49 protein-coding genes and 1 tRNA gene (1 of these 50 running past the window's edge) are annotated in these 45,602 nt (G+C 67.0%); 24 read left to right on the top strand and 26 right to left on the bottom strand.

The genetic code is table 11. The features are described 5' to 3' along the window. Positions 1–2,564: VWA domain-containing protein (locus tag AC13C7_RS07140; RefSeq protein WP_482867044.1), on the bottom strand; the 2,564-nt coding region annotated here is incomplete at its 3' end. A 120-nt stretch (positions 2,565–2,684) separates the two neighbouring features. Here AC13C7_RS07140 and AC13C7_RS07135 point away from each other — a divergent pair. Both AC13C7_RS07135 and uvrA read left to right on the top strand, forming a co-directional pair. Then, positions 2,685–3,839, top strand: a complete 1,155-nt coding sequence (locus AC13C7_RS07135; protein ID WP_482867043.1) for an MFS transporter — start codon at positions 2,685–2,687, stop codon at positions 3,837–3,839. A 96-nt stretch (positions 3,840–3,935) separates the two neighbouring features. After that, complete coding sequence (uvrA, locus tag AC13C7_RS07130; RefSeq protein WP_482867042.1) at positions 3,936–6,803, top strand: excinuclease ABC subunit UvrA; 2,868 nt, start codon at positions 3,936–3,938, stop codon at positions 6,801–6,803. A 41-nt stretch (positions 6,804–6,844) separates the two neighbouring features. Here uvrA and mazG read toward each other — a convergent pair whose 3' ends face one another. The 3 genes from mazG to AC13C7_RS07115 all read right to left on the bottom strand — a co-directional run bounded on the left by mazG (position 6,845) and on the right by AC13C7_RS07115 (position 9,059). Then, entirely contained in the window at positions 6,845–7,654 is an 810-nt protein-coding gene (gene mazG / locus AC13C7_RS07125) for a nucleoside triphosphate pyrophosphohydrolase (RefSeq protein WP_482867041.1), read from the bottom strand. Positions 7,655–7,737: 83 nt separating this feature from the next. Next, positions 7,738–8,367: an outer membrane protein gene (locus AC13C7_RS07120; RefSeq protein ID WP_172319229.1), complete on the bottom strand. Its 630-nt coding sequence runs from the start codon at positions 8,365–8,367 to the stop codon at positions 7,738–7,740. Positions 8,368–8,558: 191 nt separating this feature from the next. Continuing rightward, complete coding sequence (locus tag AC13C7_RS07115; protein WP_446117695.1) at positions 8,559–9,059, bottom strand: flavin reductase; 501 nt, start codon at positions 9,057–9,059, stop codon at positions 8,559–8,561. Positions 9,060–9,192: 133 nt separating this feature from the next. On the opposite strand from AC13C7_RS07115, the gene speB reads away from it, so the two are divergent. The 5 genes from speB (at position 9,193) to AC13C7_RS07090 (ending at position 12,857) form a co-directional block, all read left to right on the top strand. Continuing rightward, positions 9,193–10,155, top strand: coding sequence for an agmatinase (speB, locus tag AC13C7_RS07110; RefSeq protein WP_482867040.1), 963 nt, complete (start codon positions 9,193–9,195; stop codon positions 10,153–10,155). Positions 10,156–10,219: 64 nt separating this feature from the next. Then, positions 10,220–11,032, top strand: coding sequence for a glutamate racemase (locus AC13C7_RS07105; protein WP_482867039.1), 813 nt, complete (start codon positions 10,220–10,222; stop codon positions 11,030–11,032). A 126-nt stretch (positions 11,033–11,158) separates the two neighbouring features. Beyond that, a complete protein-coding gene (ccmE, locus tag AC13C7_RS07100) occupies positions 11,159–11,611 on the top strand; it encodes a cytochrome c maturation protein CcmE (RefSeq protein WP_482867038.1) in 453 nt (150 codons plus the stop codon). Between the two features lie 131 nt (positions 11,612–11,742). Next, entirely contained in the window at positions 11,743–12,354 is a 612-nt protein-coding gene (locus AC13C7_RS07095; RefSeq protein WP_446170614.1) for a holin-associated N-acetylmuramidase, read from the top strand. Beyond that, positions 12,345–12,857, top strand: a complete 513-nt coding sequence (locus AC13C7_RS07090) for a holin family protein (protein WP_446117700.1) — start codon at positions 12,345–12,347, stop codon at positions 12,855–12,857. The genes AC13C7_RS07095 and AC13C7_RS07090 overlap by 10 nt, the downstream gene beginning before the upstream one ends. Here AC13C7_RS07090 and AC13C7_RS07085 read toward each other — a convergent pair. Continuing rightward, on the bottom strand, positions 12,854–14,188 hold the full coding sequence (locus AC13C7_RS07085; RefSeq protein ID WP_482867037.1) for a M20/M25/M40 family metallo-hydrolase: 1,335 nt from the start codon (positions 14,186–14,188) through the stop codon (positions 12,854–12,856). The two genes, AC13C7_RS07090 and AC13C7_RS07085, sit on opposite strands and share 4 nt — an antisense overlap. After that, positions 14,185–14,739, bottom strand: a complete 555-nt coding sequence (locus AC13C7_RS07080; RefSeq protein WP_482867036.1) for a hypothetical protein — start codon at positions 14,737–14,739, stop codon at positions 14,185–14,187. The genes AC13C7_RS07085 and AC13C7_RS07080 overlap by 4 nt, the downstream gene beginning before the upstream one ends. 228 nt (positions 14,740–14,967) lie before the next feature. On the opposite strand from AC13C7_RS07080, the gene AC13C7_RS07075 reads away from it, so the two are divergent. Further along, a complete protein-coding gene (locus AC13C7_RS07075; RefSeq protein WP_482867035.1) occupies positions 14,968–15,723 on the top strand; it encodes a sulfite exporter TauE/SafE family protein in 756 nt (251 codons plus the stop codon). A gap of 4 nt (positions 15,724–15,727) precedes the next feature. Here AC13C7_RS07075 and AC13C7_RS07070 read toward each other — a convergent pair whose 3' ends face one another. The 10 genes from AC13C7_RS07070 to AC13C7_RS07025 all read right to left on the bottom strand — a co-directional run bounded on the left by AC13C7_RS07070 (position 15,728) and on the right by AC13C7_RS07025 (position 22,144). Continuing rightward, positions 15,728–16,516: a MauE/DoxX family redox-associated membrane protein gene (locus tag AC13C7_RS07070; RefSeq protein ID WP_482867034.1), complete on the bottom strand. Its 789-nt coding sequence runs from the start codon at positions 16,514–16,516 to the stop codon at positions 15,728–15,730. An 81-nt stretch (positions 16,517–16,597) separates the two neighbouring features. After that, the gene (gene ureG, locus AC13C7_RS07065) at positions 16,598–17,209 is read right to left on the bottom strand and encodes an urease accessory protein UreG (protein WP_172319214.1); all 612 of its coding nucleotides are present in this window, start codon (positions 17,207–17,209) and stop codon (positions 16,598–16,600) included. After that, the gene (locus tag AC13C7_RS07060) at positions 17,206–17,850 is read right to left on the bottom strand and encodes an urease accessory protein UreF (protein WP_482867033.1); all 645 of its coding nucleotides are present in this window, start codon (positions 17,848–17,850) and stop codon (positions 17,206–17,208) included. Before AC13C7_RS07060 ends, ureG begins: the two co-directional genes overlap by 4 nt. Continuing rightward, positions 17,840–18,277 carry an urease accessory protein UreE gene (locus AC13C7_RS07055; protein ID WP_172319210.1) on the bottom strand — a complete coding sequence of 146 codons (438 nt, stop codon included), beginning with the start codon at positions 18,275–18,277 and terminating at the stop codon, positions 17,840–17,842. Before AC13C7_RS07055 ends, AC13C7_RS07060 begins: the two co-directional genes overlap by 11 nt. 10 nt (positions 18,278–18,287) lie before the next feature. Next, a complete protein-coding gene (gene ureC / locus AC13C7_RS07050; RefSeq protein WP_482867032.1) occupies positions 18,288–19,997 on the bottom strand; it encodes an urease subunit alpha in 1,710 nt (569 codons plus the stop codon). Next, positions 19,997–20,302, bottom strand: a complete 306-nt coding sequence (locus AC13C7_RS07045; RefSeq protein WP_482867045.1) for an urease subunit beta — start codon at positions 20,300–20,302, stop codon at positions 19,997–19,999. Before AC13C7_RS07045 ends, ureC begins: the two co-directional genes overlap by 1 nt. Beyond that, complete coding sequence (locus AC13C7_RS07040; protein ID WP_482867031.1) at positions 20,299–20,475, bottom strand: hypothetical protein; 177 nt, start codon at positions 20,473–20,475, stop codon at positions 20,299–20,301. Before AC13C7_RS07040 ends, AC13C7_RS07045 begins: the two co-directional genes overlap by 4 nt. Before the next feature lie 11 nt (positions 20,476–20,486). Beyond that, positions 20,487–20,789: an urease subunit gamma gene (locus AC13C7_RS07035; protein ID WP_446119812.1), complete on the bottom strand. Its 303-nt coding sequence runs from the start codon at positions 20,787–20,789 to the stop codon at positions 20,487–20,489. A gap of 1 nt (position 20,790) precedes the next feature. Continuing rightward, complete coding sequence (locus AC13C7_RS07030) at positions 20,791–21,588, bottom strand: urease accessory protein UreD (protein WP_482867030.1); 798 nt, start codon at positions 21,586–21,588, stop codon at positions 20,791–20,793. Positions 21,589–22,054: 466 nt separating this feature from the next. Continuing rightward, positions 22,055–22,144 (bottom strand) — tRNA-Ser (locus tag AC13C7_RS07025). A 172-nt stretch (positions 22,145–22,316) separates the two neighbouring features. Between AC13C7_RS07025 and AC13C7_RS07020 the strand changes: the two genes are divergently transcribed. The 15 genes from AC13C7_RS07020 to phoB all read left to right on the top strand — a co-directional run bounded on the left by AC13C7_RS07020 (position 22,317) and on the right by phoB (position 37,068). After that, the gene (locus AC13C7_RS07020; protein ID WP_482867029.1) at positions 22,317–23,156 is read left to right on the top strand and encodes a hypothetical protein; all 840 of its coding nucleotides are present in this window, start codon (positions 22,317–22,319) and stop codon (positions 23,154–23,156) included. A gap of 351 nt (positions 23,157–23,507) precedes the next feature. Next, complete coding sequence (locus AC13C7_RS07015; protein WP_172319187.1) at positions 23,508–24,152, top strand: 50S ribosomal protein L21; 645 nt, start codon at positions 23,508–23,510, stop codon at positions 24,150–24,152. 12 nt (positions 24,153–24,164) lie between these two features. Continuing rightward, complete coding sequence (gene rpmA, locus AC13C7_RS07010; protein ID WP_172319185.1) at positions 24,165–24,434, top strand: 50S ribosomal protein L27; 270 nt, start codon at positions 24,165–24,167, stop codon at positions 24,432–24,434. A 150-nt stretch (positions 24,435–24,584) separates the two neighbouring features. After that, positions 24,585–25,124, top strand: a complete 540-nt coding sequence (locus AC13C7_RS07005) for a GNAT family N-acetyltransferase (protein ID WP_172319183.1) — start codon at positions 24,585–24,587, stop codon at positions 25,122–25,124. A gap of 187 nt (positions 25,125–25,311) precedes the next feature. Then, on the top strand, positions 25,312–26,346 hold the full coding sequence (gene obgE, locus AC13C7_RS07000) for a GTPase ObgE (RefSeq protein WP_172319181.1): 1,035 nt from the start codon (positions 25,312–25,314) through the stop codon (positions 26,344–26,346). After that, the gene (gene proB, locus AC13C7_RS06995) at positions 26,334–27,446 is read left to right on the top strand and encodes a glutamate 5-kinase (RefSeq protein ID WP_172319179.1); all 1,113 of its coding nucleotides are present in this window, start codon (positions 26,334–26,336) and stop codon (positions 27,444–27,446) included. Before obgE ends, proB begins: the two co-directional genes overlap by 13 nt. Positions 27,447–27,510: 64 nt before the next feature. Further along, a complete protein-coding gene (locus tag AC13C7_RS06990; protein ID WP_482867028.1) occupies positions 27,511–28,776 on the top strand; it encodes a glutamate-5-semialdehyde dehydrogenase in 1,266 nt (421 codons plus the stop codon). A gap of 73 nt (positions 28,777–28,849) precedes the next feature. After that, the gene (locus AC13C7_RS06985; RefSeq protein ID WP_482867027.1) at positions 28,850–30,040 is read left to right on the top strand and encodes a trans-sulfuration enzyme family protein; all 1,191 of its coding nucleotides are present in this window, start codon (positions 28,850–28,852) and stop codon (positions 30,038–30,040) included. A gap of 6 nt (positions 30,041–30,046) precedes the next feature. Then, positions 30,047–31,078, top strand: coding sequence for an ATP-binding protein (locus tag AC13C7_RS06980; RefSeq protein ID WP_482867026.1), 1,032 nt, complete (start codon positions 30,047–30,049; stop codon positions 31,076–31,078). A 167-nt stretch (positions 31,079–31,245) separates the two neighbouring features. After that, a complete protein-coding gene (locus AC13C7_RS06975) occupies positions 31,246–32,289 on the top strand; it encodes a substrate-binding domain-containing protein (RefSeq protein ID WP_474888188.1) in 1,044 nt (347 codons plus the stop codon). Between the two features lie 71 nt (positions 32,290–32,360). After that, the gene (gene pstC / locus AC13C7_RS06970; RefSeq protein WP_482867025.1) at positions 32,361–33,536 is read left to right on the top strand and encodes a phosphate ABC transporter permease subunit PstC; all 1,176 of its coding nucleotides are present in this window, start codon (positions 32,361–32,363) and stop codon (positions 33,534–33,536) included. Then, complete coding sequence (pstA, locus tag AC13C7_RS06965) at positions 33,533–34,852, top strand: phosphate ABC transporter permease PstA (protein WP_482867024.1); 1,320 nt, start codon at positions 33,533–33,535, stop codon at positions 34,850–34,852. The genes pstC and pstA overlap by 4 nt, the downstream gene beginning before the upstream one ends. Positions 34,853–34,864: 12 nt before the next feature. Next, the gene (gene pstB, locus AC13C7_RS06960) at positions 34,865–35,656 is read left to right on the top strand and encodes a phosphate ABC transporter ATP-binding protein PstB (RefSeq protein ID WP_172319165.1); all 792 of its coding nucleotides are present in this window, start codon (positions 34,865–34,867) and stop codon (positions 35,654–35,656) included. 19 nt (positions 35,657–35,675) lie between these two features. Continuing rightward, positions 35,676–36,392: a phosphate signaling complex protein PhoU gene (gene phoU / locus AC13C7_RS06955; RefSeq protein WP_482867023.1), complete on the top strand. Its 717-nt coding sequence runs from the start codon at positions 35,676–35,678 to the stop codon at positions 36,390–36,392. Continuing rightward, the gene (gene phoB, locus AC13C7_RS06950) at positions 36,382–37,068 is read left to right on the top strand and encodes a phosphate regulon transcriptional regulator PhoB (RefSeq protein WP_482867022.1); all 687 of its coding nucleotides are present in this window, start codon (positions 36,382–36,384) and stop codon (positions 37,066–37,068) included. The genes phoU and phoB overlap by 11 nt, the downstream gene beginning before the upstream one ends. Here phoB and AC13C7_RS06945 read toward each other — a convergent pair. After that, positions 37,060–37,986, bottom strand: coding sequence for an amidohydrolase family protein (locus AC13C7_RS06945; protein WP_482867021.1), 927 nt, complete (start codon positions 37,984–37,986; stop codon positions 37,060–37,062). The genes phoB and AC13C7_RS06945 overlap by 9 nt on opposite strands. A 66-nt stretch (positions 37,987–38,052) precedes the next feature. Between AC13C7_RS06945 and AC13C7_RS06940 the strand changes: the two genes are divergently transcribed. Beyond that, complete coding sequence (locus AC13C7_RS06940) at positions 38,053–39,339, top strand: MFS transporter (RefSeq protein ID WP_482867020.1); 1,287 nt, start codon at positions 38,053–38,055, stop codon at positions 39,337–39,339. Between the two features lie 8 nt (positions 39,340–39,347). Here AC13C7_RS06940 and AC13C7_RS06935 read toward each other — a convergent pair whose 3' ends face one another. The 9 genes in view from AC13C7_RS06935 to AC13C7_RS06895 are tightly spaced (at most 16 nt apart) and all read right to left on the bottom strand, a layout consistent with a single transcriptional unit that may run on beyond the window. After that, the gene (locus tag AC13C7_RS06935; protein WP_474888194.1) at positions 39,348–39,740 is read right to left on the bottom strand and encodes a CBS domain-containing protein; all 393 of its coding nucleotides are present in this window, start codon (positions 39,738–39,740) and stop codon (positions 39,348–39,350) included. Continuing rightward, on the bottom strand, positions 39,737–39,910 hold the full coding sequence (locus AC13C7_RS06930) for a hypothetical protein (protein WP_172319155.1): 174 nt from the start codon (positions 39,908–39,910) through the stop codon (positions 39,737–39,739). The genes AC13C7_RS06935 and AC13C7_RS06930 overlap by 4 nt, the downstream gene beginning before the upstream one ends. A 16-nt stretch (positions 39,911–39,926) precedes the next feature. Beyond that, positions 39,927–40,898, bottom strand: coding sequence for an FAD:protein FMN transferase (locus tag AC13C7_RS06925; protein ID WP_482867019.1), 972 nt, complete (start codon positions 40,896–40,898; stop codon positions 39,927–39,929). A gap of 3 nt (positions 40,899–40,901) precedes the next feature. After that, entirely contained in the window at positions 40,902–42,125 is a 1,224-nt protein-coding gene (gene nqrF / locus AC13C7_RS06920; RefSeq protein ID WP_482867018.1) for an NADH:ubiquinone reductase (Na(+)-transporting) subunit F, read from the bottom strand. Continuing rightward, positions 42,122–42,736, bottom strand: a complete 615-nt coding sequence (gene nqrE, locus AC13C7_RS06915) for an NADH:ubiquinone reductase (Na(+)-transporting) subunit E (RefSeq protein WP_172319148.1) — start codon at positions 42,734–42,736, stop codon at positions 42,122–42,124. The genes nqrF and nqrE overlap by 4 nt, the downstream gene beginning before the upstream one ends. After that, positions 42,733–43,398: an NADH:ubiquinone reductase (Na(+)-transporting) subunit D gene (locus AC13C7_RS06910; RefSeq protein WP_482867017.1), complete on the bottom strand. Its 666-nt coding sequence runs from the start codon at positions 43,396–43,398 to the stop codon at positions 42,733–42,735. Before AC13C7_RS06910 ends, nqrE begins: the two co-directional genes overlap by 4 nt. 3 nt (positions 43,399–43,401) lie before the next feature. Then, on the bottom strand, positions 43,402–44,196 hold the full coding sequence (gene nqrC / locus AC13C7_RS06905) for an NADH:ubiquinone reductase (Na(+)-transporting) subunit C (protein ID WP_172319144.1): 795 nt from the start codon (positions 44,194–44,196) through the stop codon (positions 43,402–43,404). Then, positions 44,183–44,965 carry an RnfABCDGE type electron transport complex subunit D gene (locus AC13C7_RS06900; RefSeq protein WP_172319142.1) on the bottom strand — a complete coding sequence of 261 codons (783 nt, stop codon included), beginning with the start codon at positions 44,963–44,965 and terminating at the stop codon, positions 44,183–44,185. The genes nqrC and AC13C7_RS06900 overlap by 14 nt, the downstream gene beginning before the upstream one ends. Further along, a protein-coding gene (locus tag AC13C7_RS06895) for a Na(+)-translocating NADH-quinone reductase subunit A (protein ID WP_482867016.1) crosses the window boundary here: on the bottom strand, positions 44,962–45,602 show its 3' portion. Its footprint extends 613 nt past the window's final position; 641 of the gene's 1,254 nt are visible here — the last part of the coding sequence; its start codon lies beyond the right edge, outside the window; its stop codon occupies positions 44,962–44,964. Before AC13C7_RS06895 ends, AC13C7_RS06900 begins: the two co-directional genes overlap by 4 nt.

Genomic DNA, 45,602 nt, shown 5'->3' with positions numbered 1-45,602 from the left:
GTGGCGGAGACGGCGACAAAGTCGTTCCGGTAATCCGGCCCGGACCACGCAACCTGCACCGCCGATCCGGCCTCGGCTGAGGCAGGCGCGTCCAGTGTTGCAGCAACGGCGGTGACCTGGATCGGCTGGCGGGCGATGATGGGGCGGTCCTGGTTGACGTAATAGCGCAGCTCGTACTCGCCCGGTTCGGTCGCCATCTGCACCGCTGCCGCACTGCCATCGCGGGTGTAGGTGTACTTCTCGTACCCGGTCCGATCGTCGGTGGCGGAGGCGGCGACAAAGTCGTTCCGGTAATCCGGCCCGGACCACGCAACCTGCACCGTCGATCCGGCCTCGGCTGTGGCAGGCGCGTCCAGTGTTGCACCGACGGCGGTGACCTGGATCGGCTGGCGGGCGATGATCGTGCGATCCTGGTTGACGTAATAGCGCAACTCATACTCGCCCGGTTCGGTCGGCATCTGCACCGCCGCCGGACTGCCATCGCGGGTGTAGGTGTAGTTCTCGTATCCGGTCGGGTCGTCGGTGGCGGAGACGGCGACAAAGTCGTTCCGGTAATCCGGCCCGGACCACGCAACCTGCACCGTCGATCCGGCCTCGGCTGTGGCAGGCGCGTCCAAGGTCGCGCCCAATTCGGTAACCTCGATCAGGCGCCGCCCGATGATGGTGCGATCCTGGTTGACGTAATAGCGGATCTCATAGGTGCCCGGTTCGGTCGGCATGGTCAGGCTGAGCGGCGTTCCCTCGCGCGTATAGGTGTAGTTCTCATAGCCGGTTGGATCGTCGCTGCCGGAGACAGCGATGAAGTCGTTCCGGTAGTCGGGTCCGGTCCAGCTGACCTGGATGTCCGACCCCGCGACGGCGCTGTCGGGGGCATCCAGAACCGCCTCGATATCGCTGATCTCGATGGGCCGCGTGGCGATGACGACACGGTCCTGCTGCATCACATAGCGCAGCTCGTAGCTGCCCGGATCGACCGGCATGGCGAGCCGTGCGGGGCTGCCCTCGCGGGTCAGCGCATAGGCGGTATAGGAGGTCTCGCCCGGCAGGCCCACGGCGATGAAGTCCGGCGCATAGCCGGGGCCGGTCCAGGCGATGTCGATGGTCTCACCGGCCAGGGCCGTTTCGGGCGCGTCCAGCGTGGCCGTTGCAGGCGTCACGGTCAGAGGATGCGTGGCCAGAACTTCGCGGCCGGTGCCGAGCGTGTAGCGCAGCTCGTAGCTTCCGGGCAGCGACGGCACGCGCAACTGGGCGGGATTGCCGTCTCGGGTCAGTGAATAGGTGGCGTAGGTTGCCTCCCCCACGGGCCCTGCGGCGATGAAGTCGCTTTGCGCGTCGGGGCCGGTCCAGCCCACCTCGATGGTCGAGCCTGCGACCGCGGTTTGCGGGGCCTCAAGCGTTGCGGGGATCGGCGTGACAGTGATCGGCTGTTCGGCCAGCACCTGCCGCAACCCGGCATGATAATACTGCACCAGGTAGTCGCCGGGGTCTGTCGGCAGGGTGATCTGTGTCGGATTGCCCTGCGAGGTGGCGATGCGCGCAGCGGTCGGCTGGCCGTCGGGACGGGCTATGACGATGGCGTCATTTGCCGCATCCGGCCCGGTCCAGTCGACCGGAATCGTGGTGCCGATCGGCGCGGTATCGGGGGCTGACACCGTTGCCTCGGGCACGATTTCGGGCAGCACGAGCGTGACCACCTGATCCTGGCCCGCGACGACGGTAAAGACGCCCTCATGCGTGGTTTCCTGCGCCATGCGGTAAAGCTGGATGCGGTAGTCCCCGGCGGGCAGGGGGGCGCTGATCGCGGGGGCCTGCACGGCCTCGATGATCTGCTGGCCGGCGGTGGTGAAAACCTCCCACATCAGAGGCGACACGGGCGCGGTGTTGTCGGGCGCGACAACGGCCTGCATGGTGATGGTGGCAGGCGGCGGCGAGGCCGGGGCCACGACCACCTGCTCCAGCGCATCAGCCAGTTCCGCCGCGTTCGAGGCGGTCAGGAATTGGCCCCCGGTGTTTTCCGCAAGGCACTGCAATTGCGCGCGATCTTCCTGTTCGGAGACGTCAAATCCGATCACATGCGCGGTAAAGTCGATGCCTGCCTCCTCCAGCGCCAGACCGACGGCGCAGGGGTCGGCGTTGCAGGTCTCGCGCCCGTCCGAGACCAGGATCACGGTCGCGGGGTTCTCCGTGTAGCGCAGCTGTTCGGCGGCCTGGATGACCGCATCCGAGAGCGGCGTGCGCCCGCGCGGGTTCACCTCGTTCACGATCTGGGCGATCTGGTCGCGATTGCCGATACCGGGCTGCACCATGGTCTCGATATCCGAGCAATCGCCGCGCCGGTTATGGCCATACATCGTCAGTCCCAGCGCCATGTCCGCGGGGATCCGCGTCAGCAAATCGCCGATCACCTCGCGCGCGATGACGATCTTGTTGACCCCGTCGATCTGGCCCCACATCGAGCCCGAGGCATCCAGCACGAGGATCGTGGCGGCCTGGTCGCGGTCCTGGGCCGAGACGGGCAGGGCGGCGAGGAATGGCAGAAGAAGGGCGGAGAGCAAGCGGCGCATCGGACTAAAACCTGTTTCGGAAAATGGAATGGACCCATGCTACGTCCGATTCGGGGTTTTTGTGAAGCGTTGTGACGCGGGGCCTTGACCTTCGGCGGGTGCAGGATCATCGCCCTGACCATGGATGATGAAACGCAATGGGGGCAGGTGTGGCTGCTGTTCGGGGTGGGCCTGGCCGCGGCGGCGCAGTTTGCCAAGCTGTCGCTGACCTTCGCAGCCCTGGCCGCGCTCTATGACCGATCCGCCCCGATGCTGGCCCTGTCGCTGACGGCGGTCAGCGGGGCGGGCATCGTGCTTGGCGCGCTGGCGGGGTTCGGCGTGGCGCGCTACGGCCCGCGAAAGGTGCTGATCGGGGCGCTGATCTTGGGCGGTATCCTGTCGCTTGTGCAATCGCTGGTGCTGCCCTTCCCGCTTTTCATCGTCAGCCGCATCCTTGAAGGCATGGCGCATCTCTCCATCGTGGTCGCGGCCCCCGTCCTGATGATCCGCGTCTCGGCGCGCAAGGATTACCCGATGGTCATGGCCCTCTGGGCGGGGTATTTCGGCGTCGGGTTTGCAATGGTCGGCGCGGCCCTGCCGCTGCTGTTGGACCGGATCGGCCTGCAAGGCATCTGGGCATTGCACGGCGTGCTGATGCTGGCGCTTGCGGGCGCGGTGGCCTCGCGGCTCTCCTCGGGGCCGCGCGGGCGCGAGGTCTGGCCGGGTTTCCTGACCTATCACCGCCGCCTCTACAGCCACCCCAACCGCGTGGCGCCGGGGCTTGGCTTCTTCGCGCATACGCTTGTCTTCATGGCGTTTCTCACCTTCCTGCCGCCCTTCATCGCGGGGCCGCTGCCGGTGGCGCTGGTGGCGGGGCTCCTGCCGCTGATCGCGCTTGTCGGTATTTTCCTCTCCGGCATCCTCGCTGCCCGCATCCCGCCCGTGCGCCTGATGATGCTGTCCTATGCCATGACGGTGGGGATGCTGGCGCTGCTGGCCATCGCGCCCGCGGCTTTCGCGCCCTGGCTCGCGTTTCTCGCCTTCATCATCATCGGCATCGCGCCGGGGGCCGCCTTCGCCGCCATCCCCGCGTTGAACCACGACGCCACCGGCCAGGCCGAAGCCAACGGGGCCGTGGCGCAGCTTGGTAACCTGGGCACCGGCCTTGGCAGCCCGCTTTTTGCGCTGGCGCTCGGGGCGGGGGGCTTTCCCGGCCTTCTGGTCCTCGCAGCGCTGATCTCGATCGCGGGCATCGTGGCGCTTGGCTGGATATCGCACCGGATCGTGCGGCAATAGAGGGAAAGCCGGTTTGTTCTATCTCTGTTCCGCTTTTTCGGTTGGAGACTCGGCCCGCGTCCCCTATCTCTTAACCAAATCTATCCGGGGGCAGGCATGGCCGAGCTGAAAAACATCGAGGTGCGCGGCGCGCGCGAGCATAATCTCAAGAATATCGACGTGGACATTCCGCGCGATCAGCTTGTGGTCATCACCGGGCTCAGCGGCTCGGGCAAGTCCAGCCTGGCGTTTGACACGATCTATGCCGAAGGCCAGCGCCGTTATGTGGAATCGCTCAGCGCCTATGCGCGGCAGTTCCTCGACATGATGGAAAAGCCGGATGTCGATCACATCTCGGGCCTCTCGCCTGCGATCTCCATCGAGCAGAAGACCACGTCGAAGAACCCCCGCTCCACCGTCGGCACGGTGACCGAGATCTACGACTACATGCGTCTTCTCTTCGCCCGCGTCGGCACGCCCTATTCGCCCGCCACCGGACAGCCGATCGAGGCGCAACAGGTGCAGGACATGGTCGACCGCGTGATGGCGATGGAGGAGGGGACGCGCGGCTACCTGCTGGCCCCGATCGTGCGCGACCGCAAGGGTGAATACCGCAAGGAAATGCTGGATCTGCGCAAACAGGGCTTCCAGCGGGTCAAGGTCGATGGCGCGTTCCACGAGTTGGACGAGCCGCCCACGCTGGACAAGAAATTCCGCCATGACATCGACGTTGTGGTCGACCGGATCGTGGTCCGTGAAGGCGTCGAGACGCGGCTGGCCGACAGCTTCCGCACCGCGCTGGACCTCGCTGATGGCATCACCATCCTTGAGACTGCCCCCAAGGAAGGCGACCCCGAACGCATCACCTTCTCGGAAAAATTCGCCTGTCCGGTCTCGGGCTTTACCATCCCCGAGATCGAGCCGCGGCTCTTTTCGTTCAACGCGCCCTTCGGGGCCTGCCCGGCCTGCGACGGCCTCGGTGTTGAACTCTTTTTCGACGAGCGCCTCGTTGTGCCGGACATCACCCTGACACTGGAAAACGGCGCGCTGGCCCCATGGCGCAAGGGCAAATCGCCCTATTTCATCCAGACCATCGAGGCCATCGCGCGCCATTACGGGTTTGACCCCAAGGCGCCCTGGAAGAGCCTGCCCGAGGATGTCCAGCAGGTCTTCCTGCGCGGCTCCGGCGACACGGAAATCCCCTTCCGCTACGACGATGGCGGCCGCGTCTACGAGGTCACGCGCAGTTTCGAGGGCGTCATCCCCAACATGCAGCGCCGCTACCGCGAGACCGATTCCGCCTGGATCCGCGAGGAATTCGAGCGCTACCAGAACAACCGCCCCTGCGGCACCTGCGGCGGCTACCGCCTGCGCGAGGAGGCATTGGCCGTCCGGATCGGGCCGCGCAACGACCTGCGCCATATCGGCCAGGTCGTGCAGATGAGCATACGTGAGGCCGCCGACTGGTGCGCCACCGTGCCCGACCACCTGACCGCGCAAAAGAACGAGATCGCCCGCGCCATCCTGAAGGAGATTCGCGAGAGGCTCGGCTTCCTGAACAATGTCGGTCTCGAATACCTGACACTGTCCCGCAATGCCGGCACGCTTAGCGGTGGTGAAAGCCAGCGCATCCGGCTGGCCAGTCAGATCGGCTCGGGCCTGACCGGCGTGCTCTACGTGCTGGACGAGCCCTCCATCGGGCTGCACCAGCGCGACAATGACCGCTTGCTCACGACGCTGAAGAACCTGCGCGACCAGGGCAACACGGTGATCGTGGTGGAACATGACGAGGAGGCGATCCGCGAGGCCGATTACGTCTTCGATATCGGCCCCGGTGCGGGCGTACATGGCGGGCAGGTCGTCTCCAAGGGCACACCTGCCGACATCATCGCCGACAGCGCCTCGATCACCGGGCAATACCTCTCCGGCGCGCGCGAGATCAGCGTGCCCGCAACCCGGCGCGAGGGCAACGGCAGGGCGGTCACCGTGGTGGGCGCGACCGGCAACAACCTTCAGGATGTCACCGCCGATTTCCCCCTGGGCAAATTCGTCTGCGTCACCGGCGTCTCGGGCGGTGGCAAATCGACCCTGACCATCGAGACCCTGTTCAAGACCGCCTCGATGAAGCTGAACGGCGCCCGCCAGACGCCCGCGCCCTGCGAGACCATCAGGGGGCTGGAGCATCTCGACAAGGTCATCGACATCGACCAGCGCCCCATCGGCCGCACCCCGCGCAGTAATCCCGCCACCTATACCGGTGCCTTCACGCCCATCCGCGACTGGTTCGCGGGCCTGCCCGAATCCAAGGCGCGCGGCTACAAGCCGGGGCGGTTTTCGTTCAACGTCAAGGGCGGGCGCTGCGAAGCCTGCCAGGGCGATGGCGTGATCAAGATCGAGATGCACTTCCTGCCCGATGTCTACGTCACCTGCGAGACCTGCAAGGGCGCGCGGTACAATCGCGAGACATTGGAAATAAAATTCAAGAACAAGAGCATAGCCGACGTTCTTGACATGACGGTTGAAGAAGCGCGTGCCTTCTTCAAGGCGGTGCCGAGCATCCGCGACAAGATGGAGGCGCTGTCCCGCGTGGGCCTCGACTATATCAAGGTCGGCCAGCAGGCGACGACATTGTCAGGCGGCGAGGCGCAGCGGGTGAAGCTCTCCAAGGAGCTTGCCAAACGCTCCACGGGCCGCACACTCTATATCCTGGACGAACCCACCACCGGCCTGCATTTCGAGGATGTGCGCAAGCTGCTGGAGGTGCTGCACGAGTTGGTCGACCAGGGCAATTCGGTCGTGGTGATCGAGCATAATCTCGACGTGATCAAGACCGCCGATCACATCATAGATATCGGCCCCGAAGGCGGCGATGGCGGAGGGCGCATCGTGGCAACCGGAACGCCCGAGGAGGTCGCGGGGATCAGTTCCTCGCATACCGGGCATTACCTCGCCCCGATGTTGGAGCGCCAACTGGCCGCTGAATAAGCCGATTGCTTGCAAGTGGCGGAGCGCGCCAGGTTCGGACCTCAGAGGCCCCGCGCCTTGGCCCGGTCCCAGAGCGCGTCCATCTCCTCCAGGTCGCTCTCGTCGCAGGAGCGGCCCTGGCGCGCCAGTTCCGCCTCGATAAACGCGAAGCGGCGGCTGAACTTGGCGTTCGCACCGCGCAGGGCGACTTCCGGATCGACCTTCAGGTGCCGGGCAAGGTTGGCCATGACGAAAAGCAGATCGCCCATTTCCTCGGCGATCCTGTCTTGCGGCAGGCGGTCCCGCGCCTCGGCCAGCTCGCCCGCTTCCTCGGCGATCTTGGCCAGGACCTGGCCGATCTCGGGCCAGTCGAAGCCGACCCTTGCGGCGCGCTTTTGCAGTTTCTCGGCCCGCATCAGGGCAGGCAGGTTCAACGCCACATCCTCCAACACACCGGTCTGTGCACGGCCCGCGCGTTCGGCGGCCTTCACAGCCTCCCAATCGTGGCTCTGCTGTTCGGCGGATTTCTCGCGGCTTTCATCGCCGAACACATGCGGGTGGCGGGCCACCATCTTGTCGGCGACGCCGCGCACGATATCGTCGAAGCTGAACGCGCCCGCCTCCTCGGCCATCGCGCCGTGATAGACCACCTGCAACAGCAGGTCGCCCAACTCGCCGCGCAAATCCTCCATCGACCCGCGCTCGATCGCGTCGGCGACCTCGTAGGCTTCCTCGATCGTGTAGGGCGCGATGGTCTCGAAGCTCTGTTCGATATCCCAGGGGCAGCCCGTTTCGGGATCGCGCAAGCGGCGCATGATTTCCAGAAGGCGCGGCATGCCGCCTGCGGTGTCGTGAATCAGGGCGTCTTTCATAACCCCTGTCATAGGCCGGATGCGCGCAATGAAAAAGGCCCGGCGGGGGGCCGGGCCTTTCCATGTCAGCAGGTCTCGCGGGATCAGAACCGGAATGCGGCGCGCAGCGAGACCGAGTTGTGGTTCATGTCGATCTCCTGACCGGCCACGGCGGGGTTGTCACCCTCCAGCTCGCGGCCCGTGTATTGCAGGCCGACCGAGAACTGGTCCGAGACCAGGTATTCGACGCCGAGGCCATAATTCCAGCCATCGAGGTCTTCATCGGCCCCGCCTTGCGAGAACTCGCCCATCGAATACCCGGCCAGCGCGTAGAACTGCACGTTGTCGATGGCATAGCCGACACGGCCGCTCAGATCGAGGACGTTGTCCATGCTTGCGCCCGCGACGCCTTCCACGTTCTGGTCGCCGGTATCGTAATAGGCCAGCTCACCGCCGTAGACGATATTGCCGGACTGGAAGAGGTAGCCGCCGAAGATGTTGGCGCCATTGCTGTCATCCAGGTCGAACGACCCGCCACCGGGGTTCGAGTAGTCGAGATCGCCGGAATACATGGAATAGCCGAGGCCGACATAGCCGCCGGTCCAGTCGGTGAACTGGGGCGTGGGCGCGGTGTAGACGGGGGCGGGCTCCTGCACGGTCTCACCTGCGCCGCCTGCGAATGCGGTCGCGCCGGTCAGGGCCAGGATCGAGGTAGAGAGAATAAGGGTCTTCATCGGATTTCTCCTGTGTTTGCTTGCGTGCTCGATGCGCTCGATATCCAAGCGCTCGGTGCCACAACCCGACAGGTGGGCGGTTGGGTCCGTGATTGAAGAAATCCCGCCCGGATCGGGCGTGAGGCTGTTGCATTCCTGCACTTGGGACAATCTGGCGCGGTAGCGGCGGTGCAGCGATTCCTGCTGGAAAATCAGTGCTTTTCGGCCCTGAGATAGCTGCGCATCCCGTAAAGCAGGGGCGATCCCTGGCTGACCGTCACATCTTCCACCGCGCCGATGCAAATATGATGCGTTCCGATCTTGTCAGCGGAGACCAGCCGACAATCGAAACTGACCAAGGCGCCTTTCAGCCGAGGCGCGCCGGTCGGGCCCGCATCGAAGCCCGCGGCGTTGAACTTGTCGCCATCGGGCGCGGGGCGGCGGCTTGAGAAGACGTCCGAAATATCGACCTGCTCGCGCGCCAGCACGTTGACGCAGAAGCAGCCGTTCTCCAGCAGCACGGGCAGGGTGGTGGCGCTGGCATTGAGGCAGACCAGCAGCGTCGGCGCCTCGCCATCGGCGGAGACGGGCGTCATCGCGCTGACCGTCACACCCTGGCGTCCTGCCGGTCCATCGGTGGTCACGATGCTGACCGAGGCGGCGGCGAGGCTCATCCCGTCGATGAAAGCCTGTCTCACGTCGTCATCGGTCATGCTGATCCTGCCCTTTTTGCGCGCGTCCCGTCCTTCACTTGATGCACCGGGGGGCCTCTGCGATGCAAGACGCGGTTGCCTTTGGCGTGAAACGGCGCTTTGGATGGGGCAGATCGAACGGGGAGGCCGCGCAATGGCATTGGAAGATGCGAAACACGATGTGGATGGGGCATTCACGCGGCGCGATCTGCGCGGGTTGTCGTCGGAGAACACCTTTGGCGGGGCCACCAGCTTCCTGCGCCGCCGCTACACCAAGGATCTGGCGGGCGTCGACATCGCCATCACCGGCGTGCCCTTCGACCAGGCGGTGACGAACCGGCCCGGCACAAGGCTTGGCCCCCGCGCGATTCGGGCGGCCAGCGCGCTTCAGGTCAACGATCCGCCCTATGGCTGGGACGGGTTCGATCCGCTGAGCGAATTGGCGATTGCCGATTACGGCGACCTGGCCTTCGACTACGCGCGCATGGCCGATTTTCCCGCTGCATTGGAGGCGCATGCGTCCGGCATCCTGTCCCAAGGTGCCGCGATGATCGCGCTTGGCGGGGATCATTCGATCACGCTGCCCCTGCTGCGCGCGCATGTGAAGAAACATGGGAAACTGGCGCTCATTCAATGCGACGCCCATACCGATACCTGGCCCGATGATGAGCCCGCCCGCGTCGATCACGGCACCTTCACCTACAAGGCGGTGCAGGAGGGGCTGATCGACGTCGCACGCTCGGTCCATATCGGCATCCGCACGGTGGTCGAGGATAACCTTGGCATCGAGGTGCTGGACGCGCGCAAGGTGCATGAGCAGGGGCCCGCCGCGATAGCAAGACATGCGCGTGAGATCGTGGGCGATGCGCCCTGTTACCTCAGCTTCGATATCGACTGCCTCGACCCTGCCTTTGCCCCCGGCACCGGAACGCCGGTCTGGGGCGGGCTCAGCTCGGGCCAGGCGGCGATCCTGATGCGTGACCTGGCGGGGATCACCCTGGTCGGTGGCGATGTGGTCGAGGTCTCGCCGCCTTTCGACACTGCCGAGATCACCGCCGTCGCGGGCGCGCATGTGGCGATGGAATTGATCTGTCTTTGGGGCTGGACGCGAAGATGAACGGATGGATTTCCGCAGCCGGCCCGATTAAGGTTTCGCCAAGGCAGAAGAACGGGGCAGGCAGATGGCGGTAGGGATCTTCGACAGCGGATTGGGCGGGCTCACGGTGCTGGAGGCGGTGACCAAGCGCCTGCCGGACGTGCCCTTCGTCTATTACGGTGACAACGCGCATACGCCCTATGGCGTGCGCGATGCCGACGACATCTATGCGCTGACCACCGCCGGGGTGGATCGCCTGTTCCAGGCCGGCTGTGACCTGGTGATTCTGGCCTGCAACACCGCCTCCGCCGCCGCCCTGCGCCGGATGCAGGAGGGGTGGGTGCCCGAGGGCAAGCGTGTCCTCGGCGTCTTCGTACCCCTGATCGAGGCGCTGACAGAACGCAACTGGGGCGACAATTCCCCGCCGCGCGAGGTGGCCGTTCAGCATGTCGCGCTTTTTGCCACGCCAACGACCGTGTCCAGCCGCGCGTTCCAGCGCGAACTGGCCTTCCGCGCCATCGGGGTGGACGTGGAGGCGCAGCCCTGTGGCGGTGTCGTCGATGCGATCGAGGAGGGTGACATGATCCTGGCCGAAGCGCTCGTGCGCTCCCATGTCGAGGCGCTGCAACGCCGGATGCCGAAGCCGCAGGCCGCGATCCTGGGCTGTACGCATTACCCGCTGGTGCAGGAGGTGTTCCAGGCCGCGCTCGGCCCCGATGTCGCGGTCTATTCGCAGCCCGACCTGGTCGCGGCAAGCCTTGCCGATTACCTGGAGCGCCGCCCCGGAATGATCGGGCCGGGGACCGAGCCTGCCTTCCTGACATCGGGCGATCCGGCCCGCGTCTCGAACAAGGCCGTGCAATTCCTGCGCCGCAAGATCGAATTCATATCTGCCTGAAATAGTGTTCTGAATCAGTATATTGTCAGGCAATGTTAAAGCTGATCCGCGCCAAATGGCCGCGCGGTCTTTGCCACGGTCGCAAAGAGGTTTATCTTTGCGCTGCGTAGAAGAGGAATTGCAACGATGCGCGGGCTCAAGAAAAAACGCCGGATCCAGATCATCATCATCGCCGCCGTGCTGCTGGCCGGGGCATCGGTGCTGATCGGTTACGGGCTTCGCGATGGTATCAATTTCTTCCGCACACCCACGGAAGTGGCCGAAACCGCGCCGCCGTCGGATGAGGTGTTCCGCATCGGCGGGCTGGTCCTTGACGGCTCGATGCAGCCGGGCGAGGGCGTCGAGTTCAGCTTTGTCGTCACCGATGGCGGCGCCGACATCCCGGTGCGCTACGTCGGCAGAGACGCGGCGCCGGACCTCTTTGGCGAGGGGCAGGGCACGATCGCGACCGGCACCTATCAAGACGGCGTGTTCCTGGCCACCGAGTTGCTTGCGCGCCACGATGAGACCTACATGCCCGTCGAGGTGATCGACGCGCTTGAGGAACAGGGCGTCTACCGCACCTCCGAAGGCAGCTGAAAAACCGCGCGGCGTTTTAGCACAATTTTAACGGATTTGCCCTCAATCTCATGGCAGTTGCCCCCGGGAATCGGGGGGAGCAGCCCTAGAACGGGGCATGACCTGGAACCTTGAGCATGGAGGGCTGAGCCATGCTGTCGGTTCGCCAAATTGCATCTGAGATTGTCGCCCGCGAGGGGGGCTTCGTGAACGATCCGAACGACCCCGGCGGGGCCACGAATTTCGGCGTCACCATCCACACGATGCGCGGCCTCGGCCTCGATCTCGATGGCGATGGCGATGTCGATGTGGCCGATGTGCGCCTGATGACGGCGGATCGTGCCACCGAGATCTTCATCGAGCATTACTACACCCGGCCCGGCATCGACCGATTGCCCGAGGCGCTGCAATCTTCCGTCTTCGACATGCAGGTCAATGCCGGCGCGGGGGCGGTGCGCATCCTGCAACGCCTCTTGCGCGACATGGGGTTCGACATCGCCGTCGACGGCACCATCGGGCCGCAGACCATCGCGGCGTCCCAGGCGGCCTATGCCCAGGCCCCCGATCACCTGGTCGACGCCTATGGCATTGCGCGGCGCAATTTCTACTACCGTCTGGCCGACCGCCGCCCGGCCTCGCGCCGCTATGCGACACGGCGCGATGGCGGCAAGGGCGGCTGGATCCTGCGGGCGGAGGAGTTCATCTCGCCGCGCTACCACCTTACGGATGCGGAACACCGGGCGCGGGTAGCGGCATGGGGCTGATCTCGCGCGCGCTTGGAAATGCCCGCACGGTGCAGGCGGTGGGAGAGGCGGCGTCAGGCGTGGCCGAGGTCTTCCGCGCCAATGAAACCCGCCGGATGGAATTGTCGGCGCAAGCACAGCGCGCCGCGTTGGATGCGCATGGCGATGAGTTTCAATACGGTCGCGGCGGCTGGTTCGACCGGCTGGTCAATGGAATCAACCGCTTGCCGCGCCCGATGCTGGCGCTTGGCACGCTTGGCCTCTTCGTCTTCGCGATGGCCGATCCCGGTGCCTTCGCCGCCCGCATGGTGGGCCTGCGCGAAGTGCCCGAGCCGCTGTGGTGGCTCTTGGGCGCGATTGTCAGCTTCTATTTCGGCGCGCGGGAGATGTATTATTTCCGCAGCCCGCGTGGCGCGCCGATGCCCAGGATGCCGCGCCCTGAGGCGGAAGGCGACCCGGCAGACCCCGAGCGTCCGGCCGAGAACCCGGCCCTGAGCGCCTGGCGCGCGGACCGCGACAGCTAATCCCCTAGCCCAAGCTCGGCCCGCGATGTCGCACCGATATCGGCGAAAACTTCCGTCATCAGGGCGATGGCGCTGGCGAAGACAGCTTCGGGCACATGTTCATTGGCGGCGTGCTGGCTGCATCCGGGGTAGGAATGCGGCACCCAGACAGAGGGCAGGCCGAGCGTCTCGGTAAAAACGTGATTGGGCAGCGACCCGCCGAGCGAGGGCAGGAGGGCTGGGGCCGTGCCGGTGCTGCGCGCGATGGAACCGGTGACAACCGATACGAACGGATGTGACAGCGGCGTGGCCGAGGCCGGAAACCGCGCTTCATGTTCCCTGATCGAAACGTAATCGAAGCCAGACGCGTCCAGATGCGCCCGCAGGTTGGGCAGCAGCGCGTCCTCGTCCAGGCCCGTCACATGGCGCAACTGGATATGCGCCGTGGCTTCGGGCGGGATGGCGTTGACGGGCGGGATCCGGCCCGCGGTCAGGGAAAGCACCTCAACCGCCGACCAGCCATGGACCCGTTCGGCGGGGGTCAGGCCGGGTGCGCCCCAACCCGCGTCGATCTCGCCCCCTGCCGGTGTGATCCCCTTGAGGGCATCGCGGGTTTCCTCGGGCAGGGCGTCCGGAACCCAACCCGGCACCTTGCAGGCCCCGTCCGGCCCGATGATCGCGGCCAGGACATGCGCCATTTCCGTTGCGGGGTTGCGCAGAAGGCCGCCGAAATTGCCCGAATGCCGCCCGCCCTCGCGGTGGCGGATGGTCAGCTCCACCCCCAACCCGCCCCGCGCGCCAAGGAACACGGTCGGCTGATCCGCGCGCAGGCGCGGCCCGTCCGAGGCCAGCAACAATTCGGCCTTCAAGCGTGGCTTGAGGGCCGCGCAAACCGCCTCCAGCCCCGGTGAGCCAACCTCCTCGCCCATCTCGATCAGCCAGTGCAGATTGAAGCCGAGCCGTCCCTGGCGGTCGAGAACCCGTCGGATCGCGGTGAAATTGACCAGGAATTGGCCCTTGTTGTCGGCCACCCCGCGCCCAAACAGCGCGCCGTCGCGCGGGGTCAGCGTCCAGGGGTCCAGCCCGTCCTGCCACTGGCCCTCCATCCCCGGAACCGTGTCGGCATGCGAATAGCTGAGCAGCGTCGGCAGGGCGGCATCCTCGATCCGCGAGGCCAGCAGGATCGGCGGATGCGGGCCGGTGATCACCTCGGTGTCGAACCCCGCCGGGGTCATCAGTGCCGCGATATGGGCAAGGCAGGCGTCATGCGCGGCCCCGGCGCCCGGTTCGGTCGGGAAGGCGACCAGCGCGGCAAATTCCGCGCGGAAATGAACCATATCGGCTTGGGTCACGGCGTGGCGCAGGTCAGGGGGCGGCTGGCGGTATCGCCGATGTGGTATTCGACCTCACCGTCGATACCGGCAATCGGGATCGGAGCCTCGCCCGGAGCGGGGCGGTATTCGGGGCCGGTTGCATAGGGCAGGCGGGTCGTTTCCCCCTCCCGGCAGGCGGTGCTGCCCGCGCGCGCCAGGCTCAGGTCGAAGGCGCAGGCCTGTTCGGCCAGGGCGGTGCCGGGATCGGGCGGGTGGTTCCAGAAGATGTCGAGGTCGCACCCGACCGGGCAATGCCCCGGCGCGGTGGCGACAAGGCGCACGCGGCCCTCGAAATAGAGCGCGCGGCCGGCGGTGTCGCGGGGCGGTTCGATGCTGGCCATGCCGCCTGTGAAGACGGGGCGCTGTGCCTCGATCATCGCGCGCGCGGCGCTGGACTCACCGGGGGCCTGCATGACCAGGGCGCAAAGCTGTGCCCCGGCAGGGGCGTTGGCGACGGTCACCTGTATCATGTCGGCGGCGGCAGGCGAGGCGGCGAGGATCGCGGCGAACAGGGCAGGGCGAATGGGCATCGGGCCTCCTGGTGTCTGCGGCAGGGCGGGGCAGTCAAAGCGCCTTTGACTGTAGCGCCGCGCGGGGCCTGTGCCAATTGTTCTGATCACGCGGGCGGCGCCCGGTCGACCGAGCGCTCTTGCGGCCCGTCGACGGGCCGCATCCCCATTCCGCACTCGGAGAGCTTGACTTCGCCGCAGCCGCAAGGCTTTAGCGACGGGCCGATCCCCGCCAGCCCGGAGCCGCCCATGCCCGTTCTCGACATCCTCATCCTGCTTGCCGCCGCCTTCGGGGCAGGTGTCCTGAACACCATCGCGGGCGGGGGCACCTTCCTGACCTTTCCGGCGCTGGTCCTGACCGGGGTGCCGCCGGTTGCCGCCAATGCGACCAGCGCGGTGGCGGTGTTTCCGGGCTACCTGGGCGGGGCGCTCGGGTTCCGGGCGGAACTGGCCGCGTTCGACCGCGCCCGCCTGATCCGCCTCACGCTGATCACGCTGGCGGGGGGCATTGTCGGCTCGGGCCTTCTGCTGGTCTCCTCGAACGAGGCGTTCTCGCTTGTCGTGCCCTTCCTGCTGCTGGCCGCAACGCTGGCCTTCCTCTTCGGCGACCGTATCCGCATCTGGGCCGCCGCCCGCGCCCGCAGCCTGACGCCCGAGGGCGCGGCGGGCCTCTTCGCGGTCAGCATCTATGGCGGCTATTTCAATGGCGGGCTCGGCATTGTCCTGCTGGCCCTCTTCGCGCTGTGGGGGATGGTGGACCTGCACCGGATGAACGGGCTGAAAACCGGGCTCAGCTTCGCGTTGTCGGCGATCTCGGTGGCGGTCTTCGCTGTCGCCGGGCTGGTCGTGTGGCCACAGGCGGTGATGATGATGGTCGCGGCGACCCTGGGCGGCTATCTGGGGGCGCCCATTGCCCGCGCCCTGCCGCGCGAGGCCGTCCGCTGGCTGATCGCGCTGATCGGGTTTGGCATGAGCGCGATTTTCCTCGCGCGGCTCATGGGGTAGGCGGTCATATCACCTGCGGCACAAGCATCCAGATGCCCATCCCCAACATCACCAGGTTCTCGGTCAGCGAGATCATCCCCAGCGGCACATTGGACTCGCCGCCGACACAGGCGCAGGTGATCTCGCGCTTGTCGATATAGACCGCCTTGATCACGCTGATCGACCCGACCAGGCCGATGAACATGCTGACGGGCGCCACCAGCCAGATCAGCGCGCTGCCCGTGCCAAAAAGGGCCATCATGCCGACGGCGGCATAAAGCTCGGCCACGGGGTAGACATAGGCGTAGGGCACGAAGCGCCGCGCCAGGAGGTCATAGCCCAGAAACCCGTTCACGAAACCGCCGATGTCGCGCAGCTTCTGGATCGCGAGGCCCGCCATGGCGGTGGCGAAGAACCATTTGAGCCAGGTGAAGATCGGGAACCCGTCATAGAGGTTGGCCACTACCGCCAGCGCGATCAGGGCGGCGGCCCCGAAAATGGCGATCACCGGCTGGTAGGTGGTGTCGCCTTCCTCCAGCACGTGGTGACCGAAATGCGCCTTGAGATCGTCAAACCCGCCGATCCGCTTGCCGTCGATATAGGTCTGCGGCGTGGTCTTGACGCCCTCCTTTTCCATGAAGGCATCGGTTTTCTCGCGGGTTTCCAGCCGGTGATCCTCGACCTCGTAGCCATGCCATTTCAGCAGCCAGAGCGATTTCAGCCCGAACGGGCAGAGATGGCCCGGCATGGCCATGCGATAGAGTTCTGCGGTCTTCGTGGCGGTGGCGCTATGGGATGCGGTTGCGTCGGTCATGGGGGCCCTCCCGGTCATGGGTCGGTTTCCCGACAAACGCACACGCGCGGCGCCAGGTTCCCCCAGGGGCGGAGGACCGGATCAGACTCCTCCAATAGTCTTGATGTGCCTTGCGATCTGCTCGATCCCCTTGCGGTGCCTCAGTGCCGCGAATTCGGTCGGCAGATCGCCCCGCATTCGTGCCGCATCGCGCTCCATCACGCCCAGATCGGCGCCGACATGGGGGGCGAGGTCCGTCTTGTTGATCACCAGGATATCGGAGCGGGTGATCGCAGGCCCGCCCTTGCGCGGGATCTCTTCGCCGGCGGCCACGTCGATGACGTAGATCGTGAGGTCGGCAAGCTCGGGGCTGAAGGTCGCGGACAGGTTGTCGCCGCCGCTTTCGATCAGCACGATATCGAGGTCTGCGTGGCGGGCGTTCATCCGTGCGATGGCGGCGAGGTTGATCGAGGCGTCCTCGCGGATGGCGGTGTGCGGACAGCCCCCGGTCTCGACCCCGATGATCCGGTCCGAGGGCAGGATCTGCATCCGCGTCAACGCCTCGGCATCCTCCTGGGTGTAGATGTCATTGGTAATCACGCCGATCGAATGGGTCTCGCGGAAGATCTCGGCCAGGGCTGCGGTGAGCGTGGTCTTGCCCGCGCCGACCGGGCCGCCGATGCCGATGCGAAGGGGTCCATGGGGGCTGGTCATGTGCGGAATATCCTCGTGGTCTGGGTTTCGTGATGCATCGCGGCGATGTCGGTGAGGAAGGCGGTGCCGGAAAGCCGGGCCAGGTCGCCCTTCGCCGTTGCCTCGGCCAGTGCCGGGATCCGGGCCGTCAGGCGGCGAAGCATGGCCTGGCCCTCGGTCTGGCCGACCGGCAGGAGGCGCTGGCCCGCCGCCATGAGATTGGACAAGAAGGCGTGCAGATACATCGCCTGGGTCAATGGCAGTGGCAGGGCCTCGCGCGCGGCGGCGGCGCCAATGGCCACCGGATAGGTGTAATCCGCGAACCCGCCATCCCAGATCGCACCGGTCACAATACAGAAGGCCGTGCCTTGCTGCGCGCTTTCCAGCAGCCGCTCGCGCGAGGCCGCAAAGGCGCGCGCCGAGGCGTCGATCCGGTCCAGCTCCGCTCTGGTCTCGGCATGCCAGGCGGCCGCGAGCAGGAGCGCGTCATTATGGCCGGCCCCGTGCCACAGCACCGTTGCCAACCAGTCCTTCAACGTCGCACCGTCGCGCACCCCGCCCGCCTCGACCGCCGCTTCCAGACCGTGGCTATAGGCGAACGCCCCGACCGGATAGGCGGGCGACAGCCACTGGGCCAGGGTCAGGACCGGATCAATGTGCATGGGAATGCGTGCGCCCGTGGCCATAGGCACCGCCCTCGGGCGTAAAGGCTTCCTCGACCTCGGCCAGCGTGGCCCCGAGCGTTTCGAGCATGGCGCGGATCACGTGGTCGCGCTGGATCAGCAGCCGGTTCGCTTCGATCTGGCAGGGCATGTGGCGATTGCCGATATGCCAGGCAAGCCGCGTGAGATCGCCGCGCACGTCAAGCAGGGCCTCGGCGGCGGGCACGACCTCGATCCGCCGCCCGTCATCGAGCGCGAAGGCGTCGCCGCGATCCAGCGACGTCGTCTGTTCGAGATCGACGAGGAACCGCGCGCCGCTATCGGTGGTCAGCACCTTGCGGCGCAGGAACCGCGCGTCATAGCTCAGCGTTACCCGGTCTTCGCCGTGATGGGTATGGATGATGCTGCGGCTTACGGGAAGATCCATCTTCGCCTCCTCAGAACAGAAAATAGCGCTGCGCCATGGGCAGTTCCTGCGCGGGCGCGCAGGTCAGCAACTCGCCATCGGCGCGCACTTCGTAGGTTTCGGGATGAACTTCCATCACCGGGGTTGCGTCGTTGAGCTTGAGGTCCGATTTGCCGATCTTTCGCGTACCGGCCACCGCCAGCGTGTGCTTGGCCAACCCCAGGCTTTCCCGGATCCCTGCGTCTTGCGCCGCCGCGCTGACGAAGGTTACGGCGGCGTTTTCGACCGCCCGCCCATAGGCCCCGAACATCGGCCGGGAATAGACCGGCTGCGGCGTCGGGATCGAGGCGTTGGGATCGCCCATCTGCGCCATGGCGATGGTGCCACCGATCAGCACCATGGCCGGTTTCACCCCGAAAAACGCCGGATCCCACAGCACGAGGTCGGCGCGTTTGCCGGGCTCGACCGACCCGATCTCATGCGCGATGCCATGGGCGATGGCCGGGTTGATCGTGTATTTCGCGATATAGCGGCGCACGCGGAAATTGTCGTTCTCGCCGGTCTCTTCCGCCAGCCGCCCGCGCTGCTTCTTCATCTTGTCGGCGGTCTGCCAGGTGCGGATGATCACCTCGCCGACGCGGCCCATGGCCTGGCTGTCCGATGCGATGATCGAGAACGCGCCCATGTCGTGCAGGATGTCCTCGGCGGCGATGGTCTCGCGCCGGATGCGGCTTTCGGCGAAGGCGACGTCCTCGGGGATCGACTTGTCGAGATGGTGACAGACCATCAGCATGTCGAGATGTTCTTCCAGCGTGTTCACGGTGAAGGGCCGGGTCGGATTGGTCGAGGCGGGCAGCACATGCGCCTCGCCGCAGATCTTGATGATATCCGGGGCATGGCCACCGCCCGCGCCCTCGGTATGGAAGGCGTGGATGGTGCGGCCTTTCATCGCCTTGAGGGTGGTTTCGACGAAGCCGGATTCGTTCAGCGTGTCGGTGTGGATCATCACCTGCACATCCATGGCATCGGCCACCGACAGGCAGCAGTCGATGGCGGCGGGCGTGGTGCCCCAATCCTCGTGCAGCTTCAGCGCGCAGGCGCCGGCCTTGACCTGCTCCTCCAGCGCGGCGGGCAGCGAGGCGTTGCCCTTGCCCGCGAAGGCGAGGTTCATGGGGAAGGCATCCGCTGCCTGCAACATCCGTCCGATATGCCAGGGACCGGGCGTGCAGGTGGTGGCCAGCGTGCCATGCGCGGGCCCGGTCCCGCCGCCGAGCATGGTGGTCAGGCCCGAATGCAGTGCATCCTCGATCTGTTGCGGGCAGATGAAGTGGATATGGCTGTCGAAGCCGCCGGCGGTCAGGATGCGGCCCTCGCCCGCGATGGCCTCGGTGCCCGGTCCGATGACGATATCGACACCGGGCTGCGTGTCCGGGTTGCCCGCCTTGCCGATCGCGGCGATGCGGCCGTCGCGCAGGCCGATGTCGGCCTTGACGATGCCGGTATGGTCGACGATCAGCGCATTGGTGATGACGGTATCGACGGCACCGTCCGCGCGTGTGGTCTGGGACTGGCCCATGCCGTCCCGGATCACCTTGCCGCCGCCGAACTTGACCTCCTCGCCATAGGTGGTGAGGTCGCGCTCGACCTCGATGATCAGATCGGTGTCGGCCAGCCGCAGACGGTCGCCGGTGGTGGGGCCGAACATCGCGGCATAGTCGGACCGGGAAAGCGTCGCGGGCATCAGAGCGGTCCCATCACGGCTTGATTGAACCCGAAGACCCGCCGCGCGCCGCCGATATCGATCAGGCTCACCTCGCGGCGTTGGCCGGGTTCGAAACGCACGGCGGTTCCCGCCGCGATGTCCAGCCGCATCCCGCGGGCCGCAGCGCGGTCGAACTCCAGGGCGTGGTTGGCCTCGGCAAAATGGAAATGCGAGCCGACCTGCACCGGGCGGTCGCCAGTATTGGCGACCATCAGCGTGATTGCCGCGCGGCCCTCATTGAGGGTCAGCGTGCCATCGGCGGGGAAAAGCTCACCGGGGATCATGCGCGCCCTCTCGTGATCACGCGCCACGTCACCGGCACGAGTGTCACGGTTGCCGCGAGCAAAAGCACGGGTCCGGTCCATCCGGGGGCTTGCATGTGGTTGTGGCTGAGCGTCGAGACATCGGCGGCGGCAGGCGTCGCGGCAAGCGCAAGAAGGGGCAGAAGGGCTTTCATCCGGGGTCTCCTCAGCGGATCGGTTCATGAACGGTGACAAGCTTGGTGCCGTCGGGAAAGGTGGCCTCGACCTGGACCTCGCGGATCATCTCGGGCACGCCTTGCATGCACATCGCGCGGGTCACGACCTGCGCGCCGGCTTCCATCATGTCGGCGACCGAGCGGCCATCGCGCGCGCCCTCGACCACAGCATCGGTGATCAAGGCAATCGCTTCGGGATGGTTCAGCAGCACACCGCGCGCAAGGCGCTTTCGCGCCACCTCGGCGGCCATGGAGATCAGCAGCTTGTCTTTTTCTCGCGGGGTCAGGTTCATCTCAGGTCATCCAGCATCGGGGCAGGGGTTTCCCGGTCAGCAACGTGAGCGCCGGGATCAGAACCTGGCGCAGCGCGTGGCTGTCAGGGGCCAGCAGGCGCAGAGCCAGGACATCGTCACCGATCAGGCTGACACCGCCGCTGCGGGGCAACATCGCGCGCAGGGGCGCAAGGCGGGCCTCGGCATCGGGGCCGACATGGACGAGCGACACCAGCGCCCGCGCGCCCGCCGCGACATGGGGGCGGTCAAGCTGCGCCGCGATATCGCCTGAAAGCCGCATCGCATCGAGGTAGAGCGGTTTGCCGGCGCGGCGGATCTCGATCCGGTCATCGAGTCTTGCGGCGCGCAACTCCTCACCCATGGCCCTGCGCCCGAAGACCAGCGGTTCGACCACCAACGCCGTTGCATCCGGCGCCAGCGTGACGGTCAGGCGCCGTTTGAGGGCGCAGCCCTCGAACAGGATCGTCTCCTGTGGCAGCCAGGTCATCCGCGCGCCGGACGCGACGTCGAGCCGCGTCACGATCCGCGCGGTTTCACCGGACCGTGCGGCATAGGCGCGCTCGGCCGCCTGGGTCGTCAGTGTCAGCGCGCTGCCCGCCCCGGCGCGCGCCGCGATCGAGAAGGCGTCCCCGCCGGTAAGCCCCCCTGCCGTGTTCACCAGCACCGCGTCGAGCGTTGGCCCGTCACGGCGCGGGAACAGGCATTTGAGCGATCCCTGCTGGCGCAACCCGTCGATCCGGCTGCCGCCTGTCCCCGCTTTCGCGGATAGCCGAACCGCGCCGCGGGCACGCGGCTGCAAGGGCAGCGCAGCATCGCAGGGGATGGGGGCAGCGAGGGTGATGGCGGGCTCCGGTTGACGGTCTCGTGATCGGTCCGGTTCTTCGACACCGTGCCGCGATGCGCCATGAAAAACGCTGGCGCGGCGCGCGCGAAACATCGATTGCCCAATTTGCGGCGCAAGGATTGGGGGCGATGCCCAAGGTTTGGGCAGCTTGCGCCGAAGACGGGCAGGGGATCACCCGCAGGGCCGCTGCGTCGCTGCAAGGCATGCCCGCTTGTCCCGTCCGGTGTGGGCTTTGCTGAACGCCTCGCGGAAAGCCGGGCCAACGGACAGGGCATCCGCCGAGCCCTGACGGGGAGACTGACGCGCCGTCGGCGGATGTCAGGCGACCGGACCAGGAATAACCGGTATGGGATCTGCGTCCACGAGGAAGATGGGCGGCGCGGGCGCGACCGACACACTCCGATGCCGCGGCGCAGGATAGTGGCGGAGAGACAGGGATTCGAACCCTGGGTAGGCTTGCACCCACAACGGTTTTCGAGACCGCCCCGTTCGACCACTCCGGCACCTCTCCGCGCTTTTTCCGGGTCGTGGGCCGCGATTTAGAGGCTTGGGGCGGGACGTGCAAGGGCGAAGTGACGCTTTCCCGCCGATCCGGGGCGGCTTGCGGAAAATGGGGTGGATTTGTCGCGCGCGCCTGCCCATCTTGCGCGGCAGACACCTGACCCCGAAAGAGGACCGCCGCCATGCTTCGTGCCGCCCTGACATCCCTGATCTTCGTGCTGGCCAGCGGGCCGGGTGTGGCGCAGACCGCGCCGGAGATCTCGCCCGAGCTTCAGGCGCTCTTTGCCGCCGTCGAGATGGAGGAGAATTTCGAGATCCTGGCCGAGATCGGGCTGGAGGATGCCGTCGACCTGGAGGAGACGCTCTTTCCCGGTCGCGGCGGCGCGGCGTGGCGCGGGATCCTCAGCGGCTATTACCGCGCGGCCCCCCTGCAACAGGTCTTCGTGGAGAGCTTTCCGCAAGACCGGATGAGCGCGGCCGAGATCTCGGCCGCCACCCGGTTCTTCGCCTCCGACCTGGGCCAGCGCATCATCGCGGGCGAATTGGAGGCCTGGCGCGCGATTTCCGATGAGGAGACCGAGACCGCCGCCAACGATGTCTATTTCCGGATGCTGGAGGAGAACGCGCCCCGGATCGAACAGCTGACCCGCTTCAACGAGGTGAACGGGTTCGTCGATCTCAATGTCTCGGGCGCGCTGAACTCGAACTACGCCTTCTATCGCGGCATGTCGGATGCGGGCGCCTATGAGCAGGCGCTGCCGCCGGCGATGATGCTGAACGAGGTCTGGGGCCAGGAGCCCGAGATCCGCCGCAACACGGTCCTGTGGCTCTACTCGTTCCAGGTCATGGCCTATGAAGACCTCACCGATGCCGAGATGGAGGCCTATATCGCCTTTTCCGAGACGCCCGCCGCGCAGGCCTATAATGCCGCGCTTTTCGCAGGGTTCGACGCGGTGTTCGAGACCATGAGCTACCGCCTGGGCACGACCGCCGCGCTGTTCATGTCGGGCGATACGCTGTGATCTGACGGGGGGCGGCAGGCGCCGCTGGCGCCCTTCTTCGGACGCATTGCCATGGGCCGGGGGCGGGGGCGGTGACCACGGGTCTGCGGATGGTGCGCGCGTCAATCGACGGGTTTGAGTATTTGGACCAAGAAGATGGGCAGGTTGCGCGGGATTTTCACGGTTTGAGACTTGACTTGGGCGCGGGGCTGCGGCACATGCAGGCCTCTAACGGACCGCGGGCTTTCTGACGGTCCACATGATCTATTCAACGGATGTCCCGAAACGGGGCACGCAGCCCGAGGCGCGGAACGGTTCCGCGACAACACCTTTATAGGGGCCGCAGGGCGCGGGAAAAGAAGGAAGACGACGATGTTTGCGGTCCTCAAGACCGGTGGCAAGCAGTACAAGGTGCAGTCCGGTGACGTTCTGCGCGTTGAGAAACTGGCCGCCGATGCAGGTGAAACCATCCAGTTCAACGAGATCTTGATGCTTGGCGGGGACACCACCACGCTCGGGACGCCCTCGATCGCCGGTGCCGCCGTGCAGGCCACCGTGATCGACCAGATCAAGGGCGACAAGGTGATCAATTTCGTCAAGCGCCGCCGCAAGCATGGCTCGCAGCGCACGCGCGGGCATCGCCAGAAACTGACCCTGGTGCGGATCACCGACATCCTTGCATCGGGCGGCGACAAGACCGGCGTCAAGGCAGCCATTGGCGGCACCGCCGCCGAGGCCGCGGCCCCCGCGCCCAAGCCCGCCGCGAAGAAAGCCGCCCCGAAAAAGGCCGAGGCGCCCAAGGCGGCGGCCGCCGCTGGTGGCGACGACCTGAAGGCGCTGACCGGTGTCGGCCCGGCGCTGGAGAAGAAGCTGCATGAGGCGGGTGTCACCACCTTCGCCCAGATCGCGGCGTTCACGCCCGAGCAGATCGAAGAGATCGAGGAAAAGCTGTCCTTCAAGGGCCGTATCGAACGCGATGGCTGGGTCGAACAGGCCCAGGCCAAGCTCGCAGAATAAGGAGACCAACCCATGGCACATAAAAAAGCAGGCGGTAGCTCCCGGAACGGCCGCGATTCAGCGGGTCGTCGTCTTGGCGTCAAGAAATACGGCGGCGAGAGCGTGATCCCCGGCAACATCATCATGCGTCAGCGCGGCACCAAGATGTGGCCGGGCGAGGGCGTCGGCATGGGCAAGGATCACACGATCTTCGCCACCGCCGAGGGGTCGGTGAAGTTCCACAAGGGCCTCAAGGGCCGCACCTTCATTTCCGTGCTGCCGGTGGCCGAGGCCGCTGAATAAGCCGCTCCTTTCTGACAAGTTACAAAGGGGGATCGGCGCAACATCCGGTCCCCCTTGATCGTTCAAGGTCTTGCGATCGGATCTTGCCGCCCCCAGATTTACGTAAGGGCAATCGGGGCTCCGACCCCACACTGTTCTGGGAGGGACAGAATGAAACAGGAAACTATCGTTCAGCAGCCCATCATCGAAACCCCCCGCTTCGTCCTGCGCCCGCTGCGCATGTCCGATGTCGGCCTGTTGGAGCTTTATGCCGCCGACCGGCGCGTGGCCGAGATGACCACCACAATCCCCCATCCGCTGCCCCCCGGTGTGGCCGAGGCCTTCGTGGCGCGGGCGCAAAAGCCGACCCGCACGGAACATGTCTGGGCGATGGACGCCTCGGAACAGGGCGGCGCGGAGCTGATGGGCGTGATCAGCCTGGAACAGATGAGCCGCAACCAGGCCGAGATCGGCTATTGGGTGGCGCCCGCGATGTGGAACACCGGGCTTGCCTCCGAGGCCGTCAAAGCGATGGTCCGGGCCAATCCGCTGACCAATGACACGATGTTCGCCAGCGTCTTCCAGGACAATCCCGGTTCGGCCCGCGTGCTGACCAATGCGCGCTTCGACTATCTCGGCGATGCCGAGGCATTCTGTGTTGCGCGCGGCGCGAAAGTGCCGACCTGGACCTATCTGCGCAAGTTCGCCTGAGGCCAAATCCCCATGCCGGATGACGCGACCTTTTCGGCGGCGTCTTTGACGGTGCGCGGTTCCCTCTCCTCCGATTGGCGGCGGGCGCCGGCGATCGGCGGGCGGGCGGAGGGTCCGCACGGGGCTTGAGCCTGCGCGCGATTGCCTCTATCGCCTCAACCCGACCCGATCCGAAAGCGTAAGCGCCATGAAATTCCTCGACCTTGCCAAAGTCCATATCCGCTCCGGCGCGGGGGGCGGCGGCTGCGTCTCCTTCCGGCGCGAGAAATTCATCGAATATGGCGGCCCCGATGGCGGCGATGGCGGGCGCGGCGGCGACGTGATCGTCGAGGTGGTGGACGGGCTGAACACGCTGATCGACTTTCGCTACCAGCAGCATTTCTTCGCCAGGAACGGCCAGCCCGGCATGGGCAACCAGCGCACCGGCAAGGATGGCGCCGATATCGTGCTGCGCGTGCCGGTGGGGACCGAGATCCTCGAGGAAGACCAGGACACCGTCATCGCCGACCTGACCGAGTTGGGCGAAACCTACCTGTTGGCGCGCGGCGGCAATGGCGGCTTCGGCAACCTGCACTTCAAGACCTCCACCAACCAGGCCCCGCGCCGCGCCAATCCCGGCCAACCGGGGGTTGAGCGCACGATCTGGCTGCGGCTGAAGTTGATTGCCGATGTCGGGCTGCTCGGCCTGCCCAATGCGGGCAAATCGACCTTCCTGGCCGCGACGTCCAACGCGCGGCCCAAGATCGCGGATTACCCGTTTACGACGCTGCACCCGAACCTGGGCGTGGTTGGCGTCGACAATGCCGAATTTGTCGTGGCCGATATTCCGGGCCTGATCGAGGGCGCGCATGAGGGCAGGGGGCTTGGCGACCTCTTCCTGGGCCATGTCGAACGGTGCGCGGTCCTGCTGCACCTCATTGACGGCACGGCCGAGGATGTGGTCGAGGATTACCGAACCATTATTCACGAGGTCGAAGCCTATGGCCCGGCGCTGTCGGACAAGCCCCGCCTGACCGTGCTGAACAAGATCGACGCCCTGAGCGAGGAAGAGCTGGCCGAGAAGACCGCCGCGCTGGAGACCGTGGCGGGCCCCGTCATGGCGATGTCTGGCGCAGCACATACCGGCCTCATCGAGGTTCTGCGCGCCCTGCGCTCGCGCATCGACGCCGACCGGTTGCGCCTGCGCGAGGACAAGGAAGAGCCCGAGACATGGCAGCCCTGAACCTGAGCGATGCGCGCCGGCTGGTGATCAAGATCGGCTCGGCCCTTCTGGTGGATCGCCAGACCGGGGCGCTCAGGGCCGATTGGCTGCACGGCCTGGCCCGCGACGTGGCCCGGATCAAGGCACGCGGCACCGATGTCGTCCTGGTCTCGTCGGGCTCCATCGCGCTTGGCCGCTCGGTCCTGACCCTCGGCAATGGCCAGCTCTCGCTCGAACAGAGCCAGGCCGCCGCCGCCGTCGGCCAGATCCGCCTGGCGCGCGCCTATGAAGAGGCGCTGGACCCGCATGACATCCGCACCGCGCAGGTGCTCCTGACGCTGGAGGACAGCGCCGATCGCCGCCGCTACCTCAACACGCGCAACACGCTGGCGATGCTGCTCAATCTCGGCGTGGTGCCCATCGTCAACGAGAACGACACCGTGGCGACGGATGAGATCCGTTATGGCGACAATGACCGGCTGGCGGCGAATGTGGCGGCGATGGCGGGGGCGGATCAGCTGGTGCTCCTGTCGGATGTGGACGGGTTCTATTCCGCCAACCCGACGACTGACCCAGGCGCAAGTTTCTTCCCCGTCATCGACATGATTACCCCCGAGATCGAGGCGATGGCGGGCGACGCGGGATCGGGCCTCAGCAAGGGCGGCATGAAGACCAAGCTGATGGCCGCGCGCACCGCGACGGCGGCGGGCTGCGCCATGGCGATCGCCGAGGGCTCGGTGATGGAGCCGCTTCGCGCGATGGAAACCGGTGCCCGCGCCACCTGGTTCACCGCGACGCAGGACCCGCAGACCGCGCGCAAGCACTGGATCGCCGCGATGAAACCGCGCGGCACCGTGACGCTGGATGCAGGTGCCGTGGCGGCCCTAGCCCGTGGCAAGTCGCTCTTGCCCGCGGGCGTCACCACCGTCACCGGCAGCTTCCGGCGCGGTGACCCCGTGACTCTGGCAGGCCCCGACGGGCTCCGCCTCGGCCTCGGCCTGACCCGTTACACCGCCCAGGAGGCCGCCGCCATCGCCGGTCACAGGTCGTCCGAGATCGAGGAGATCCTCGGCTATCCCGGCCGCGCCGCCCTCATTCACCGCGATGACATGGCCCTCTGATCCCCCTATCTTCTTGGTCCCAAATACTCATAATCCGCCCGCAACACGTCCCGGAGCCTCACTCATGAAAGACCATGCCGACATCCCCGCCCTGATGGACGAGATGGGCGCGCGCGCGAAAGCCGCCGCTGCCACGCTGGCCTTCGCCCCGTCAGAGGCCAAGGCCAAGGCGCTGAACGCTGCCGCCGATACGGTCTGGAAGCGCCGCGCCGAGATCATCGCGGCCAATGCCAAGGACCTGGAGTTTGGTCGCGACAAGGGGCTGTCGGAGGCGATGATGGACCGGCTGCTGCTGGATGAAGCGCGGGTGAAATCCATCGCCGACGGTCTGCGCGCCGTGGCGGGGCAGGATGATCCCGTCGGCGCGGTGATCGCGGAATGGGACAGGCCCTCGGGCCTGCATATCAGCCGCGTCCGCACGCCGCTCGGCGTCATCGGCGTGATCTATGAAAGCCGCCCCAACGTGACGGCGGATGCCGGCGCGCTCTGCCTGAAATCGGGCAATGCCGTGATCCTGCGCGGGGGCTCGGAGAGCCTCAACAGCTCCGCCCTGCTGGCCGATTGCCTGCGCCAGGGCCTGCGCGCCGCCGACCTGCCCGAGGATGCGATCCAGCTTGTGCCGACCCGCGACCGGGCGGCGGTCTCGGCGCTCCTGACCATGACCGACACGGTCGATGTCATCGTGCCGCGCGGCGGCAAGGGGTTGGTCGGGCTGGTCCAGCGCGAGGCGCGGGTGCCGGTCTTTGCCCATCTCGAAGGCATCTGCCATGTCTATGTCGACGCCGCCGCAGACCCGGTCAAGGCGCTGGACGTCGTGCTGAACGCCAAGACGCGGCGCACCGGCATCTGCGGTTCGGCGGAATGCCTGCTGATCCACCGGCAGGTGCTGGACACGATCGGGCAGGGCGTGATCCGCGCATTGATCAGCGCCGGTGTCGATGTGCGCGGCGACGCGACGCTGCAGGCCATCGACGGGGTCTCCGCGGCTGCTCCGGAGGATTTCGGACAGGAGTTCCTGGACATGATCATCGCCGCCCGCGTGGTCGATGATATCGACGCGGCCATCGCCCATATCCGGACCTACGGCTCGAACCACACCGATGCCATCATCACTGAGGATGACGAGGCCGCCGCGCGCTTCTTCCAGCGGCTCGACAGCGCGATCCTGATGCGCAACGCCTCGACCCAGTTCGCCGACGGGGCCGAGTTCGGGATGGGGGCCGAGATCGGCATCGCCACCGGCAAGCTGCATGCGCGCGGGCCGGTCGGGGCGGAACAGCTGACCTCGTTCAAATATCTCGTCACGGGTGATGGAACTGTGCGTCCGTGACACCGGGCCGAAATTCTTTGCAAGAATTTGGCCCAATTTTTCCGAAAAATTGCCCCTCTCCGAAAGTGCAGTGATGACCCGACGCAACACCCCCCAGACCCTGATCCGCCGCTTGGCCTTCCCCGATAGTGTCAGCCGCGCCGTGGTGACGCCGATCCAGCAATCGGTGGTCTACGCCTCGCCCTCGCCCGACATGCTGGACGCGCAATATGAAGGCCGCGAGGCGGGCTATACCTATGCCCGCGAAGGCCATCCCAACGCCGATGTCCTCGCTGCCAAGATCGACATGCTGGAAGGCGGGACGGGCGGCATCGTCACCGGATCGGGCATGGCCGCCGTTACCGCGGCGCTCATGGGGCTTCTGAAGGCAGGCGACCACGTCATCGGCGGCGATCAGCTCTATGGCCGCTCGCTGCGGATGATGCGTGAAGACCTGCCGCGCTTCGGGATCGAGACCAGCCTGACAGACCCCACCGATGCCGCCGCCATCGAGGCCGCGATCCGGCCCGAGACAAAGATGATCCTGGTCGAGGTCGTCTCCAACCCGACCCTGCGCGTGGCCGACATGGCCGCGATTGCCAAGATCGCAAAGCGTCACGGCGTGTGGCTGGCCGTCGACAACACCTTCACCACGCCGCGCGCCTACCGGCCCTTTGACCACGGTGCCGATATCGTCATCCATTCCGTCACCAAGCTGCTTGCAGGCCATTCCGACGTGACGCTTGGCTATGTCGTGGCGAAGGACCCTGACCTGACGCGGGCCATGCGCGTCTTTGCCGTCACCACCGGCCTGACGCCGAGCCCGAATGAATGCTGGCTGGCCGAACGTGGCCTCTTCACCTTCGATCTGCGCTTTGACCGGGCGCAGGCAAACGCGGCGGCGCTGGCCGATTTCCTGGCCGATCAGCCGGGTGTGGTTCGCGTGCTCTATCCGGGCCGGTCGGACCATCCCGACCACGCCCGCGCCAAGGCACTTCTGGGCGGGCAATACGGCAACATGGTCAGCTTCGAGATCAAAGGCGGGCGGGCGCAGACCAACGCTCTGGTCGAGGCCATGCCCGAGGTCGCCTTTGCCCCCACGCTCGGCGATGTCGGCACCACGCTCAGCCATCCCGCAACCTCCTCGCACCGGGTCATGACGCCGGAGCAGCGCGCGGAACTGGGCATGTCGGAAGGCTTCTTCCGCATCTCGGTGGGCATCGAGGAGATCGAGATCCTCAAGGCCGATTTCGGCGCCGGTTGCGCGGCGGCGGCAGCGGTCTAGGACACCATGCCCGACCTGCCCCTGATCCTGCGCGGCGTGCCCGACCCGATGATCGTGATCGGGGCGGATGGGTTGATCACCGATATGAACCCGGCGGCGCGCGACCTCTTCGGGGATTGGGCGCTTGGCCGCGATCACGGCGCGGTGCTGCGCCAGCCCCCGGTTCTGGCCGCCATCGCGGCGGTTCTGGGCGGCGAGGGCGAGGGCCACGCCGATTTTACCCGCACGCAACGGGGCCGCGACGTGCTTTACCGGGTCACAATCACGCGGCTGACCGAGGGCGCGGGCCTGCTGCATTTCGCCGATGTCACCCATATCGGCGAGGCCGAGGAGATGCGGCGCGGCTTCGTCGCCAATGTCAGCCATGAATTGCGCAGCCCGCTGACCGCGCTGATGGGGTTCATCGAGACCCTGCGCGGCCCGGCCCGCGACGATCCCGAGGCGCGGATGCGGTTTCTGGACATCATGGAGGAGGAGGCGCAGCGCATGAACCGGCTGGTCTCGGACCTTCTCAGCCTTGCGCGGGTCGAGGGCACCGAGCGCCAACGCCCCGCGCATCCTGTCGATCTGCGCGGCGTGCTGGAGGGCGTGGCCGCCACCCTCAAGGGCCAGGCCGAGGCGCAGGGGTCAAAGCTGGAGATCACGGGCGAGACGCCCGCGCCGATCCCCGGCGACCGCGATCAGCTGACCCAGGTTTTCGTGAACCTGACCGAGAACGCGCTGAAATACGGTGGCCCGAATCGGCCCGTGACGCTGGCGCTGAGCGAGGCCGCCGCCGGTCCGGGCTTTCGCCACCCGCATCTGCGCGTCGACGTGATCGACCGGGGGGCCGGGATCGAGCCCGCCCATCTGCCGCGCCTGACCGAGCGCTTCTACCGTGTCGACAGCCACCGCAGCCGCGCGATGGGGGGGACCGGCCTGGGGCTGGCGATCGTGAAACATATCCTCAACCGGCACCAGGGCAAGCTGACGATCAGGAGCCGGACGGGCGAGGGCAGCGTGTTCAGCGTCTTCCTTCCGAAAGGCAGCGCCGATTAAGGGCCCGCGGATGGTTTTTTCGGTCAGCCGCCCAATTCGACCCGCCTTGTCATGAAACTGTTACATCGCCGTCACAAAACCTCAGCGCGACGTCTTTAGTGGCGGGGCAGGGGCCGCGAACTGTATCGCGGGGCCCGTCTGACAAAAACCTGAGGGAACTCTGAGCCATGTCTATCGCCTATTCCACCGCTTCCGCCCTGGCCATCCTGGCCGTGACCGCCACCGCCGCCGCCGCGCAAAGCCGCGACAACGTGCAGATCGCGGGGTCGTCCACGGTTCTGCCTTATGCCACCATCGTTGCCGAGGCCTTCGGCGAGAACTTCGATTTCCCGACCCCGGTGGTCGAATCGGGCGGTTCCTCGACCGGTCTGCGCCGCTTCTGCGAAGGCGTGGGCGAGACCACCACCGACATCGCCAACTCCTCGCGCCCGATCCGCGAAAGCGAGATCGCGACCTGCGCCGAAAACGGCGTGACCGAGATCATCGAAGTGCGCATCGGCTATGACGGCATCGTCTTCGCCTCGGACATCAACGGCCCGTCGTTCGAATTCACCCCCGCCGACTGGTACCAGGCGCTGGCCGCCGAATTGCCCATGGATGGTGCGATGGTCGCCAACCCGAACACGGCCTGGAACGAAGTGAACCCCGACCTGCCCGCGCAGGAGATCGCCGCCTTCATCCCCGGCACCCGCCACGGCACCCGCGAGGTCTTCGACGAGAAGGTGATCTTGCAGGGCTGCGAGGACAGCGGCGCCTATGAGGCCATCTTGGACATCAACGGCGGCGATGAAGACGCGGCCGAGGAAACCTGCATGTCCATCCGCGGCGACGGTGTCTCGGTCGATATCGACGGCGACTACACCGAAACGCTGGCCCGCATCTCGGCCAACCCCGAAGGCATCGGCGTGTTCGGCCTGTCCTTCTACCAGAACAACACGGCCTCCCTGCAGGTTGCCACGATGAACGATGTCGTGCCCTCGACCGAGACCATCGCCAGCGGCGAATACCCGGTCTCGCGGCCCTTGTATTTCTACATCAAGGCCGACCATCTGGACGTGATCCCCGGCCTGCGCGAATATGCCGAGTTCTTCGTTTCCGATGAGATCGCCGGCCCCTGGGGCCCGCTGGCCGCCTATGGGCTGGTCTCCGACCCCGAGCTTGCCGCGACGCAGGCGGTGGTCGCGAACGGCACCACCATGGACGCGATGTAAGCCGACCCGAACCGGGTCAAAGGGGGGCAGGGCGCGTGTCCTGCCCCCACTCCTTTTGACGGATCCCCGATATGCCGCTTCTCTGGATCATCGCCGCCACTCTCGCCCTTGGCGCTGCAGGCTACTGGCTTGGCCGCGCGCGCGCCCTGCGTCTGACCGGGGGCAGTCCCGCCGCGCTGCATTCCCTGCCGCATGCCTATGGCGCGATCACCGCGCTGGCGGCCCTGATCCCCGGGTTTGCCCTGCTGGTCCTGGCGCTCATGGCCTGGCCCGGCGGCACGATCCTGGCCCCGGTCCTGGCCGTGATCGGCCTTGGCCTCGCGCTGATCCGCATCACGCCCGATTTCCGCGCCCGCACGGCGTTGGAGCGCTGCATCCTCGCGGGCCTCATCACCGCCTCCTCCATCGCGATCCTGACGACCTTCGGTATCGTCGCCTCGATGCTGGTGGAAACGGCGGATTTCTTCAGCCTCTACCCCTGGCAGCAGTTCTTCTTTGGCCTGGAATGGATCCCCAGTTTCGAGGGCGGCTCCGAGCTTGGCCTGATCCCGTTGCTTTGGGGCACGCTCTACATCACCTTCATCGCGCTTCTGGTGGCCGTTCCCGTCGGGCTTTTCGCGGCGATCTACATGGCCGAATATGCGGGCCCGCGCTTTCGCGCCATCGCCAAGCCGCTGATCGAGGTTCTGGCGGGCATTCCCACCATCGTCTACGGCCTTTTCGCGCTGATCACGGTCGGGCCGCTGCTGCGCGACTGGTTCGCGGCACCGATGGGGCTTGGCACCTCGTCCTCCTCGGTGATGACGGCGGGGCTGGTCATGGGCATCATGCTCATTCCCTTCGTCTCGTCCCTGTCGGACGACATCATCAACGCGGTCCCGCAATCTTTACGTGACGGGGCCTACGGGCTTGGGGCCACGCAATCCGAGACCGTGCGCCAGGTGATTCTGCCCGCGGCCCTTCCGGGCATTGTCGGCGCGGTCCTTCTGGCGACATCGCGCGCCATCGGCGAGACCATGATCGTGGTGATGGGGGCAGGGGCGGCGGCGCGTCTCAGCCTCAACCCGTTCGAGGCGATGACCACCGTGACCGTCAAGATCGTGGGCCAGTTAACGGGGGACACCGATTTTTCCAGCCCCGAGGCGCTGGTTGCCTTCGCGCTTGGCCTGACCCTCTTCGCGATCACGCTCTGCCTCAACATCCTCGCGCTTTACATCGTGCGCCGCTACCGGGAGCAGTATGAATGACCCAGACCAGTTCCCTTCTGACCGCCGACCCGCGCACCAGGGCCCGCAATCGCGCCGAGGCCCGGTTCCGTGCCTTCGGCCTTGCCGCCGTGATCACCGGGCTGGCGGCGCTGGCGCTTCTGGTGATCTCGGTCATCGGCAACGGCGCGGGCGCGTTCCGCCAGACCTACCTGACCATCCCCGTGACGCTGAGTGCCGACCGGCTGGACCCCGATGGCAACCGCGACCCCGCCGAAATGGCCCGCGTAACGACCTTCGGCTACGCGCCCCTGCTGGCGCAATCCTTGCAGATGCACCTGCAAGCCGAGGGGATCGACCTGACCGGAGTCAGCCCGCAGGCCCTGATGGGCATGATCAGCCAGGAGGCCCCGGCGCAGGTCCGCGCCATGGTGCTGGCCAACCCCGACATCCTGGGCGAGACGCTGGAGCTTGAGATGCTGGCAAGTGGCCGGATCGACGGCTATTTCAAGGGCCGCGTGACGCTGGAAAGCGCCGAGCGCGACGCCAATGTCAGCCCCGCACAGATCCGGCTGGCGCAGGCGATGGCCGATGCCGGCATGATGGAGACGCGATGGAACTGGGCCTTCCTGACCGGCCCCGATGCCTCGGACCAGCGGCCCGAGGCGGCGGGGCTTGGCGTGGCGATCCTGGGCTCGCTCTACATGATCGGGGTGGTTCTTGTGCTGGCGCTGCCGATCGGCGTCGCGGCCTCGATCTATCTTGAGGAATTCGCCCCCAAGAACCGCCTGACCGATATCATCGAGGTCAATATCTCGAACCTCGCCGCCGTGCCCTCGATCGTCTTCGGCATCCTCGGCCTCGCGATCTTCATCAACCTCGCGGGGCTGCCGCAATCGGCCCCCATCGTCGGCGGTCTCGTCCTGACGCTGATGACGCTGCCGACCATCATCATCGCCACTCGCGCCGCCCTGCGCGCCGTGCCGCCCTCGATCCGCTCCGCGGCGCTTGGTCTTGGCGCGTCGAAAATGCAGGCGGTGTTCCACCATGTGCTGCCGCTGGCCGCCCCCGGTATCCTGACCGGCACCATCCTGGGTCTTGCGCAGGCGCTTGGCGAAACCGCGCCCTTGTTGCTTATTGGCATGGTGGCCTTCGTGCGCGAATATCCCGACATGCCGCCCGAGGGGCTGTTCGATCCCGCCTCGGCGCTGCCGGTGCAGGTCTATAACTGGACACAGCGCGCCGATCCGGGTTTCGTCGAACGCGCGGCGGGGGCGACCATCGTGCTGCTGGTCTTCCTGGTCGCCATGAACCTGATCGCGGTGCTGTTGCGCCGCCGCTTTGAACGCCGCTGGTAAGAGGGGCATGAGATGAGAGATATGACCGTGACAGATGCCACCGTGACCGCCTCCAAATTCTCGGCGCAGGGCGTCGACGTCTTCTATGGCGACACCCACGCCATCAAGGGCGTCGATGTCGAGATCCCCGACAAGACCGTGACCGCCTTCATCGGGCCGTCGGGCTGTGGCAAATCCACCTTTCTGCGCTGCCTGAACCGGATGAACGACACCATCGACACCGCCCGCGTGACCGGCACGATCCTGCTGGATAACGAGGATATCCACGCCCCCGGCGTAGACCCCGTTCAACTGCGCGCCAAGGTCGGCATGGTGTTCCAGAAGCCCAACCCGTTCCCCAAGTCGATCTATGACAACGTGGCCTATGGCCCGCGCATCCACGGCCTGGCGCGTAACAAGGCCGAACTGGACGAGATCGTCGAGACATCCCTGCGCCGCGCCGCGCTGTGGGAGGAGGTCAAGGACCGCCTGGCGGCCCCCGGCACCGGCCTTTCGGGCGGCCAGCAACAGCGCCTGTGCATCGCGCGCGCGATTGCCACCGGGCCGGAGGTTCTGCTGATGGATGAGCCCTGTTCGGCGCTCGACCCCATCGCCACGGCACAGGTGGAGCAACTGATCGACGAATTGCGCAGCCGGTTTTCCGTGGTGATCGTGACCCATTCCATGGCGCAGGCCAGCCGCGTCAGCCAGAGGACGGCATTCTTTCACCTCGGCGAACTGGTCGAGATCGGCGATACCGAGCATATCTTCACCACGCCCAGTGACCCGCGCACGGAATCCTACATCACCGGCCGCATCGGCTGAGCCACCCCGGAGAGACGAGATGGAAAACCAGACACATATCCTGCGCGCCTTCGACCGCGACCTGGAGGGGATTCAGGCCAGCATCATGAAGATGGGCGGGCTGGTCGAGGCGGCAATATCGGATGCTGCGAAGGCGCTGGAAACCCGCGACGCGGAGCTTGCCCAGAAGGTCAGGGCAGGCGACAAACCCATCGACGCGCTGGAACATGCCGTCAACGAGGACGCGGCCCGTATCCTCGCGCTGCGCCAACCCATCGCGGGCGATTTGCGCACTGTGCTGACGGTCTTCCGCCTCTCCGGCGCGCTGGAGCGGATGGGCGATTACGCCAAGAACATCGCCAAGCGCACCGGCGTGTTGATGGAGATGGACGAGATCGAGGGCACGACGAAATCGCTGCGCCGCATGGCCCGGCTGGTGGAACTGATGCTGAAGGACGCGCTGGACGCCTATATCCAGCGTGACGTCGATCTTGCCCGCGACGTGCGCGACCGCGATCTTGAGGTGGACCAGATGTATTCGGGCCTGTTCCGCGAATACCTGACCTTCATGATGGAGGATCCGCGCAACATCACGCCCTGCATGCACCTGCATTTCATCGCCAAGAACATCGAGCGCATGGGCGATCACGTCACCTCGATCTGCGAACAGGTAATCTACCTTGTCGACGGGGCCTACCCGGACGACGACCGCGAGAAGGGCGATGCCACCGCGACGGGGGCGCCGGATGCCGGGTGAGCCGCTGATCCTCGTGGTCGAGGATGAGGCGGCGCAGCGCGAGGTGCTGGCCTATAACCTGCGCGCCGAAGGATATGAGGTGGCATCGGCGGATGCGGGCGATATCGCGCTGGACCTCGTGCGTGAGACCCCGCCCGACCTGATCGTGCTGGACTGGATGTTGCCGCATGTCTCGGGCCTGGAAATCTGCCGCCAGTTGAAGACCGGCAAGGACACCCGCGCGATTCCCGTCATCATGCTGAGCGCCCGCTCGGAAGAGGTCGACAAGGTGCGCGGGCTGGAAACCGGGGCCGATGATTACATGATCAAGCCCTATTCGGTGGCCGAGCTGCTGGCACGCATCCGCACCCAGTTGCGCCGCACCCGCCCCGCCGCCGTGGGCGAGGTGCTGAGCTATGGCGACATCGCCATGGACATGACCGAACACCGGGTCAGCCGGAACGGGCGGGAGGTCTCGCTCGGGCCGACCGAATACCGGTTGCTGGCCGTGTTCCTGGAGCGCCCCGGCAGGGTCTGGAGCCGCGATCAGTTGCTCGACCGGGTCTGGGGCCGCGATGTCTATGTCGATACCCGCACGGTCGATGTCCATATCGGGCGGCTGCGCAAGGCGCTTGGCGCGGCGGGCGGCGAAGACCCCATCCGCACGGTGCGCGGCGCGGGTTATGCACTAGGTTAAGGTCAGACTGTAAGTATTTGTTGCTGAGTGATAAAAAACACTTTTGCGGTCGTGATCCGGCACTTGATCCGCGACCGCCTTCAGGCAAGTTTCATAGTGCGCGGCCAGCTTTTCCACCGGGTAATTGCTGCCCCACATGACCCGTCCCGCGCCGAACTCCGCCAGAATATGCCCGATATGCGGGGCGAAGGCGCCGGTCTCGGCCCAATCGGGCCGGAACATGCCGAAGCCCGACAGCTTGATACAGGTCCGGGGCCGCGCGGCCATCATCGCCACGGCCTCTTTCCAGCGCGCGAACCCGGCGGGGCTGGCATCATGCGGGCTGAGCGCATGGTCGATGATCACGGTGAGGTCGGGGGTGGCGGCCAGCGCCTCGCACGCGGCCCCGGCCTGTTCGGGGTAGAGTTGCAGGTCGAAGGACAGCCCGAGGCCCTCGATCCGCTTCAGCCCCTCGCGCCACTGCGCATCCGCCAGGAAATCCCGTGGCGCGAAGCTCAGCCCCGGATTGCCCTCCAACCGCGCCACGATCTGCCGCACGCCGCGAAAGCCGGGATAGCTGCCATGCCGCGCCAGCAGATCGCCCAGATCGGGGGCGCTGAGATCGGCGAGCCCGATAATGGCCACCGCATGGCCCGCCGCATCCGCCTCGGCCTGCACAAAGGCGGTTTCCGCCACCGGATCGGGCAGGGCGCCATCGGTCTGGACATGAACCGAGGCGCGGGGGCGTGTCTTGGCCTCGTTCAGGAACTCCGCCATCAGGTAATCGCGCTGGATCGGGGTCGGGTCGCCAAAGGGCTTCGCCGCACCGATATCGCGCAGCCAGCCATAGCCGATCTCGGCCCCGCGCGTCTCGGGCGCCCAGATGTGATGATGGGCGTCGATATAGCCCGAGGGCAGGGCGAAAACGGATGCGGACATGGAACTTCTCCGGCGTGGGGCTATTCTCTCTCTATTGCGTAGCGCCTGATTTCAAAAGGGACCAGTATGGCCGATACCAGTTTTGAGGAAACCCTGTTCGAGGCGCTGACCGACGAAAGCGACAGCCCCGGCGACCTCACGGACGCGGCGCGGGCGCATGAGGCGGGCAGTTTCCTGCGCCATGCCGGGTCGCTCTCGATGACCAAGATCGCCGACGGGCTGATCGACCCGAAACTGGTGCTGTCCTGGCTCCTGACGCATCTGGGGGCCTCCAGCCTCTTCGTGGGCCTGCTTGTTCCGATCCGCGAGGCGGGTGCGCTGCTGCCACAACTGTTCGCGGCCCCGCGTGTTCATGCGATGGCGCGGCGCAAATGGGCCTGGGTGGCGGGCTCGGTCGGGCAGGGGGCGGCGGCGGCGGGGATCGTGCTTGCGGCGCTGACGCTCTCGGGCGCGGCGGCGGGGGCCGCGATCTGCGCGCTTCTGGCGGTGCTGGCGGTCAGCCGCAGCATCTGTTCGGTCAGCTACAAGGACATCCTGGGCAAGACCGTCGACAAGGGGCGGCGCGGCTCGGCCAAGGGGCTGGCCAGTTCGGTGGGTGCGGGGGCGGTCGTGCTCTTCGCGCTCCTGCTCATGTCGGGCTGGATCTCGCGGGTCGGTCTGGTGATCGGCGCGGTGTCTTTGGCCGCAATACTGTGGGGCTGTGCGGCGCTGCTTTTTTCAACCCTGCATGAGGACCCCGCACCGGGCGAGGCCGGGGAGGGCGCACCGCTTGGGCAATTGTCGCTATTGCGCGAAGATCCGCAGCTGACCCGCTTCATCCTCGCGCGCGGGCTCTTGACCGCCACGGCGCTGGCCCCGCCATACCTGGTGCTTCTGGGGGCGCAAGCCGGGCAGGGCACGTTCGACCGGCTTGGCGCGCTGGTGCTGGCCTCGTCCATTGCGGCCTTCCTCAGCTCCTATATCTGGGGCCGGATCGCGGATCGCTCCAGCCGCAAGGTGTTGATCCTGTCGGGCCTTGTCGGCGGCGTGGCGCTGGCGGGGGCTGTGGCGCTGGATCTCGCCGGGCTTTCCGGCACGATCTGGGCGCTGCCGCTGGTCCTCTTCACCCTGATGCTCGCCTATCACGGCGTGCGGCAGGGGCGCTCAACCTACCTGGTCGACATGGCCCCCGAGGACAGACGCGCGGCCTATACGGCGGTGTCCAACACCGTGATCGGGATCGTGCTGCTTGGCTCGGGCCTGTTCGGCGCGCTGGCCTCCATCGCCGGAGCGGTCGTGACGCTGACGGCCTTCGCCGCGATGTCGCTGGCCGCCGTCTGGGTCGCCTACGGGCTGGACGAGGTCGAGGGGTAGGCGCGCGCTCAGCCGATCCGCGTCAGCAGCGCCAGAACGTCCGAGCGGCGCAGCAGGCCAACCACCCGCGCGCCATCGAGGACCGGAAACACCCGATGCGGCTGGTCGAGGAACATCTCGGCCACGCGGATCACTTCGTCGCCGGCCTCGACCGAGACCACCTCGCGCGACATGTGATCGGCCACGCGCCCCGTCCATTCCCGGTGATAGCTGGCATGCAGCGCGGGGCGGAAGCAGTCCTTCTGCGTCAAGATGCCGATCAGCCGCCCGTCATCGCCAAGCACCGGCGCGGCGGGGGATTTCGCATCGACCAGCGCCGCCACCGCGCGCCGGATCGGTGTCTCGGCGGTCAGGGTCGGCGGGTCTGCGCGCATGATCGAACGCACCAGGTATTGCGTCATTTCCGGCCCTCCCGCGCCGCGCGGCGCAGCGGGCAATCCTCGCAGCGGTCCTTGGCGAGGCGGTCGGTTGCGCCGCAGCTTGAGCGCACGGGTCCGCGCCCGAAGGCCAGCCCAAGCCCGATGCCGCCCGCCGCCAGGGCGGTGATCGCGATGGCGAAGATCAGTTCCACTGGTGGGTTCCCTCCGTCACAGGATCAAGTCCCGGATCGCGCCGCTGCGATGCTGGCGCAGCCCGTCATCCGTTTCAAACAGGAACAGCGCCGCGATGTCTCGGGTCGCGGCCAGGTCCGGCCCGCCCTCATCGCCCGCCGCGAAAAGCGCCGTGGCCCAGGCATCCGCCGTCATCGCATCGCCTGCCGCCACCGTCACGGACCGCAACCGCCCCGACGCGGGCGCGCGGGTCTCCGGGTCGATGATATGGCTGTAGAGGCGCCCGTTCAGAACATAGCTCTGTGCCCGCACGCCCGAGGTCGCGACCGCCATGCCGGGGGGCAGGCGCAGGGCCTGCGTGGGGGGCTGCGCGGGCAGGGGGGATTCCACCGCGATGCGCCAGTCGCGCCCCTCGGGATGGGTGCCGAGCGCCACGAACTCGCCGCCAAGGTCAAGCAGCATGTCGGTGACGCCCTCCGCCCGCGCCAGATCCGCCGCGCGGTCCAGCGCCCAACCCTTGGCAATACCGCAAAGGTCCAGCGTCAGGTCGCCGCGCGCCTTGGTCAGCCCCTCGGGTGCGATGGCGATGCCGCGCCAGCCGGGTGCGCCGGTGCCGCCGATCGGGCCAAACCCCCATTGCGCCACCAGCGGCCCGACGGTCGGGTCAAAGGCCCCCTCGCTCTGCCGCGCGATGTCCAGCGCCGCTGCCGTCACCTGAGCGATTTCGGGCTCCACCGCCTGCGCGCCCGCGGGCGCGGCGTTGATCCGGCTGATCCCGCTATCCCTGCGCCAGGGCGAGAACTGCGCGTCGATCCGGGCGAAAAGCACCTCGATTGCGGGGCCGAGACGGGTGGGGGTGTCCCTCCCGGCAATCCGCCAGCCGGTCCCGAAGGCGTTGCCGCCGAGCGTATCGAGGTTCGACGCCAGCCCCGCGCGCGGCAAGGCAAGTGCGGCCCCGATCAGCCCGAGGGCGGCGCGGCGCGTGATCATGTTGGCGCGTGTCATCATCGGTCAGGCTCCGAAATCGTCGTAGAAGATCAAGGCGGGCTCAACCCCGAGCCGCGCCAGCGTGGACAGGACCGCCGAGATCATCACCGGCGGGCCGCAGAGGTAGTATTCGCATTCCTCGGGGGCAGGGTGGCCCGCCATCTCGGCGCGCAGGATCTCGTGCACGAAGCCGGTGGCCCCGGTCCAGCGGTCGCCCGGCGCGGGGTCGGACAGCGCCGGGGTCCAGCTGAAATGGTCGTGGCGCGCCGCCAGCGTGCTGAATTCCTCGGTATAGAACAGGTCGGCCGCGGTGCGCGCGCCGTAGAAATAGCGGATGCGCCGGTCGCTGCCGCGCCCCAGTTCCTGGTGGATCATCGCGCGCAGGGGGGCCATGCCGACACCGCCGCCGACATAGACCATCTCGCGCCCCGTGGGCTGGACGTGGAAATCCCCGAAGGGGCCGGAAAGGGTGATCTGATCCCCCGGCGCGACCGAGAACAGCCAGGACGAGACCACGCCCGGCGGGATCTCCTCCTCCTGGCCCGCGGGCGGCACCGCGAGGCGGATGTTGAACACCGCGCGTCCGGCATCCTCGGGGCGGCTGGCCAGTGAATAGGCCCGCGTCACGACCGCGCTTGAGCGGCTGCGCAGGGCCCGCCACCCCGCGATCTCCCAGGCGTCCCGAAAGGCGGACGGCACGTCGAGATCGGCGAAATCCAGCGTGTAGGGCGGGGCGGTGATCTGCATGAAGTCGCCCGCGCGGAACTCGGTCGGGTGATCCTCGGGCAGCTCGACCACGATCTCGCGGATGAGCGGTGCCAGCATCCGGGTCGAGGCCACCGTGCAGACCGTCCCGCCCCCCGCGGTCAGCGCGTTTTCGGGCACCTGCACCGCGCAGTCGCCATGCAGGCTGGTCTGGCAGGCCAGGCGGACCCGCGCCCGCCGTTCCTGCGGCGACAGCAGCGCACGCTCGGTCGCCTGGGTTTCTCCGGCCCCCTCGCCGGTGACCGTCACCCGGCACTGCCCGCAGGTTCCGACACCGCCGCAGGCCGCCGGGATCCGGATGTCGGCATTGTGCAGAACCGCCAGCAGCTTGGCACCGCGCCGCGCCACCAGGTGCAGCGCCTCGTTGACCGTGATGTCGATGCCGCCATCGGGGATCAGGCGCCGCCGCGCGGCCAGAAGCCCTGCGGCCAGTCCGACGACAAGCGCCACGATGATCAGGCTTCCCAGCAGAACCTCGGTCATTGCGCCGCCGCCATCTGTGTGAAGGAAGCAAAGCCAAGCGACATCAGGCCGGTGAGGACGAAGGCGATGCCGAGCCCCCTCAACCCGGCCGGCAGGTCGGCATAGGCCAGCCGCACCCGGATCGCGCTCAGCATCACCACGGCCACGAAAAACCCGACGCCGCTGCCGAACCCGAAGACGGCGGACTGGGCGAAATTGTAGCTGCGCTCGACCATGAACAGGCTGCCGCCCAGGATGACGCATTGCACGGTCAAGAGCGGCAGGAAGACGCCAAAGGCCGCGTGGATGCGCGGAAAGTAGCGATCCAGCACCATCTCCAGCAGCTGCACGATCGCCGCGATCACCCCGATAAAGGCGATGAGCGCGAGATAGGAGAGGTCCAGCTCCGGCCTGCCCGCCCATGCCCAGGCGCCGGGTGCGAGGACCGCCTGGTAGATCAGGTGGTTCAGCGGCACCGACACGCCAAGCACGAAGGTCATCGCCACGCCGAGCCCGATCGCGCTTTCGGTTCGCCGCGACAGCGCCAGGAAGGTGCAAAGCCCCAGGAACAGCGTCAGCGGCATGTTATCGACGAAAGCCGCAAGCAAAAACAGGTTCCAGGCATCGCTCATTGCGCGGGCTCCATCCGTTCCGGGGGCGCGTGCTCGGGGGCCTCGGCCTGTTCGGGCCGGATCGAACGGATCGCCCAGACCATCCCGCCCAGAAGAAAGAACCCCGAAGGCGCCAGCAGCATCAGGCTGAGCGGCGTGAACCAGCCGCCCTGATCGGCCAGCGGCAGCACCTGCGCCCCGAACAGCTCGCCCTTGCCGAACAGCTCGCGCAGGCCGCCGAGGATCATGAGGATCAGCGAATAGCCAAGGCCATAGCCGAAGCCATCGACCATCGACGGCAGCGGCGGGTTGTGGCTGGCATAGGTTTCGGTCCGGGCCATCACCACGCAATTGGTGGTGATCAGCCAGACATAGACCGACAGCGCCCGGCTGATCTCGGCGAAATAGGCCTGCAGGAACTGGTCGATGACGATCACCATCGCCGCGATGATCACGATCTGCACGATCATCCGGATGGTGTCGGGAATGTGCCGCCGGATCAGGCTGATGATACCGCAAGACAGCGTGACCACGATCGTCAACGACACCGACATGGTCAGCGCCGTGGCCAGCGTCGTCGTGACCGCCAGCGCCGAGCAGAGGCCGAGGATCTGCAAGGTGACCGGGTTCTGCCGGATCAGCGGTTCGGTCAGGGTTTTCCAGTACGGGGCGCGGGCGACCATGGCTCAGAACTCCCCGCGCTCGATGGCGTCCAGCAGGGGCCCGTAGCCATCCGGCCCGAGCCAGAAACGCACCATCTGCGTCACGCCCCGCCCGGTGCGTGTGGCCCCGGTGATGCCATCGACCTCGTGCACGCCCGAGGCGGGGCCGCGCGCGACGCGAAAGCGCAACTCGCCGCTCGCGTCGCGCAATTCGGTGCCCGGAAAGCTGGCCCGCCACGAGCTCTCCTCGATCCGCGCGCCCAATCCCGGCGTTTCCGAGTGCTGCGTGACGGCGATACCGGCGATCGTGTTCATGTCGCCGCGCAGCGCCATGATGGCGTCGATGCGCCCGCCATAGCCCTGGCCGCTGAGCGGCAGCAGCAGCAGCGAAACGGTATCGCCGTCGCGCAGCAGATAGACCTGCACGAAGTTGGGCCGCTGGCCGAGCCCCGCGATGTTCTGACCGGCATCGAGCACGGTCCAGTTCGCGGGATCTGCGAGGGCCGCCTCCAGCGTGGCGGGCGTCACCTCCGCGGCGGCGCGGCCCCGGTCGAGGTCGATCACCACGGTCGAAAGCGTACCGCCCGATTGTTCCAGCAGGTCGCTCATGCCGGGAATGCCCTGCACCAGTGCGGCGATGCGGGCCTGTTCCTCGGCGGCGCGGTTGGCGGCCTGGATCGGGCGCAGCCAGACGGTCGCGCCGCTGACCAGCGCCGCCGAGATGGCCGAGACCAGGAAGGCCACCAGGATCGTCTTGGTGCGGCTTTCATTGGGCAGCGCCAGCAAGCGGCGCAGCGGGTTCCAGTCACGTGCGGCCATGTCGCCTCCTGCGTTGAGCGACCCAGAGCGCCAGCGCGGCTTCGTCCAGCAGCGGCGCGACGAGGGAGGTGAGCAGGGCGGCGGCGACAGCGATCTGCACCGGCGCGGCCCCGGTCCATTGCATGGCGAACATGACGACCAGCGCGGCATAAAGCGCGCCGCCCGTGACGCGGCCCAATTGCGTGGCGGGGCTGGTGACGGGGTCGGCGACCAGCAGCACAAGGGCGATGCCACCCGCGAAGATCACCGGATCGGGCAAGACCCCGGCCAAGACGGCGGCAATCGCCACCACACCGGCCCCCGCGAACAGGGCCAGCGGCATGACGCCGGTTGCCACGCCGATCAGCGCCGCCGGGATCGCCGCCCAGGCGACGGGATCGTCGAAACCGGGCCAGCCGAAGCCGGGAAAGCCGAAACCCAGGAAGGACAGCGTGACCGTCGCGGGATGCACCACGTTGCGGCCCCAGCCGCCGAAGACAAGCTCGCCCATCACCACGCCGAAACTGATGCCCAGGACCATGCGGAACGCGCCGAGCCCCTCGGGCGCCAGCATCGCGATGGCCAGCGCCGTCGAGATCGCGGCCAGCGAGGGCGGCTGCGCCCGCACCAGCATGAAGACGAGGTGCCAGACCGCCACGACCAGCAGCGCAAGGCCAAGCTGCGCCAGCGCGCCCGCGCCGCCGAACCACAGCCAGAACAGCATCAGCGGCAGGTAGGCGGCCAGCAGCAGCAGGGCCACGGTCTCGCGGGTCCAGAGGCCACGGGTCATGCGGCGGCCTCCGTGCGGATCCGGTCGAGCAGGGCGCGCAGTTGCGCCATCAGCGTGCCGCCCTCGGCCAGGACATAATCGGCCAGCGCGACGTCCTCCTCCAGCAGCGACAGCAGGCCGAGCCGGGTCGCGGTTTCCTCGTCGCCCGCGCCAAGCGCGCGCAGGAACGGCACGGCGGGCAGGGCACCCCCGAAAGCCTGTGTCAGCGCGGCCGAGGGAATGACGGGCCTGCCGATAACGGATCTTGTCAGCGCCGCGATCAGCCAATGCGGGCGGGGCCCTGCCTCTTCGCGCGGCAATACCGTGACCTGGCGGTGGCGCGGCGCCAGCCACTGCGCGACATGCCCGTCCAGCGGCGATCCCGACATCAGGACATGGGGGCCGGGCAGGGCGATACGCTGCGTGAGCTGCCGCAGGTCGGCACCGGGATGGGTGCGCACCATCCGCCCCTCGCGCAGGGCCGCCCCGGCAAGATGCACCAGCCGTGTCATCGGCAATTGGCCTGTCTCCACCAGCGCGCCGATGGCGGCCACATCCTCGGCGTGGATGTCCCAGACCGGGTTGTCCAGCGTGGCGGGGCAAAGCTGATGGATGCAGATCCCGGCGGAGCCTTGCGGATGGCGCCCTCCGCGCGGGA

The sequence above is a fragment of the Alterinioella sp. B-7 genome (assembly GCF_056857775.1).
This window is presented reverse-complemented; position numbering and strand designations above follow the sequence as displayed.

Coding starts and splice junctions, on each gene's coding strand:
- AC13C7_RS07135 (WP_482867043.1), top strand. CDS start 2,685: ATGGATGATGAAACGCAATGGGGGCAGGTGTGGCTGCTGTTCGGGGTG.
- uvrA (WP_482867042.1), top strand. CDS start 3,936: ATGGCCGAGCTGAAAAACATCGAGGTGCGCGGCGCGCGCGAGCATAAT.
- mazG (WP_482867041.1), bottom strand. CDS start 7,654: ATGAAAGACGCCCTGATTCACGACACCGCAGGCGGCATGCCGCGCCTT.
- AC13C7_RS07120 (WP_172319229.1), bottom strand. CDS start 8,367: ATGAAGACCCTTATTCTCTCTACCTCGATCCTGGCCCTGACCGGCGCG.
- AC13C7_RS07115 (WP_446117695.1), bottom strand. CDS start 9,059: ATGACCGATGACGACGTGAGACAGGCTTTCATCGACGGGATGAGCCTC.
- speB (WP_482867040.1), top strand. CDS start 9,193: ATGGCATTGGAAGATGCGAAACACGATGTGGATGGGGCATTCACGCGG.
- AC13C7_RS07105 (WP_482867039.1), top strand. CDS start 10,220: ATGGCGGTAGGGATCTTCGACAGCGGATTGGGCGGGCTCACGGTGCTG.
- ccmE (WP_482867038.1), top strand. CDS start 11,159: ATGCGCGGGCTCAAGAAAAAACGCCGGATCCAGATCATCATCATCGCC.
- AC13C7_RS07095 (WP_446170614.1), top strand. CDS start 11,743: ATGCTGTCGGTTCGCCAAATTGCATCTGAGATTGTCGCCCGCGAGGGG.
- AC13C7_RS07090 (WP_446117700.1), top strand. CDS start 12,345: ATGGGGCTGATCTCGCGCGCGCTTGGAAATGCCCGCACGGTGCAGGCG.
- AC13C7_RS07080 (WP_482867036.1), bottom strand. CDS start 14,739: ATGCCCATTCGCCCTGCCCTGTTCGCCGCGATCCTCGCCGCCTCGCCT.
- AC13C7_RS07075 (WP_482867035.1), top strand. CDS start 14,968: ATGCCCGTTCTCGACATCCTCATCCTGCTTGCCGCCGCCTTCGGGGCA.
- AC13C7_RS07070 (WP_482867034.1), bottom strand. CDS start 16,516: ATGACCGACGCAACCGCATCCCATAGCGCCACCGCCACGAAGACCGCA.
- ureG (WP_172319214.1), bottom strand. CDS start 17,209: ATGACCAGCCCCCATGGACCCCTTCGCATCGGCATCGGCGGCCCGGTC.
- AC13C7_RS07060 (WP_482867033.1), bottom strand. CDS start 17,850: ATGCACATTGATCCGGTCCTGACCCTGGCCCAGTGGCTGTCGCCCGCC.
- AC13C7_RS07055 (WP_172319210.1), bottom strand. CDS start 18,277: ATGGATCTTCCCGTAAGCCGCAGCATCATCCATACCCATCACGGCGAA.
- ureC (WP_482867032.1), bottom strand. CDS start 19,997: ATGCCCGCGACGCTTTCCCGGTCCGACTATGCCGCGATGTTCGGCCCC.
- AC13C7_RS07045 (WP_482867045.1), bottom strand. CDS start 20,302: ATGATCCCCGGTGAGCTTTTCCCCGCCGATGGCACGCTGACCCTCAAT.
- AC13C7_RS07040 (WP_482867031.1), bottom strand. CDS start 20,475: ATGAAAGCCCTTCTGCCCCTTCTTGCGCTTGCCGCGACGCCTGCCGCC.
- AC13C7_RS07035 (WP_446119812.1), bottom strand. CDS start 20,789: ATGAACCTGACCCCGCGAGAAAAAGACAAGCTGCTGATCTCCATGGCC.
- AC13C7_RS07020 (WP_482867029.1), top strand. CDS start 22,317: ATGCTTCGTGCCGCCCTGACATCCCTGATCTTCGTGCTGGCCAGCGGG.
- AC13C7_RS07015 (WP_172319187.1), top strand. CDS start 23,508: ATGTTTGCGGTCCTCAAGACCGGTGGCAAGCAGTACAAGGTGCAGTCC.
- rpmA (WP_172319185.1), top strand. CDS start 24,165: ATGGCACATAAAAAAGCAGGCGGTAGCTCCCGGAACGGCCGCGATTCA.
- AC13C7_RS07005 (WP_172319183.1), top strand. CDS start 24,585: ATGAAACAGGAAACTATCGTTCAGCAGCCCATCATCGAAACCCCCCGC.
- obgE (WP_172319181.1), top strand. CDS start 25,312: ATGAAATTCCTCGACCTTGCCAAAGTCCATATCCGCTCCGGCGCGGGG.
- proB (WP_172319179.1), top strand. CDS start 26,334: ATGGCAGCCCTGAACCTGAGCGATGCGCGCCGGCTGGTGATCAAGATC.
- AC13C7_RS06990 (WP_482867028.1), top strand. CDS start 27,511: ATGAAAGACCATGCCGACATCCCCGCCCTGATGGACGAGATGGGCGCG.
- AC13C7_RS06985 (WP_482867027.1), top strand. CDS start 28,850: ATGACCCGACGCAACACCCCCCAGACCCTGATCCGCCGCTTGGCCTTC.
- AC13C7_RS06980 (WP_482867026.1), top strand. CDS start 30,047: ATGCCCGACCTGCCCCTGATCCTGCGCGGCGTGCCCGACCCGATGATC.
- AC13C7_RS06975 (WP_474888188.1), top strand. CDS start 31,246: ATGTCTATCGCCTATTCCACCGCTTCCGCCCTGGCCATCCTGGCCGTG.
- pstC (WP_482867025.1), top strand. CDS start 32,361: ATGCCGCTTCTCTGGATCATCGCCGCCACTCTCGCCCTTGGCGCTGCA.
- pstA (WP_482867024.1), top strand. CDS start 33,533: ATGACCCAGACCAGTTCCCTTCTGACCGCCGACCCGCGCACCAGGGCC.
- pstB (WP_172319165.1), top strand. CDS start 34,865: ATGAGAGATATGACCGTGACAGATGCCACCGTGACCGCCTCCAAATTC.
- phoU (WP_482867023.1), top strand. CDS start 35,676: ATGGAAAACCAGACACATATCCTGCGCGCCTTCGACCGCGACCTGGAG.
- phoB (WP_482867022.1), top strand. CDS start 36,382: ATGCCGGGTGAGCCGCTGATCCTCGTGGTCGAGGATGAGGCGGCGCAG.
- AC13C7_RS06945 (WP_482867021.1), bottom strand. CDS start 37,986: ATGTCCGCATCCGTTTTCGCCCTGCCCTCGGGCTATATCGACGCCCAT.
- AC13C7_RS06940 (WP_482867020.1), top strand. CDS start 38,053: ATGGCCGATACCAGTTTTGAGGAAACCCTGTTCGAGGCGCTGACCGAC.
- AC13C7_RS06935 (WP_474888194.1), bottom strand. CDS start 39,740: ATGACGCAATACCTGGTGCGTTCGATCATGCGCGCAGACCCGCCGACC.
- AC13C7_RS06925 (WP_482867019.1), bottom strand. CDS start 40,898: ATGATGACACGCGCCAACATGATCACGCGCCGCGCCGCCCTCGGGCTG.
- nqrF (WP_482867018.1), bottom strand. CDS start 42,125: ATGACCGAGGTTCTGCTGGGAAGCCTGATCATCGTGGCGCTTGTCGTC.
- nqrE (WP_172319148.1), bottom strand. CDS start 42,736: ATGAGCGATGCCTGGAACCTGTTTTTGCTTGCGGCTTTCGTCGATAAC.
- AC13C7_RS06910 (WP_482867017.1), bottom strand. CDS start 43,398: ATGGTCGCCCGCGCCCCGTACTGGAAAACCCTGACCGAACCGCTGATC.
- nqrC (WP_172319144.1), bottom strand. CDS start 44,196: ATGGCCGCACGTGACTGGAACCCGCTGCGCCGCTTGCTGGCGCTGCCC.
- AC13C7_RS06900 (WP_172319142.1), bottom strand. CDS start 44,965: ATGACCCGTGGCCTCTGGACCCGCGAGACCGTGGCCCTGCTGCTGCTG.